The 54,654-nt window shown below is 55.9% G+C and carries 65 protein-coding genes and 2 pseudogenes (1 of these 67 only partly in view); 29 read left to right on the top strand and 38 right to left on the bottom strand.

Features of this window, described 5'->3' with window-relative positions; genetic code table 11:
• Positions 1-43 carry the 3' portion of a LysR family transcriptional regulator gene (locus JNC80_RS17255; RefSeq protein WP_151558467.1) on the top strand. The gene continues 878 nt to the left of window position 1, outside the view, so 43 of the gene's 921 nt are visible here — the last part of the coding sequence; its start codon lies beyond the left edge, outside the window; its stop codon occupies positions 41-43.
• A 96-nt stretch (positions 44-139) separates the two neighbouring features.
• Here the strand turns inward: JNC80_RS17255 and JNC80_RS17250 are convergent, their stop codons facing one another.
• Positions 140-967 carry a substrate-binding domain-containing protein gene (locus tag JNC80_RS17250; protein ID WP_376711026.1) on the bottom strand — a complete coding sequence of 276 codons (828 nt, stop codon included), beginning with the start codon at positions 965-967 and terminating at the stop codon, positions 140-142.
• 273 nt (positions 968-1,240) lie between these two features.
• On the opposite strand from JNC80_RS17250, the gene JNC80_RS17245 reads away from it, so the two are divergent.
• The 3 genes from JNC80_RS17245 to JNC80_RS17235 are packed head-to-tail and all read left to right on the top strand — an operon-like array spanning position 1,241 to position 2,146.
• On the top strand, positions 1,241-1,465 hold the full coding sequence (locus JNC80_RS17245; protein ID WP_376711025.1) for a thioredoxin domain-containing protein: 225 nt from the start codon (positions 1,241-1,243) through the stop codon (positions 1,463-1,465).
• Positions 1,444-1,791 carry a glutathione S-transferase C-terminal domain-containing protein gene (locus JNC80_RS17240; RefSeq protein ID WP_376711024.1) on the top strand — a complete coding sequence of 116 codons (348 nt, stop codon included), beginning with the start codon at positions 1,444-1,446 and terminating at the stop codon, positions 1,789-1,791. The genes JNC80_RS17245 and JNC80_RS17240 overlap by 22 nt, the downstream gene beginning before the upstream one ends.
• Before the next feature lie 25 nt (positions 1,792-1,816).
• Complete coding sequence (locus JNC80_RS17235; RefSeq protein WP_207590848.1) at positions 1,817-2,146, top strand: DMT family transporter; 330 nt, start codon at positions 1,817-1,819, stop codon at positions 2,144-2,146.
• 453 nt (positions 2,147-2,599) lie between these two features.
• Here JNC80_RS17235 and JNC80_RS17225 read toward each other — a convergent pair whose 3' ends face one another.
• The 3 genes from JNC80_RS17225 to JNC80_RS17215 are packed head-to-tail and all read right to left on the bottom strand — an operon-like array spanning position 2,600 to position 3,828.
• The gene (locus tag JNC80_RS17225) at positions 2,600-3,085 is read right to left on the bottom strand and encodes a nucleoside deaminase (RefSeq protein WP_376711023.1); all 486 of its coding nucleotides are present in this window, start codon (positions 3,083-3,085) and stop codon (positions 2,600-2,602) included.
• Complete coding sequence (locus JNC80_RS17220; RefSeq protein WP_285051360.1) at positions 3,085-3,459, bottom strand: DMT family transporter; 375 nt, start codon at positions 3,457-3,459, stop codon at positions 3,085-3,087. Before JNC80_RS17220 ends, JNC80_RS17225 begins: the two co-directional genes overlap by 1 nt.
• A gap of 48 nt (positions 3,460-3,507) precedes the next feature.
• Positions 3,508-3,828 carry a DMT family transporter gene (locus JNC80_RS17215; protein WP_376711022.1) on the bottom strand — a complete coding sequence of 107 codons (321 nt, stop codon included), beginning with the start codon at positions 3,826-3,828 and terminating at the stop codon, positions 3,508-3,510.
• A 135-nt stretch (positions 3,829-3,963) separates the two neighbouring features.
• Here JNC80_RS17215 and JNC80_RS17210 point away from each other — a divergent pair, with 135 nt between their 5' ends.
• On the top strand, positions 3,964-4,845 hold the full coding sequence (locus tag JNC80_RS17210) for a LysR substrate-binding domain-containing protein (RefSeq protein WP_376711021.1): 882 nt from the start codon (positions 3,964-3,966) through the stop codon (positions 4,843-4,845).
• A gap of 88 nt (positions 4,846-4,933) precedes the next feature.
• Here the strand turns inward: JNC80_RS17210 and JNC80_RS17205 are convergent, their stop codons facing one another.
• From JNC80_RS17205 to JNC80_RS17085, 25 genes and pseudogenes are all read right to left on the bottom strand, one after another.
• Entirely contained in the window at positions 4,934-5,824 is an 891-nt protein-coding gene (locus JNC80_RS17205; protein ID WP_376711020.1) for a LysR family transcriptional regulator, read from the bottom strand.
• Between the two features lie 81 nt (positions 5,825-5,905).
• On the bottom strand, positions 5,906-6,250 hold the full coding sequence (locus JNC80_RS17200; protein WP_376711019.1) for a hypothetical protein: 345 nt from the start codon (positions 6,248-6,250) through the stop codon (positions 5,906-5,908).
• A 92-nt stretch (positions 6,251-6,342) separates the two neighbouring features.
• Complete coding sequence (locus JNC80_RS17195) at positions 6,343-6,807, bottom strand: nuclear transport factor 2 family protein (protein ID WP_109989436.1); 465 nt, start codon at positions 6,805-6,807, stop codon at positions 6,343-6,345.
• A 101-nt stretch (positions 6,808-6,908) separates the two neighbouring features.
• Positions 6,909-8,966: a 2Fe-2S iron-sulfur cluster-binding protein gene (locus JNC80_RS17190; RefSeq protein ID WP_376711018.1), complete on the bottom strand. Its 2,058-nt coding sequence runs from the start codon at positions 8,964-8,966 to the stop codon at positions 6,909-6,911.
• Positions 8,967-9,019: 53 nt separating this feature from the next.
• Entirely contained in the window at positions 9,020-9,634 is a 615-nt protein-coding gene (locus JNC80_RS17185) for a glutathione S-transferase family protein (RefSeq protein WP_139976365.1), read from the bottom strand.
• A gap of 213 nt (positions 9,635-9,847) precedes the next feature.
• Positions 9,848-10,501, bottom strand: coding sequence for a hypothetical protein (locus JNC80_RS17180; protein WP_151558453.1), 654 nt, complete (start codon positions 10,499-10,501; stop codon positions 9,848-9,850).
• Positions 10,502-10,595: 94 nt separating this feature from the next.
• A complete protein-coding gene (locus JNC80_RS17175) occupies positions 10,596-11,129 on the bottom strand; it encodes a GNAT family N-acetyltransferase (RefSeq protein ID WP_125270196.1) in 534 nt (177 codons plus the stop codon).
• Between the two features lie 94 nt (positions 11,130-11,223).
• Entirely contained in the window at positions 11,224-12,663 is a 1,440-nt protein-coding gene (locus tag JNC80_RS17170) for an MFS transporter (protein WP_376711017.1), read from the bottom strand.
• Entirely contained in the window at positions 12,660-13,547 is an 888-nt protein-coding gene (sigJ, locus tag JNC80_RS17165) for an RNA polymerase sigma factor SigJ (RefSeq protein ID WP_151558448.1), read from the bottom strand. The genes JNC80_RS17170 and sigJ overlap by 4 nt, the downstream gene beginning before the upstream one ends.
• 1 nt (position 13,548) lies before the next feature.
• Positions 13,549-13,977: a carboxymuconolactone decarboxylase family protein gene (locus JNC80_RS17160; protein WP_376711016.1), complete on the bottom strand. Its 429-nt coding sequence runs from the start codon at positions 13,975-13,977 to the stop codon at positions 13,549-13,551.
• A gap of 1,033 nt (positions 13,978-15,010) precedes the next feature.
• Positions 15,011-15,934 carry a nucleotidyl transferase AbiEii/AbiGii toxin family protein gene (locus JNC80_RS17155; protein ID WP_376711015.1) on the bottom strand — a complete coding sequence of 308 codons (924 nt, stop codon included), beginning with the start codon at positions 15,932-15,934 and terminating at the stop codon, positions 15,011-15,013.
• On the bottom strand, positions 15,921-16,706 hold the full coding sequence (locus JNC80_RS17150) for a type IV toxin-antitoxin system AbiEi family antitoxin domain-containing protein (protein ID WP_376711014.1): 786 nt from the start codon (positions 16,704-16,706) through the stop codon (positions 15,921-15,923). Before JNC80_RS17150 ends, JNC80_RS17155 begins: the two co-directional genes overlap by 14 nt.
• 190 nt (positions 16,707-16,896) lie before the next feature.
• Positions 16,897-18,988 (bottom strand): annotated as a pseudogene (locus tag JNC80_RS17145) (type IV secretory system conjugative DNA transfer family protein).
• A complete protein-coding gene (virB11, locus tag JNC80_RS17140; RefSeq protein ID WP_011982857.1) occupies positions 18,985-20,016 on the bottom strand; it encodes a P-type DNA transfer ATPase VirB11 in 1,032 nt (343 codons plus the stop codon). Before virB11 ends, JNC80_RS17145 begins: the two are co-directional and overlap by 4 nt.
• On the bottom strand, positions 19,997-21,229 hold the full coding sequence (gene virB10 / locus JNC80_RS17135; RefSeq protein WP_376711013.1) for a type IV secretion system protein VirB10: 1,233 nt from the start codon (positions 21,227-21,229) through the stop codon (positions 19,997-19,999). The genes virB11 and virB10 overlap by 20 nt, the downstream gene beginning before the upstream one ends.
• Positions 21,229-22,038, bottom strand: coding sequence for a TrbG/VirB9 family P-type conjugative transfer protein (locus JNC80_RS17130; RefSeq protein WP_011982855.1), 810 nt, complete (start codon positions 22,036-22,038; stop codon positions 21,229-21,231). The genes virB10 and JNC80_RS17130 overlap by 1 nt, the downstream gene beginning before the upstream one ends.
• Positions 22,035-22,730 carry a VirB8 family type IV secretion system protein gene (locus JNC80_RS17125; RefSeq protein ID WP_376711012.1) on the bottom strand — a complete coding sequence of 232 codons (696 nt, stop codon included), beginning with the start codon at positions 22,728-22,730 and terminating at the stop codon, positions 22,035-22,037. The genes JNC80_RS17130 and JNC80_RS17125 overlap by 4 nt, the downstream gene beginning before the upstream one ends.
• 34 nt (positions 22,731-22,764) lie before the next feature.
• Positions 22,765-23,802, bottom strand: a complete 1,038-nt coding sequence (locus tag JNC80_RS17120) for a TrbL/VirB6 family protein (RefSeq protein ID WP_011982853.1) — start codon at positions 23,800-23,802, stop codon at positions 22,765-22,767.
• Positions 23,803-23,814: 12 nt separating this feature from the next.
• On the bottom strand, positions 23,815-24,042 hold the full coding sequence (locus JNC80_RS17115; protein ID WP_376711011.1) for a hypothetical protein: 228 nt from the start codon (positions 24,040-24,042) through the stop codon (positions 23,815-23,817).
• On the bottom strand, positions 24,032-24,754 hold the full coding sequence (locus JNC80_RS17110; protein ID WP_376711010.1) for a type IV secretion system protein: 723 nt from the start codon (positions 24,752-24,754) through the stop codon (positions 24,032-24,034). Before JNC80_RS17110 ends, JNC80_RS17115 begins: the two co-directional genes overlap by 11 nt.
• A gap of 12 nt (positions 24,755-24,766) precedes the next feature.
• Entirely contained in the window at positions 24,767-25,846 is a 1,080-nt protein-coding gene (locus tag JNC80_RS17105) for a lytic transglycosylase domain-containing protein (RefSeq protein WP_376711054.1), read from the bottom strand.
• On the bottom strand, positions 25,839-28,256 hold the full coding sequence (locus tag JNC80_RS17100; RefSeq protein ID WP_376711009.1) for a VirB4 family type IV secretion/conjugal transfer ATPase: 2,418 nt from the start codon (positions 28,254-28,256) through the stop codon (positions 25,839-25,841). Before JNC80_RS17100 ends, JNC80_RS17105 begins: the two co-directional genes overlap by 8 nt.
• A 3-nt stretch (positions 28,257-28,259) precedes the next feature.
• Positions 28,260-28,559 carry a VirB3 family type IV secretion system protein gene (locus JNC80_RS17095; RefSeq protein WP_094544258.1) on the bottom strand — a complete coding sequence of 100 codons (300 nt, stop codon included), beginning with the start codon at positions 28,557-28,559 and terminating at the stop codon, positions 28,260-28,262.
• A 2-nt stretch (positions 28,560-28,561) separates the two neighbouring features.
• Positions 28,562-28,909: a TrbC/VirB2 family type IV secretion system protein gene (locus JNC80_RS17090; protein WP_094544257.1), complete on the bottom strand. Its 348-nt coding sequence runs from the start codon at positions 28,907-28,909 to the stop codon at positions 28,562-28,564.
• A gap of 11 nt (positions 28,910-28,920) precedes the next feature.
• On the bottom strand, positions 28,921-29,865 hold the full coding sequence (locus JNC80_RS17085; RefSeq protein ID WP_376711008.1) for a lytic transglycosylase domain-containing protein: 945 nt from the start codon (positions 29,863-29,865) through the stop codon (positions 28,921-28,923).
• Between the two features lie 175 nt (positions 29,866-30,040).
• Between JNC80_RS17085 and JNC80_RS17080 the strand changes: the two genes are divergently transcribed.
• From JNC80_RS17080 to JNC80_RS17055, 6 genes are read left to right on the top strand one after another with little or no spacing between them, the layout of a single operon-like run.
• A complete protein-coding gene (locus tag JNC80_RS17080) occupies positions 30,041-30,649 on the top strand; it encodes a hypothetical protein (RefSeq protein WP_094574644.1) in 609 nt (202 codons plus the stop codon).
• Positions 30,646-31,185, top strand: coding sequence for a thermonuclease family protein (locus tag JNC80_RS17075; protein ID WP_376711007.1), 540 nt, complete (start codon positions 30,646-30,648; stop codon positions 31,183-31,185). The genes JNC80_RS17080 and JNC80_RS17075 overlap by 4 nt, the downstream gene beginning before the upstream one ends.
• Positions 31,182-31,871 carry a thermonuclease family protein gene (locus tag JNC80_RS17070; RefSeq protein ID WP_376711006.1) on the top strand — a complete coding sequence of 230 codons (690 nt, stop codon included), beginning with the start codon at positions 31,182-31,184 and terminating at the stop codon, positions 31,869-31,871. The genes JNC80_RS17075 and JNC80_RS17070 overlap by 4 nt, the downstream gene beginning before the upstream one ends.
• Positions 31,872-32,267 (top strand): hypothetical protein, encoded by a 396-nt coding sequence (locus tag JNC80_RS17065; protein WP_376711005.1) that lies wholly within the window; start codon positions 31,872-31,874, stop codon positions 32,265-32,267.
• Between the two features lie 12 nt (positions 32,268-32,279).
• Positions 32,280-32,834, top strand: coding sequence for a hypothetical protein (locus JNC80_RS17060; protein WP_376711004.1), 555 nt, complete (start codon positions 32,280-32,282; stop codon positions 32,832-32,834).
• Positions 32,835-32,843: 9 nt separating this feature from the next.
• The gene (locus tag JNC80_RS17055) at positions 32,844-33,290 is read left to right on the top strand and encodes a hypothetical protein (protein ID WP_376711003.1); all 447 of its coding nucleotides are present in this window, start codon (positions 32,844-32,846) and stop codon (positions 33,288-33,290) included.
• A gap of 28 nt (positions 33,291-33,318) precedes the next feature.
• Here JNC80_RS17055 and JNC80_RS17050 read toward each other — a convergent pair whose 3' ends face one another.
• Positions 33,319-33,576, bottom strand: a complete 258-nt coding sequence (locus JNC80_RS17050; RefSeq protein ID WP_376711002.1) for a hypothetical protein — start codon at positions 33,574-33,576, stop codon at positions 33,319-33,321.
• Between the two features lie 268 nt (positions 33,577-33,844).
• Here JNC80_RS17050 and JNC80_RS17045 point away from each other — a divergent pair, with 268 nt between their 5' ends.
• Positions 33,845-35,416 (top strand): RcgA family putative transporter, encoded by a 1,572-nt coding sequence (locus JNC80_RS17045; protein ID WP_376711001.1) that lies wholly within the window; start codon positions 33,845-33,847, stop codon positions 35,414-35,416.
• Entirely contained in the window at positions 35,406-36,431 is a 1,026-nt protein-coding gene (locus JNC80_RS17040; RefSeq protein WP_376711053.1) for an RcgR family putative quorum lactone hydrolase, read from the top strand. Before JNC80_RS17045 ends, JNC80_RS17040 begins: the two co-directional genes overlap by 11 nt.
• Before the next feature lie 17 nt (positions 36,432-36,448).
• Here JNC80_RS17040 and JNC80_RS17035 read toward each other — a convergent pair.
• Positions 36,449-36,709 (bottom strand): annotated as a pseudogene (locus tag JNC80_RS17035) (chromate resistance protein ChrB domain-containing protein); the annotation flags it as partial.
• A gap of 541 nt (positions 36,710-37,250) precedes the next feature.
• Between JNC80_RS17035 and JNC80_RS17030 the strand changes: the two are divergent.
• From JNC80_RS17030 to JNC80_RS17005, 6 genes are read left to right on the top strand one after another with little or no spacing between them, the layout of a single operon-like run.
• Positions 37,251-38,288 carry a PstS family phosphate ABC transporter substrate-binding protein gene (locus JNC80_RS17030; protein WP_376711000.1) on the top strand — a complete coding sequence of 346 codons (1,038 nt, stop codon included), beginning with the start codon at positions 37,251-37,253 and terminating at the stop codon, positions 38,286-38,288.
• A gap of 57 nt (positions 38,289-38,345) precedes the next feature.
• Positions 38,346-39,269, top strand: a complete 924-nt coding sequence (pstC, locus tag JNC80_RS17025) for a phosphate ABC transporter permease subunit PstC (RefSeq protein ID WP_125303202.1) — start codon at positions 38,346-38,348, stop codon at positions 39,267-39,269.
• Positions 39,269-40,216, top strand: coding sequence for a phosphate ABC transporter permease PstA (gene pstA, locus JNC80_RS17020; protein WP_376710999.1), 948 nt, complete (start codon positions 39,269-39,271; stop codon positions 40,214-40,216). Before pstC ends, pstA begins: the two co-directional genes overlap by 1 nt.
• 18 nt (positions 40,217-40,234) lie before the next feature.
• Positions 40,235-41,077 (top strand): phosphate ABC transporter ATP-binding protein PstB, encoded by an 843-nt coding sequence (gene pstB / locus JNC80_RS17015; protein ID WP_376710998.1) that lies wholly within the window; start codon positions 40,235-40,237, stop codon positions 41,075-41,077.
• Positions 41,078-41,087: 10 nt separating this feature from the next.
• Positions 41,088-41,789, top strand: a complete 702-nt coding sequence (phoU, locus tag JNC80_RS17010; protein ID WP_376710997.1) for a phosphate signaling complex protein PhoU — start codon at positions 41,088-41,090, stop codon at positions 41,787-41,789.
• 5 nt (positions 41,790-41,794) lie between these two features.
• Positions 41,795-42,457: a winged helix-turn-helix domain-containing protein gene (locus JNC80_RS17005; RefSeq protein ID WP_376710996.1), complete on the top strand. Its 663-nt coding sequence runs from the start codon at positions 41,795-41,797 to the stop codon at positions 42,455-42,457.
• Between the two features lie 6 nt (positions 42,458-42,463).
• On the opposite strand, the gene JNC80_RS17000 is transcribed toward JNC80_RS17005, so the two are convergent.
• A complete protein-coding gene (locus JNC80_RS17000) occupies positions 42,464-43,285 on the bottom strand; it encodes a metalloregulator ArsR/SmtB family transcription factor (RefSeq protein WP_376710995.1) in 822 nt (273 codons plus the stop codon).
• A gap of 157 nt (positions 43,286-43,442) precedes the next feature.
• On the opposite strand from JNC80_RS17000, the gene phnD reads away from it, so the two are divergent.
• The 10 genes from phnD to JNC80_RS16950 all read left to right on the top strand — a co-directional run bounded on the left by phnD (position 43,443) and on the right by JNC80_RS16950 (position 51,177).
• Positions 43,443-44,396, top strand: coding sequence for a phosphate/phosphite/phosphonate ABC transporter substrate-binding protein (gene phnD / locus JNC80_RS16995; RefSeq protein ID WP_376710994.1), 954 nt, complete (start codon positions 43,443-43,445; stop codon positions 44,394-44,396).
• 72 nt (positions 44,397-44,468) lie between these two features.
• A complete protein-coding gene (gene phnC, locus JNC80_RS16990; protein WP_376710993.1) occupies positions 44,469-45,308 on the top strand; it encodes a phosphonate ABC transporter ATP-binding protein in 840 nt (279 codons plus the stop codon).
• Entirely contained in the window at positions 45,308-46,123 is an 816-nt protein-coding gene (gene phnE, locus JNC80_RS16985; RefSeq protein ID WP_376710992.1) for a phosphonate ABC transporter, permease protein PhnE, read from the top strand. The genes phnC and phnE (JNC80_RS16985) overlap by 1 nt, the downstream gene beginning before the upstream one ends.
• A complete protein-coding gene (phnE, locus tag JNC80_RS16980) occupies positions 46,123-46,941 on the top strand; it encodes a phosphonate ABC transporter, permease protein PhnE (RefSeq protein ID WP_376710991.1) in 819 nt (272 codons plus the stop codon). Before phnE (JNC80_RS16985) ends, phnE (JNC80_RS16980) begins: the two co-directional genes overlap by 1 nt.
• Positions 46,942-47,086: 145 nt before the next feature.
• Positions 47,087-47,446: an ArsR/SmtB family transcription factor gene (locus JNC80_RS16975; RefSeq protein WP_376710990.1), complete on the top strand. Its 360-nt coding sequence runs from the start codon at positions 47,087-47,089 to the stop codon at positions 47,444-47,446.
• On the top strand, positions 47,443-47,883 hold the full coding sequence (gene arsN2 / locus JNC80_RS16970; protein WP_094574610.1) for an arsenic resistance N-acetyltransferase ArsN2: 441 nt from the start codon (positions 47,443-47,445) through the stop codon (positions 47,881-47,883). Before JNC80_RS16975 ends, arsN2 begins: the two co-directional genes overlap by 4 nt.
• A gap of 15 nt (positions 47,884-47,898) precedes the next feature.
• The gene (locus JNC80_RS16965) at positions 47,899-48,426 is read left to right on the top strand and encodes an arsenate reductase ArsC (protein ID WP_094574612.1); all 528 of its coding nucleotides are present in this window, start codon (positions 47,899-47,901) and stop codon (positions 48,424-48,426) included.
• Positions 48,427-48,530: 104 nt separating this feature from the next.
• Complete coding sequence (gene arsC / locus JNC80_RS16960) at positions 48,531-48,962, top strand: arsenate reductase (glutaredoxin) (protein ID WP_094574614.1); 432 nt, start codon at positions 48,531-48,533, stop codon at positions 48,960-48,962.
• An 84-nt stretch (positions 48,963-49,046) separates the two neighbouring features.
• Positions 49,047-50,117 (top strand): ACR3 family arsenite efflux transporter, encoded by a 1,071-nt coding sequence (arsB, locus tag JNC80_RS16955; RefSeq protein ID WP_094574616.1) that lies wholly within the window; start codon positions 49,047-49,049, stop codon positions 50,115-50,117.
• Positions 50,118-50,133: 16 nt separating this feature from the next.
• Positions 50,134-51,177, top strand: a complete 1,044-nt coding sequence (locus JNC80_RS16950) for an ArsO family NAD(P)H-dependent flavin-containing monooxygenase (RefSeq protein WP_125302887.1) — start codon at positions 50,134-50,136, stop codon at positions 51,175-51,177.
• On the opposite strand, the gene arsK is transcribed toward JNC80_RS16950, so the two are convergent.
• The 6 genes from arsK to JNC80_RS16920 form a co-directional block, all read right to left on the bottom strand.
• Positions 51,127-52,347 carry an arsenite efflux MFS transporter ArsK gene (arsK, locus tag JNC80_RS16945; RefSeq protein WP_376710989.1) on the bottom strand — a complete coding sequence of 407 codons (1,221 nt, stop codon included), beginning with the start codon at positions 52,345-52,347 and terminating at the stop codon, positions 51,127-51,129. The genes JNC80_RS16950 and arsK overlap by 51 nt on opposite strands.
• Positions 52,344-53,051 carry an arsenical resistance protein ArsH gene (gene arsH / locus JNC80_RS16940; protein WP_376710988.1) on the bottom strand — a complete coding sequence of 236 codons (708 nt, stop codon included), beginning with the start codon at positions 53,049-53,051 and terminating at the stop codon, positions 52,344-52,346. Before arsH ends, arsK begins: the two co-directional genes overlap by 4 nt.
• Positions 53,052-53,099: 48 nt before the next feature.
• Positions 53,100-53,432, bottom strand: a complete 333-nt coding sequence (locus JNC80_RS16935; protein WP_376710987.1) for an ArsR/SmtB family transcription factor — start codon at positions 53,430-53,432, stop codon at positions 53,100-53,102.
• A 344-nt stretch (positions 53,433-53,776) separates the two neighbouring features.
• Positions 53,777-53,950, bottom strand: a complete 174-nt coding sequence (locus tag JNC80_RS16930) for a hypothetical protein (protein ID WP_376710986.1) — start codon at positions 53,948-53,950, stop codon at positions 53,777-53,779.
• Between the two features lie 112 nt (positions 53,951-54,062).
• Positions 54,063-54,287: a hypothetical protein gene (locus JNC80_RS16925; protein WP_376710985.1), complete on the bottom strand. Its 225-nt coding sequence runs from the start codon at positions 54,285-54,287 to the stop codon at positions 54,063-54,065.
• A 73-nt stretch (positions 54,288-54,360) separates the two neighbouring features.
• Positions 54,361-54,654, bottom strand: a 294-nt coding sequence (locus JNC80_RS16920) for a hypothetical protein (protein WP_376710984.1), incomplete at its 5' end; no start/stop codon positions are given.

Below are 54,654 nucleotides of genomic sequence, written 5' to 3'. Positions count from 1 at the left end.
CGATCTGCTGACCAGCCAGGAATATGGTGATCAGGGTGCTTAAGGACCTCCATTTTAAGGTTCTCACATCCTGATCCAATGTATGCGTCCGACCTCCGCTCCGGCGGGGGCGTTCGTCTTTGATTCAGCGGTCATGCGGCTAGCGATGCCAACCGCTCCACCCTCTGCCTGATGACAGGGCTCCAGACATCGGCAGTACGATCATATACGTCGGGACGGATCGGAATTTTGCCATTTCCAAGACATTAGGTAGCGATAGCGCGGCCCATTGCATAGGAGTGGCCGCACCCTCAAACAATTCCCGCTCGCGCGCCAACCCTCCGCCGACGAGATCGAAGAAGGCCTTCACGCGCGCCGTCCCCTTGAGATCGGCATGGGAGACGATCCAGAGTTCGCCGCTCAATTCGGCGACCGGCTCCGGCACGGCTCTTGCCACGCCGGCCTCGCTGTCGCCGAGATAACAAGGCAGCAGCGCCAGTCCGATGCCGGCCTTCGCTGCGACGAGCTGGTTGACAAGGCTGTTGGTGCGATAACCGAACGCCTCCAAGGGGGCTGCCTGCGAAAGCCAGTCGGCCGCGGCGATGCTCGAGGCAGGTTTCTCCCAGCCGATAAGTGCATGGCGATCCACGTTGCGGGCGGTTGAGAGCGGGCCACCGTTGGCGGCGAGATAGGACGCGTTGGCATAGAGCGCCCAGGCGATGCGCGACAGCTTGCGCCCCCAGAGATCGCTTTCCTTCGGACGGATCGGCCGCAACGCGATGTCGGCCTCGCGGCGCGACAGGCTGAGCACGCGATTGTCGATCGCCAGTTTCACGACAATGCCGGGATGAGCCTGCCGGAATGCAGCGAGATGCGTCGTCAATCGGCTGTAGGCCAGCGTCTCGGATGACGTGACCTTCAGGCGTCCGCACAGACGACGATCACGGCCCGAGATGTCTCGGTCGAGCGCCAGCGCCTCGTCCTCCATGCGCCGGCCGGAAGCCGCACGCCGAGCCGTTCCTCCAGCGCTTTCAGGCGGTGGAGTGGTCGAAGCCGAGCGCTAGCGCCGCCGCCGTCAGGCCGCCGGCGCTGAACCGCCAGCACGAGCCTGACTTCGTTCCAATCGTCCATGCTGACAGGAATAGCATCTTCTTCGCTTGCGGTCACGCAAGCGCCGCTGGCGAAATGCCAATGAGCCTTGCGCGTCCGCTGGCGATAGATTGGCTTCGACATCAGGCTACAAGCTTCAGGAGATTAGACCATGAAACTCTACTACGCCACCGGCACCTGCTCGCTCTCACCGGATATCGTGGCGTGCGAAGCCAGTGTCCCGCTCGATCTGGAGCGCGTGGACATCAGGAAATTGCCGCATGTCACTGGAAAAGGAGACGACTATTCGGCCGTGAACCCGAGCGGCTACGTGCCGGCTCCGGGCTCGCCCCCGCCGCCGGCACGACGGAGCGCGTGGCGCTGCAATCTTGGCTAAATTTCATCGCCATTGAACTCCACAAGATGTTCAGCCCGGGGCTGTTCCACCCGGAATATGGCGTGCAGGCGCAGGAGGTCGCGCGTGCCAAGATTGCCCAGCGGCTGGCCCATGTGGAGCGTCATCTGGCGGCAGCCGGCCCCTTCCTGCTCGGCGAAAACTTCACCGCCGCCGACGCCTACCTGTTCACCATTGTCGGATGGTCGGATTTCGCCAAGGTCGATCTTTCCGCCTTCCCGCATCTGCGCAATTTCCAGGCTCGGGTCGGGGAACGTCCCGCCGTGCGGGAGGCGATGCACGCCGAAGGCATGAAGGTGGCGTCGTGACGGCAGAACCGCTGGCGGTGCAATGATGAGCCAGGGTCTTGCATGGCTGCTGCTGATCATCGCCGGCTTTCTCGACGTGGCCTGGGCGATCTCGATGAAATATGCCGAAGGCTACACACGCCCCGGCTGGACGATCCTGTCTCTCGCGTTACTCGCCGCCTTCGTCTATCTGCTCGGCCGGGTGCTGGAGGTTCTGCCGGTCGGCACCGCCTATGCGATATGGACCGGCATCGGCGCAGCCGGAACGGTGCTGCTCGGCATCGCGCTATTCGGCGAGACGATCAACCTGATGCGGCTCGGCGGCGTTGCGCTGATCGTTGTCGGCATCGTGGCGCTCAAGCTCGCGCCAGCATAGTGAGCGGAGAAAGCCCCATCAGGCCCGATCGGATCATTGTCCCGCGCCGCCGCGAGGATAATCATCAAGACCCCTGGACGGCTTTCAACGTCATTCGGGAGAATCTTGTCTGAGGCGGTTTGCTGGGGCGGCGGCTGGCGTCGGATGGTCGCATTCGCCGCACACAAGCGCGATCCATAAATGGCATTGAACAGAATGTCGGCCTTAATCGCGCGCTTTGGACGCTAGCCGCAGGCATGCAGCGTTTGAAAAAGGGATGACTGATCGGGACAAGGCCGCCGCCGCTACGGCCTTGTCGTCTGTCTTAAGACGAAAAGCGGCTCGCCGACTACGCCCGGCCGCAAGACAAGGCAAGCGTTGTGAGGAATAGCTGCCAATACCAGGCGTTGGGCACGTCTCTTGCTGTCAGGATCAGAGGTTTCGTCCGAAGGCTGAGTTCGCAAAGCCGCGATCCTATAGAGCCCGCCGTTCGGGATGAAACGCCAGAAAAGGCTTCAATCCCGTCGATACAGCAAGCTTGCTCACGTTAGGCGATTGCCATGTTTGAGGGTCATCGGCGAAAAGACGATAGCTGCCGCGATAATCGAAGCCATGCGCAGCGGCCTCGTCACGGTCGACAGCAAAGAAGACTTGCGAAATGCCTGCACTGCGCGCGCTGATGTAGCACATCGCGCAGGGCTCTCCCGATGCGAGCAAGGTCGCTCCGCTCAGATGGGTCGTGCCGTGCGTGCGGCAGGCATCACGTATCGCTTCGACCTCGGCATGAGCAGTCGGATCGTGATGGGCCCGCACACGGTTGACCCCACGCCCGAGGATCTGTCCGTGGCGGTCGACGACGAAGGCGGTGAATGGAATGCCGCCTTCGTGGACATGCTCCATGGAGAAGGCGACGGCCTCCTCCATGAGCTGCGTCAGGCGGGATGAAGCGCCGGCGACCATCAGGACGCCCCCTTGAGCTTCGGACTGTCGGAGAGCTTCAACCAGACGACGCCGGCGATGATGACCGCGAGCCAGAATGCCTGCATCAGCGTCAGGGGCTGGTCGAGAAGGACGGTGCCTGCCGCGGCCGCGCCGACGGAGCCGATGCCTGCCCATACAGCGTAGCCGATTCCCACATCGATGGTCCGCAAGGCGGCACTCAGGAAATAGAGTGTCAGCAGGAAGAATAACAGCGCGGCGATGGACCAGCCGAGAACCGTGAAGGCCTGGCTGCCGCCGACGCTGAGCGCATAGCCAATCTCGAAGGCGCTCGCGAGCATCAACATGGCCCAGGCACGTCCGCTGCTTTGCGGCTGTTCGATTGCATTTGTCATTTCGGGTTCCTTTTAGATCGGGAGGGATGGGTGGAGGACAACTGAGCGTTATGCCGCGCCGCTGAGGCGCAGGCCGACGACCCCGCCGATGACGAGGGCGATTCCGAGCAACTTCTTCACGTTCAACTGCTGGCCGAAGAACAGCGCGCCCAGGACGACGATGCCGACGCCCGCGACAGAGGTCCAGATGGCGTAACCGACGCCAACGTCGAAGGTGAGCAGCGCGAGGCTGAGGAAGAAGGTGGCGATTGCGCCACTGACGAGAGTTACGGCCGTCCACCCGATATGCGTGAAACCTTTCGCCTTCCCGGCACTGATAGCAACGGCGATTTCAAAGATTACGGCAGCTCCAAGATATAGCCAGCTCATCGAATTTTCCTTTCATTGCTGGTTGGGACTGCTTTGAAATTATCAGGCGTGGAAAACGCTGGCCAAAGCGTATATCTCAGGGGCATGATGAATCAGATTCATCATGGACAATGATCAGCCTCAGGAGGTGTATAGTTGCGAAAGCTTCCGCCGCTCCACGGCCTGCGCGCCTTCGAGGCCGCGGCCAGGCATCTGCATTTCTCAGCTGCGGCCGAAGAGCTGCATCTGACACCGACGGCTATCAGCCATCAGGTGCGACAACTGGAGGAGATACTCGGCGTCGAGCTGTTTCGGCGCTATCCGCGCCCGGTGCGCCTTACACCTGCGGGCGAACAGCTGTTTCCGGTGCTCAGGGACTCCCTCGATCGAATCGCAACGGCCATTGAGCAGTTGTCAGACCGTCAGGATGGCCCGCTGCACCTTTCGGTCACAATGGCTTTTGCCAGCTGGTGGTTGATGCCTCGTCTGCCGCAACTGCGCGAAGAGACAGGATTGAGCGTTGCCATCGAGGCGGATGACCGCGTCGCGGATTTGCACGCCTCGGGCATCGACATGGCGATACGCTATGCCGAGCGCCCCGGCGCTGATGCCGAATGGCATCGGCTGTTTCCTGACCGCCTCGTGCCGGTTTGCGCTCCCGCCCTTCTGCCGGGCACGGAGCTGCTTTCGCCGGATCAAGTCCTCGCCCTCCCGTTACTGCACTATCGCTGGAGATCGGGAGCGGCCAATGCGCCGAGCTGGGAGCGGTGGCAGGCCCATGCACGGGCAGACGGCGCTTCACCGAAAATCAGCCAGTCATTTTCCGAAGAAGTCCACGCTTTGGACGCCGCTCTGGCAGGTCAGGGAGCCGTGCTCGCCTCGGAACATCTCGTCGGAGATCAATTGAAGATAGGCGCGCTCCTGCGGCTGTCGGACATCGCCTTGCCGGGGCCAACCTACTGGGCGGTCTTCCTCACGAGCCATCCGGCAAAAGAACGGCTCACGACGCTGCTGGACTGGTTTCGGAAACAAACCTGACGGTCACAGATGCAGATCGTCGTACCGTCGCACCCGCTAGGTCGGCTCAAGCCTGAGAGGTCACGGACTGAAGTCTTCGCAAGAGGAATCAGTTGAGGAAACGGTTCTCACGAAGGACTGCTTTAGCGATACCCACGAACGCGCGAACCTTGGCGGAGGCGGACCTGCCCTCTGGATGCAGGATATGGATGGGCATCGGCGGCTCTTCATACTCGCTGAGTACGATCTGCAGATCTCCTGCCATAAGTGCCGGTCCGATCTGGTAGTGGAGAACTCTCGTCAGCCCCCGGCCTTGTCGTGCGAACGTGATCGCCGCTTCGTTGGTATTGCATTGGAGGGTGGCATCGATTGTCACGCGCTGTTCGTTGGCGAACCGCCATTCAGGCGAGGCCCAGGCGCCTGTCGAGACGGCGATGCGGTGATCCTTGAGGTCCGCTGGAGTATTCGGAATGCCATAACGCTCGAAATAGTCCGGCGATCCGCAGATAACACGCCGGACAGTGCCGACCTTTATGGACGAAAGACCCGAGTCCGGGAGACGGCCGATACGGACGGCTACATCGATCCCTTCATCGACAATATTGACGGGGCGATCAACGAAAAGGGTCTTGGCCTTCATTGCGGGATAAGCGTCGAGATATTGTATCACTATCGGAAGCACATGCATTTGGCCAAACAACACTGAAGCGGTCAGGGAAAGCGTTCCCGTCGGCGTGGCATCGCAGGCTCCCGCTGCGGCCTCTGCTTCAGCGATGTCCGCAAGAATCCGGCGGCAATCCTCGAAATAGCGTGACCCTGTCTCGGTCATCTTTACCGAGCGCGTCGTTCGTACGAACAGACGCGCTCCGATGAGATCCTCGAGTGAAGCGACGGCGCGTGTCACTGCAGGTGCGCTCATATTCAAGTGTCGGGCAGTTTCTGCAAAACTCTCGGTTTCGGCGACCTTCACGAATATTCGCATTGCTTGCCAACGATCCAACTGCTTACCTCCCAGCGCTGGAGACAATGGTAGGGATGTCGTGGGCAAGGAAGCAAGTCTTCATGAGAAACCGACTGTGGATCAGGAGCTCGACTGCCGGAATGCCGCGGCCATCTTCTCGATTTCCGCGCAGCTTCGCGCGCACAGTCCTGTGCGAAGAGCACGCTGACGGTTTTCTTCACAGACCGCCAGCGCTAGGGCTATCGCCATCGATGTCTTGAGATCGAAGCTGAACCCCCTTCGCGCGACGTCTATCTCTGCTCCCTTCATGCCGATGGCGCGTGCGGATGCTTCCTGTTTCCGAAGCAAGAGAGAGTTGTTGCTCGTCGCAGTGAGCGCGAGTTCCACTGACAGTCGGATGCGCTCGTCCAGCTTGAACCCGGTCATGGTCGATTTCTCCCAAACGTGGACCGTGATCCAGAGCATTTCCGCTTTTCTTTGGATCGCGAAACACGCTAACTCTTATATTAATGCGATTCTCGGACACTAAACCGCTTCGCACTTTTGCTGAAATTGCCTTAAAAGCCGAAGTCGCTCAGGTCAGGGTGACCGTCTGGCCGGCGGCCAAGCGGCCAGCGAAACCTGCGCTCGGCTTCAGTGATCGGACGTTCGTTGATGCTGGCATGGCGGGTTCGCATCAGGCCGTCCTCGGCGAATTCCCAGTTCTCGTTGCCATAGGCGCGGAACCATTGACCGCTGTCATCGCAATACTCATAGGCGTAGCGCACTGCGATCCGGTTTCCTGTGAAGGCCCAGAGCTCCTTGATCAGGCGGTACTCCAGTTCCTTATTCCACTTGCGGGTCAGGAAGGCTTCGGCTTCGGCACGGTTTGTAACGAATTCAACGCGGTTGCGCCACCGCGTGTCCAAGGTATAGGCGAGAGCGACTTTCGCGGGATCGCGGGTATTCCAGCCATCTTCCGCAAGGCGGACCTTTTCGACGGCGCTTTGCTCCGTGAAAGGGGGAAGGGGGGGACGAGACATCTTTTGGCTCCTCTGGTTGTCGAAACGACGTTCTCATATGTTCACAGTCAAGGCGGTCTGAAGCTGAAGATCGAGGTCGGGAATGTGGAGCAGTCCCGCCCTCAGACAGCAAGCTGGATACCGCCCCGGTTCTGGTCTGAAGGGACGGCGCAGCAGAGCAGGACCTCACCTTCGTCGACCTGTGCGGTCGGCTCCTTCAGATAGGTCACCGCGCCCTCGATCAGTTGGGTGCGGCATGTGCCGCAGGTTCCCGCGCGGCAACTGAACTCGGGTTCGAGGCCGCGCGCTTCCGCCAGTTCCAGCAGCGAGCCGGAATCGGGCATCCAGCGCGCCTCCTTCAGCGAGTTCGTGAACACGACAGGCACGGGTCGGGTTGATGGCGGTGGGCGGGCCGGAACCGGCACAGGCGCGGCCGAGTCAGAGTCTCTCTTCAGGGACGAGGGGCCGAACGTCTCGGCATGAATGCGGTCGTCAGCGATATTGTAGCCCCGAAGCCCGTCGTAAAGCGCCTGGGTGAACTGCGGCGGGCCGCAGAGATAGAAGTCGTAGTCGTTGAACGGCAAGTGGCGGGTCAGCAGCGCCATGTCGATTCTGCCGGCGGCATCGTAATCGATGCCCATTTCGGCGCCGTCGGTGTCGCTCAGGACCCGAACAACGCGCATCACGCCTTTCGTCGCGTCGGCAAGTTCGGCTATTTCCTTTTCGAAGGGACGCTCGGCCTTTGAACGCGCGGCATGGAACAGCGTGACGGGACGAACGCGCTGCGTGCGAAGCCCTTCGTAGACAATGTGACGGAGCATCGCGAGCAGTGGCGTAATCCCGACGCCGCCGGCAACGAGCACGGCCGGGCGTGTCGCCCCGGCGTCGATGGTGAAGCCGCCGGCGGGTGCTCGCGCCTCGATTATGTCGCCGACGGCAACGCTGTCATGCAGAAACTGCGATACCAGTCCGTTCCGCTTGACACTTATGCGGTAGATGCCGTCCGAGGGCGCGACGGAAAGCGAGTAGGTGCGGATCACGGGCTTTTCGCGGCCTGGCGGCGTCACGCGAATCGGCAGGTGTTGCCCGGCGGCATGCGGCAGAACTCCCGCGTCATCGCCTGGCTGCAGGTGGAACGAGCGGATCGTTTCGCTTTCCTTGACGATCCTGGTAACAGTCAGCGGGCGCCACTGTCTGGCAAGTTCAGCCGCGCGCAGCCGGTCGGCAGCCTGCGCCCAGTTGCCCGTCATCAGGGTACTTGGGGACCAACCGTCCTTTTGGAAGCCCCAACGCAGAGCCAGGGCATTGGCGCGGCGGACGATCCGCCGGGGCTTGAACGCCCAGAGTCGTTCGGCCCCCTGAAAGGCAGCGATCTCGGGGGAGTCCAGAATGACCTCGGCGTCACCGGTCGTTTGCAGCATATCGCCTGTCGTGAAGTCCACGAAAAGCAGCCCCGCCTTGCCGTTCAGCAGGATGTTGCCGAGCGTCGCGAAGAACAGGTTGCCGTCGAAGTCCGGGATCGTCAGCGTCCCGTCATCCCCGACACGGACGAAACCGGCATTTCCGCCACGATGGGAGACATCCACCTGCCGCCTGTCTTCGCGGTCGACATAGGATGCGACGAAGAAGGCGTCGGCGCTTCTGATCATGGCACGGGCCGGGCCGTCGAATTCGGGAAGGTTCTCTATGGTGCCCGAGAATGCCTGCCCGGGTTCGCGAGTGAATGCGAAATCACGCAGTTGGATATAGCGTGGACAGTTTCCGAAGCTCTGGTCGACATTGACGCGAAAGCCGTCCTCCATCGCGGAAACGAACCCGTTCATGCGATTGCGCCGACGGGTATGCATTTCGATGCCGAGCAGACCGACCGGCTTGCCGTCCGCGATGCCCCCGCTGGCAGGGTCGGTTGCGTCCGTCGGCGCCGCAATGTCGAGCACGGCCGGCGAAGGAGAGGACATGAAGCCGGGACGGCCCTCGACGAAGGTCGCCCATGCGTCATCCCCGGAATCGACGCTGCCGAGCACGATCAAGGGGAGATGGGCGTAGAAGTCGCGATGCTGGTCGGGCATGTAGTCGCGGACGACGCGCTGCCCAACGTCGGCCATGCGTTCGACGACGCCCACCTTCTCCTGAAGGAGCCTTTCGCCTTCGTGCCATGTCGGCAGTGTCTTGTCGCGCATGTCCCGCCCTCCAGGAGTGGCAGAGCGCGCGGGCAGGCGCGCTCCGATCGCGTTCAGGCTGCTGCGAGGCCGACCGGCATGCGGACGAAATCCACAAAACCCGGCAGCGCTTCCACACGGCGGAGGAAGGCGCCGACGGCCGGGTAGTCCGAAAGATCGACGTTTCCTTCGGGAGCGCGTGCCACATAGCTGTAGATGGCGACGTCTGCGATCGTCGGGCGGTCGCCAACCAGCCAGTCGCGACCGGTGAGCTGGCTTTCCATTCTGCCCAGTACCGTGTGCGCGCGATTGATGACTTCTTCCGGATTGAACTTGGCGCCGAAGACCGTGATCAGTCGCGCGGCGGCCGGGCCATAGGCGATTTCGCCGGCGGCAACCGACAGCCAGCGCTGGACGGCGGCGGCACCCTTCGCATCTTCCGGCAGCCAATCGGTGCGGGCGGCCTTCCTCGCAAGATAGACCAGGATCGCGTTGGAATCGGAAATGAAGACACCATCGTCATCAAGGACGGGGACTTGGCCGAACGGGTTCATTTCGAGGAAGTCCGTCTTCTTGTGTGCGCCCGACTTGAGATCGACTTCGACCAGGTCATGAGACAGGCCGAGCAGCGAAAGGAAGAGCCGTGCCCGGTGAGAATGGCCCGACAGCGGATGGTGATAAAGCTTCATTCTGCGCTCCTGCGAGTGTCGTCCGGGTCCATTCCCGATCCGCAGTCGCAGGGTGCTACGGACGATATTCAGACAGAACGCCCAAAGTTGGCACTTCATTATTACGCGATTCGTAATAATCGAACTTCTGCACCAGTCGGGAAAACAGGTAGCGCATACAGCGCACGCTGATCCGCTCCCCTGACAACGATACGCAATGATACGAAAGTGTTCCTATTCACGCGTGTCGAGGATTGAGCGGTAGAACCGACTGTGGTCTCCATCAAACCCGTCGATACCCCGTTTGGTCAGTATAGTGCGCGTTGGCGGATCGAGATGCCAGATCGCCTTGTCCGAAGCCCCTTCATACCAACGGATGTTGAACGCGCAGAGGTTCTTAAAGAAGAACAGCTCGGCATAGTCGTCTATGTGATCGCGAATCCACCACGCGAGAGGTCGGTAGTCTTCGGTTTTCCTGTAAAATTCGAGATAGGCCGGGATGAAAACGGTTACGGTTCCGCCAAGATGCCCATCGCTGTCGTGCCGGTCCCAAATGTGGCGTGCAGCATTCAGATCATTGTCTGTACACCAGCAAGCGGTGTCTCCCGCTCGAAAACGTTCGTTACAGAAGGCATTCAGGGTTGGAGAGCGGTAACCGCTGCGCACCGACACATGGCCGAACGCGCGTTTTAGCGGCTCCAGCAGCAGCGTTGCGACCGCACGCCCCACCTGCAAGGCAAGCTCTGGATCGTCGGGAACATTGGGAATTCCGTAAAAATTACCAACCTCCGAATACAACATCTCGCGCATAAAGAAATGTTCGGAAAGCTGCTGCCGCCCGAAGTCGGTCAACGCGGCAACATCCTTGATTGGTTGAGTAAATGCCATCTGACTAACTCTCCATGCTGAGCAGGGGGGCACGGCTATCGCTCCCACTTAGCGGTCGTTCAAAGAGACTTTAAGGACACAGCAACCCGATAGGCTATCGGGGCAAGCGCACACGCCAAATTCGATCGTCGTCCACACGATCGCCGAGCTGAAACGTGCATCGTCCTACCTCTTCAAAGCCGTAACGAGCGTAGAATCGCTTGGCACGCTCGTTGTGATCAAAGACCGTCAGGTAAACTTCGCGTGCATTCTCGGTAGCTGCGGTTTCGAGAGCCCAACTCGTGAGGCGATCAGCAACGCCGGTACCATGCCACTGCCGCACGACGTAAAGTTGCTGCAGCTCCAACGCTGTCGGATCCGGATTAACGGCAGGCGCGCGGAGCGGGGTCAGTTTCGCATAGCCGATCGGCTGACCTGCGGCCACCCCCACCAGCCAGCGCACGCCAGGCGCGTTGAAGTCCCGCGACATGGTTCCGCCGGGACGATACACTTCCTCACAAAAACGCTCGAACGCGGCTGGCTCGTAGCGCTGCGAGAAAGTGTCGGTAAATACGCCTCGTGCGACCGGCAGCAGGCGATTGAGCAGGTCTGTATTTGGCTTCAGGAAAGCCACTTCTTCCAACTGCATAGATATGTCTCCCTGGTTGCTTGAACGCGCTTCAAATGAGTTGTTGGAACGTTTTCGCAACTCACGTGCGCACAGGCGCGTTCTCCAGCAGGTCTTACCGACACCTGTCAGTTGCCTGCCTGAACGACGCACTATTCATGACGACAAGGCAGAGCGCCGGAGCCACCGCCATGGCGATGCAGAGCCACCTGGCCGCATTGGCCGTGTCCATGCCGTCACCATCGCCGCTCGCCCCCGCAAGATTGACCACCAGTCCCGCGAAGGCCGCTCCGAATGCCGTGGCGCAAAGCTGCACCGTCATGATGGAAGAGGCCGCATTGTCTTCCTCGCCCTCTGGCGCCACCTGCAGCACAGCAGTCGACAGATGCGGATAGGAAAGGCCGACGCCTACTCCGCCGATCACCAGAGCTGTACAGATGAGGGTGAGCGGAAGCCAATCGCTGTCCACACTCGGCCAGGGTATGACGACACCGAGCACACCCATGGAGACAAGAGATAGAACCGGCCCTGCGTGCACCGCCCTGATGCGGCGATTACCCTGAAGCCCGGACCCATAGATTGCCGCCGCAGTCCAACCCGCTGACATAACGGCGGCGATGTAGCCGGCTTGAAGAGGCGAGCTGCCATGCAACTCCTGCAGGAAGAGCGGCAGGAAGATCTCGGTGCAGGTGACCGTGACAGCCAGAAGCGCGGACGCAGCGTAGAGGCTGCCGAGCGCTGTGGGTAGTGTGAGCGTGCCGGCCGGGAGCAGTCTGTGCTTCGCCCGACGCTCGGCCACGACCATAAGTGCGACCAGAACCAGAGCCACCGTCATTGCGCCAGCCGTTGACGATATCCCGGCGCCGACGCCGCCCCAGGACGCGGCAAAGACGGCGAGCGTCAGCAGAGCAAGCTGCACGACAGGCAGCGGCTCCATCTCACCCGATCCCTCCTCGCGTGCCGGTAGGACGAGGACTGCCGCGAGAGCAACGATCCCCGCAAGCGGAACCAGGAAGAAGAATGCGCCGCGCCACAGGCCGATCTCGGCGAAGATTCCACCGACCGCTGGACCGAGAAGGGTTGCAATGCCCCACATGCTGGACAGAAGCGCCAATGCGCGGGGCCACAGCGGTTCCGCGAAAACCCGGCGGACCATGGCATAGGCCAGCGCCAGCAATACGCCGCCACCGAAGCCCTGGATGAACCGCCCGACCAGCATGATTTCCATCGTGCTGGCAGTGGCGCATACCAGCGTACCGCCAATAAAGATGACCGTGGCCACGAGATAGCTGCCCCTCGGCCCTCCGCGGACAAGGAGCGGAGAGGATAGCGCTGCGCCTAGGATCGACGCGATGACAAACAGCGTCGTGTTCCAGGCGTAGTAGTCCAATCCGCCGATCTCGCGGACGATGGACGGCAGGATCGTTGTCGAAATGTAGAGGTTGACCGCATGAAGGGCGACCCCGCCGCTCAACGCGAGGGAGCGGATCAGGTTGCCGCCGGAAAGCAGATCGCCCCAGCCTGGCGCGGTTGAAATCGTGTCCGTCCTCGTCATTGAAGAGTCTTTTCTGCGTCGCCGAGACGCGCGAGTTTGTCGGGATTGCGCATGATGTAGACGCCTTTCAGTGAACCTCGCGCGTCGCAGGCGAGGCTGACAGATGCGGCGATGTTCGCACCGTCGAAGACAAGCGCTCCACGGTTACTGTTGATGTCGGCGGGCTGCCATCTGTAACCCTGCCAGTAGCCATGAAGGGCTTCGCCCAGGAAATTGAGCACGTCCGTCTTGCCGAACAGGGGCATGAGCAAGGTTGGGGCCTTGCCGCCGCCATCGGCCCGAAGCTCGATGTCCTCTGCCATCAGCGCCGCGAGTTCTGTGGTCATTCCAGTCGTGACCGCTGTCTGAAAAGCTGCGAGCAGTTCGTCCTGTCGCTCCTTTGGCACGGTCGCACCCGGTTCTGCACGCCCGACACGACTGCGCGCGCGTGAAACCAGCTTGCGGCAGGCCGCCTCCCGGACGCCTAGCGTAGCGGCGACATCCTCGTAGGACTGGTCGAAGATCTCGCGCAGGAGAAAAGCCGCCCGTTCCTTTGGGGCGAGACGCTCCAGCATGAGCAGGAAGGCGAGAGAGAGTGATGCGGACAGTTCCACTACGCTTTCCGGCGTTTCCTCGGTCATCGTCTGGATCGGCTCCGGCAGCCACGCGCCTACATAGTCAATCCGCGTGCGGCGCGCCGAGCGCAGCATATCGATGCAACGGCGCGTACAGGCGGTGGTCAGCCAAGCCGCGGGATCGGAAACAGCCCCGTGCTCAGCGCTTCGCCACTTCAGCCATGTGTCCTGAACAGCATCTTCCGCTTCCGCGAATGAGCCGAGAATACGGTAAGCCAAACCAGTCAGAAACGGCCGCCGGGTCTCGAAAATGTCTGCGTCGCCCCCCATGTCAGTGCGCAGACACTTGAATGCGATTCCACAGATTGATCATCGCAACAGTGGTCGTGAGCGCGCTGATCTCGGCATCGCTGAAGTGCGCACGCAGTTCGGCGCGCAGCGCGCCATAATCGGTCTTGCGCTCGATCTGGGTCAGCGCTTCCGTCCATGCGAGCGCGGCACGTTCCTTGGCCGAAAAGTCGCTCACATGATCCCAGACCACCAAGCGATCAAGCCGCTCATTGATCTCGCCATCGTCCCGCGCTTCCTTCGTGTGCATCTTCACGCAATAAGCGCAGCCGTTGAGCTGAGATGCACGAAGCTGGACGAGATGGTGTAGCATCCGGTCGAGTCCATGCTCATCGATAGCAACGTGCACTTTTTCCAGTGCAGCAAAGACATTGGGCACGGTCTTGTAATGATTCACGGGCTTATCCGTCACAGTCGCCTCCTATAATGAGCGTTACATCCCTATGACGATCCACATATGCAGTTTGTGACGTGCACCTCCAAAAATATGCGGTTCACGATCTGCCCCGCGTAGCCACTGTCCGCGGATGTTCAGACGTGTGCCGCTGAATTTACAAAATCTGGTCGACTCGCTACGATACCACAGCGAGTGTCCGCCTGGTCACTGCAGGATCTGATTCTTGGCGATCGAGGAACGCGTCGCCGAGAGCGAAGCATCGCTATCAATCGTTCCTCTTCGCCACCGTGCAGACGACATTCCCTTCGAGTCGGAACGTCAGACGATTGCGACGTCACCGACAAAAAGTCAGTTATTGGCGAACAGCACATCAAGGGGGGCCGCAGGAGAAGCCGAACGGCAACAATCCAGTTGAGCCGAACAATATCCTGAAAATTCAGATCTGGCATTCTTTATTTTAGAGGTTACATCGATGATTGGCAGACGGGTATATTTATTTCCATTATGAGAGCCGAACCTCGCCCGATTTGATCACTAAAATATTGCATGCAAATGCGTCACGTCATTAGGCCGGTAACCTGCCAATCAGCGAATATTGTTGAGACAACGCCGCCGTTTCTACTCTAATCTTTGCCTGCTCCTCGCCCCCTGAGGCTAAGGCGCACGCTCGGCGGCTGCAGAGTGCTTTAACGGGCAATCGGTATTTGGGGCGCCTAGCAGGTTTAAATTTCCTCCTAACTATTATAATGGTTATAAGATGCGCGTCTGCTTTTGGGAGTTCCCGATTCGGGTTTAATGACCGAAATGAGGCGCAATGCGGACCGTTCTGGATGCTAGCCCGACGACAAATCAGCGTTGCGGTCTCTCCAAAAGACGGGATCAACAAAAAATCTATTAGTGGGTTGTTCCTTTTTGCAGCACTGGCCCAGTGCTGCAGGCCACAATCAAGGTCGATGACGCTCTGCTTCGATACCTGAAACAAAGCTGGCCGCGCGCATTCTCAGCCTTTAAAGCTCCGGCTGCATTTAAGGTTTATGCTGCGGAACAGCTATTTTTGTGCACGCCGATCAAGGGAAGATCGCAGCAATTCGACCAGGGCGGAGCGCTGAACAGGTTTGAGTTTGTCGAGATTTCGCTGCCGCCAGCGGATTGCCGGAAGCTCTGCAACATGGCCGATCTTCAGCAAGGACCAATCCGGTTCACCACGCTCGAATCCGATCAGAAATTCGCGGTGCTCATCCGGCATACCGTCGATCAGTTCCTCAATCATCTGCTGCTGCGCTTCGATCAGTTCTTCAATGTGAACCACCTCCTCGGTCATGCCTTCGAAACCATTGCGGTATTCATTCGCGAGGTCTTTGACCCGGCCCGAAAGCACCTCGCCCATGGGACGATTGTGGCTGAGGAGATAAACAAGAAAAACTTCGCGCAACTCGTCGCTCAGCCCTTCATGGGCGAACAGACTGCGCACATCGAAGAGATCACGTGGATGCTGGCGATCAAGCGCAGCAACCAATTTTCCTGCAAACAGGTCTTCAAAGGACACGACGCTAGTTTCGGCAAAACCGAAGACCTCTTCGACCGCCTCGGTGACAGGGATCACAGAAGGCTCGTGCACTACGCCGCGCAAGACAGGGGAGACTTCAATCTTCACTTGTGTTCCCTCGGCCATGACAAGAAGCCGCAAGATCGCGCTATCGTGGACGTTTTCGGCGACGCGAGCACCGGGTACTTCCGCTAAAGTTGACGTTTTGATCCGCTTCATGGCTGCGTCAATGTCCGCCAACGCCTCCGGCCTGTCGTTGATGGGCAAATACATGAGGTCGATGTCAACGGAGAGGCGCGGCAGATTGCGTATAAAGAGATTAATCGCGGTTCCACCCTTGAGAGCAAAACAGGTTTCGCGCGCCACAATAGGAATCAGACGCATAAGCAGCCTGACTTGGCCCTGGTACTGATCACGAAATGCCATCGAAGTCCCTCGGTACGGTGATGTGATAGACCGGATCAAGCTTACCACCGGGCACAAGCATGCGCTTACCCTTCCCGAGATCGATTGTGGTTTTGTCCAGTCGCTTGAGCCACGCATGGCCATGACGATCTGCGAAATAAAAGAACAGACGTTTGACCTTCACGCTGTCGCAATCCAGAAGCAGTTTTTGCAGCCGCCTCGGGCTGAAATTTGCGGCACTTTGCATAATCATATCGGCCTGATGGAAACTCTCATGGCGCGGCAGTTCATCGAGCATTTCGAGATAAGCTCGCTCAGGCTGCGAAAGCGTCATAGGCCAGTCCCACTGCCCCCATGCGAAGCTGCCAAGCCCTTGTGTGATTGGTTCATTGCGGAACAAGGTAGCGCTGTTGTGATAGACAAAGCGCTGGGGCAGTTGCAGTTTGTTCAGCCATGCAGGCGGCTTTTCCGATCCGTAGAGATGAACAATCCTGGTCTCGTGAGCGAGGTAATGCGCAAAGCCCTGTAATTCTAACGCCGTGCGTCCGCCGACATAGAGCGGCGCTCGTGAAAGCAGGGTCTGGAGCGATATGATGACTTGCTGCCAACTCAGCGTGCCGCGCGGTTTTTTATAGACGCTACGTACCGGCTGTTCCAGCCAGCCGTTCTTAACGTAGTAAGCGCGTAGGTTACTGGCGATGCCGCGCTCTTGCAGCCAGGCAGCATCCACGATCAACCCTTCTGGCAGGTCTTTCTCAAGTCGGTTTAAGAGTGAGGTACTTTGCTCAGCCATACTGAGTATAATAAATGATTCTTAAACCGTTATCAAGTTTGAGTGCGCCATCATTTACTCAACAGGGTTGAGTAAATCCAGTTAAGTTCAAACCTTCTCTTCAATCTTCTGTCGCTACAAGGTAAGCAAGACGAATGTCCCTAGTCGACTTAATTCTACCAGCTGGTTCTCCTGCGCGCTGCGGTTATTTTCACAACGTGACATTGGTCATCAGTCCGAGATCTTCGGGATCTGGCACTGTAGCGTTGAATATGTCGAGATAACTTTTCCGCTTTCGAGGAGACACGCCAGAGGCTTCGACTTTTTCATTAACAGCCTGCAATAATCGCTCTGCGCTCGGTTTTAGCTGCGCTTCGACCTCCTCAATCCGGTCATTGATATCGTCTGGTGAAATTGGTGTATTCGTGTCATGGCAGGTTGTTGGCAATTTGACGCTCAGATTGACCGTTCTGTTATTTACTTGCTGTGTGACAGCAGCTTCAGGAGCCGACGCGGAGTTCGCTGCGCTAGCTTCTTGCGAAGCTTCCTCGTGCTGTTGAGCGCGAGGGGGCTGGGGGGTAATGATCTGCTCGACGGCCTGGTGCGCGTCGTTTGCGTATTCGCTCGTCAGTGCTGGAACTGGCCTATGAGGTAGATATTCAATCGTCGGCACATCAGGAACGTGCGATTGCGAATAAGCTTCAGCGGATTTGAAGGGTTGGGCGTTGAAAAATCGCAGCTTGTCACCATAGATCGGTCGCTGTCCTTCAACGAGCAAGATCATTTTGCTTTCTGGCATTTGCCGTACTTCTTGCGGCATCATCAAATCGCGTTCTCGGATTTGCTCAACTTTTGTGCGCCGAGGTAAACCGAGAATCTCGATGGTGCGGGATTCCGACTTGTAACGGATAGTTCTTTTTCCGAGTGCACGGGACGCATATTCCGCCGTGGCCTGATCGTTGGCACCTAGCACCAGCTGATAACCACAGTTGCCGAGAAGGGAGTGACGGGAAGTCTCGCCATAAATCTCGTCGAGATTCTTGAGATCCTGAATAATGATAGCTAGCTTGATATTATAACCAGCCACATAGGGAAGCTTCGTCATAATCTCATCCATCTTTTTAAGCTGTCGAAATTCATCCAGCAAAAAATAGACGGGAAGTGAATTGGGATCGTGTTCCAGAGTCAGAATGTTCATGACCTGCTGCACGAACAAAGTGAGAAGTGGGCGCAGGATCGTAATATCGGTAATATTGGGTGCGAGATAAATGGAGATAGGCCGCCGTTTCATGGCGGCGATATCCATGTCGGTTATTTCTGTCGCGGCTACAATACGTTCATTTCGGAAGGGTCTAAGCGCGTTCTGGATATCCAGTAGCGCGGATGCCGCCGCCCGCTCTGACAATGCCAGAAATGCGTTAAAGCTTTCGACCGTATATTTTGAAAGGTTCGGCTCTTTTTCCTTGATGAACTTGATCTGCGCCTGAAGATCAACACCACTGTTCACGAAGGAAACGACTTCGCCGAGGTTGCGCCGTCCGTGATAATAGGGGCTCTCCAGAACATAGCTGATAATCCCGGCTACGACTTGTTGTGCCAAGCCCTGCCAGACTGAATTTTCAGAGCCTAGATTCTCAGGGACGAGAATGCTGGCGATATTTTGTATATCCGTGGTGCGATTACCGCGCTCGGGGCGCACAAAATCGAGAGGATTATAACGATTTGTCGTTTCAGAGCCGGGGGCGAAGAGGAACACCTGGCTACCGTTCTTCTTGCGATACCCTGCTGTCGCTTTGAAAATTTCGCCCTTCAAGTCGGATACGATCATTGACCCTTCATGCATGAGAGCGTTTGGAATGACATAACCCGCTCCTTTTCCCGATCGTGTAGGGCCGATTATCAGATGATGGCGACTGTCGGCCGCTCGCAGCACATTTCGGCCGAACCGACCGAATATATGCCCTTTCTTGCGGAACCACTTGCCGCGACGAAGGCCCATGACGTCCTGAAAAGCTGCATCGCCCAAGGGGGTTTTCGTAGCTTCTGAGACCAAGATAGCCCGCAAAGACCGCGGCTGCGATGGCAGGCAATAGGGGCCCGATGGCAACGCGCTGCAGAGTTGAGTTGGACGCATAGGCCCAGACTTGCTGAAGCGGAGCAAAAGGATTCTCGGTGATGGTAATATTCAAAATTCGGCTGTCTTTATAAATGACTCCGAGTACGACTCCATAAGCCAAGGTCCAGACCAAGAATGCGATGCCAGCACAGAATATTAGATAAACCGCTTTGTATCCCTTGCTCATGGCTCCTCGTTTCGTGCAAAAAATATCTCCGATACGCCTCGTTTTCCGCCGTCTCGGCGCAACTGAATTACAATGGGGATGACCATTCGAATGTACGACATGAGGTCATGCTTCGAATATCCGCCCGAAAGCCCGGCTTGTTGCATCATCATGGCAAGCTGTTCATAGGCTCCTTGCGGAGTATCAGCATGAACAGTCGACATAGAACCCGGATGACCGGTGTTAATGGCACGAAGAAATGAAAACGCTTCAGCTCCGCGGATCTCACCAACGAACAGACGGTCAGGACGCATACGAAGGGACGATTCAAGCAAGTGCTGAATTGTAACGTCAGCCGTGCCCTGTCCACCTTTCGAGGCTACCAGATGAACGCGGTTCTCCTGGGGCGGTAACAGCTCGCGGGTGTCTTCCAGCGTGATAATTCGTTCCTTTGGATGGACAGATTTCAGGCAGGCATTCAGAAAGGTAGTCTTTCCCGATGATGTACCGCCGCTAATCAGGATCGAAACCCGTTGCGTAATGGCCGTGTTGATGAAATCGAAAATTCTGTTTTGCTTCAGATGCTCGATCAGCAGTCGGTCAATATCACTAAGCCCACCAACAGCCACGGAAACCTTGTCCAGCGAACCGCTATCCCTATATTCTTCCAAGCTGAAATTGCTAACGACCTGCTTGCGGATCGATATCGAGCCGCCATCCGGTGCAGCAGGTGGAAGAACCACCTGAATGCGCTCGCCAGTCGGAAGCGCTGCGCTCAGGATTGGCGCGGATTTACTGATGAACTGATCAGTCGCACCCGCAACGCGCTCACCGATATTCTGAATCTCCGCCGATGAAAGCGCATGAACCTCGTGGAACTCCATGTGATCGGCACCTAGTCGCTCGATATAGACGTGACCTGGTTTGTTGACGGCTATTTCCACGACCTTTGGATCGTTGAGAAATGGCCGCAGTGGCTCAAGTGCTCGATCTAAGAAGTAATATCTGCTTTGTGTGGCTGCTGCCGCACTATTTGCCCCTGCGTTCACGTTGAATTTCCTTCATCGCTTCTGTTACGGGATCGTCGTACATCGCCGAAAAATCGAGGTCCTGACGCACGAATATGAAGATACGTTCGCCTTGATGGACGCTGATTGTTGGTTTGATACGCAAGTTCTCGCTCAGAGCGGTATTTGCCATTTGAGAGAATGTTTCGGCGATTGTTTCGCGGGCTAGTTCTTCACCCCGTTTCGCATCATCGTTGTTACGACCGAAGGCTTCCCCGCTGCCGAAACCAGTCAGATAGCTAGCGCCGGCGCCCACCACAGACAACATGATGGACGCGCCGAAACGTTCACGCCATTTTTTGTCGACGATGCCGGTCAGGCCGGAACGGCCAAGGCTATCAGTTCCCACGGAGTTCAGACGCACGCTTACACCATCATCCCTAAGCAAGCGGGTCCAGACTACGAAAACGCGGGTCTGGCCTGTCATGACGTCGCTTTGATATTCACCAATGAGGCGGGTGCCGGTCGGAATCAGAATGCGACGACCATCAAAACTGTAGACGTCTTCTGACGTGATGGTGCGAACCTGGCCTGGCAGATCGCTTACAATCGAGGTTTCGAGAATACCGGGTATCATCGTTCCTTCCGGCACAACCGCGTCGATGCGCTTGATTTTCGTAGTCTTGGCATTACGGTCGGCCATTGCCGAGGCTGTCGCCAGAAACTTGCTGTTTCTGTCTTCGCCAGCAACAGTCGGTGTTCCCTCGCCACTATCGCCACCAAGTCCCCCATTTGCTCCGCCTGATCGCGCTTGATCCATCTGAATAAGTTTGGATTTGAACCGGTCTGGAAATTCTTCAACGATCTCCGGCGTGGGTGCCTGATCGGGTTCCTTCACCGCGACTGTCGGCGGAGGTGGGGGAGGGACATTAAATGTCGTGGTGTCGACTTTCTCCGGCTCCGGTGGCGGTGGAGGCGGCGGGATATTTATGATGTTGGGCTCGGGCGCAGCAGGAGGCTGATCCTGGTCGCGCACGAAAGACGGCGGTCTGAACGACGTGGTGCTGAACTCCTCGTCACCGCGCACAAGATCGCGCGGCTTCTCGGAAGGCTGTTTGAGAACGAAATAAGCCATAGCGACACCGGCCAGCAGAAATACCGCCATCGCAGCCGTCTGATTCCGCTTTGCATTCTTGTTGCTGACTCCGGCGTCATCGGCAGACGCCAGTGCTTCCAGTTCGGGAGACTGTTTCATCAGTTGCCGCTCCTTCTCCGCTTGGTTGCCACTTGATCAGGCGCAGGACCCATGATGTCGGGATCGGGTGCGCCAAAATCCGGCTTTCTAAGGTTGAAGATGCAGATCCACTGATCACCGTCGCGGAGGGTGTATTGAGTTGCCGTTCCATCCACGACCAGATATTCGCCTTCCTTGCGGAAGTTGCGCAATGTTTCGGAAAAATCGCTGTTTACTGCAAAGATTGCTGGCGTCCGACCAGTGAATTTGAAGAAGGTTTTCTTTCCGTCATCGAAAACCATCGACGGCTTCAGTTTCGTATCTCCCGTAAAGGAATAGTCGATATTGACGTTTGCCTTGTCGATTTTAGAGATATTCGGGTTGGCAGCGCGATATTCGGCCTCTTTGCGCATCGCTGCATTCAAATCCTTCTCGGGGTAAATGAAACGGACGCCAAAGACTTTCTTGCCCGCATCGGGCGCATAATCGTGCAGTTCCAAAAAATAGATGCGCTTGGTCGTGACAACGTTCATGTTTGTAACGACGTTCTTAGCCGTCGGCTTCACAAACAGAATGTTGCCTTTTTCGGTTGGAGCAACCTGCCAGCTCTCTGTATCGCCGAGTGAAATGGTCTCAAATTTTTCATCTTCATCGAAGATGATCATTGTCGATATGCCATACGTCGCGGAAATTTTGACGACATTGTTAGGCTGGTAGACGACACTGGTCACACGTGAATCGAGCGATCCAGCCCTTGGCGTCTGTGCTGCGTGGGCGTGCGAAAGGATGGCGGCGGAGAACGCCGCCGCAAGTAGGAAGCGGTTTTTCATCCCTTGCTCCCTTCCGTGACGGTTTCCTGATCACGTCTGTAATTGTAAACCTGGAAGCCGAGGGGATTTTCAAACCGCCATTCGTTTGTGGCGGGTTCGTCCGTGTAGCGATAGCGCACGACAGCTATGTAGTGTTTGGTAATGGCATCGGTATCGGACTTTTCGGTGGTTGAGAAACGAACAAGAGCGGTTGAATCGTTGGGGAAGGTGACAGACTTCACATCGACAAGCACACGCTTGTTTTTCCCGTAGACCTTCGCCGGATTGTTCGGATTCGCGGCGCTATATTGCTCTTGCAATTCGCGAGCGGCATCTCCTGTCGACAATAGTGCCGCCGTGCCAAAGTTTGAATCGATCGCGTAAGGATCATAGCCTTCGCGCGTCCTGATATACCGAACGACGTTGGCTTGCGTGATTGCGCGTGAATCGGTCAGATTTTGCGCTTTTGTCAGTCCGCTTTTGGTTTCGATGTAGCCGGTAGCCTTGTCTACGACGACAATCACAGGCTCGAAAGATTTTAGCGGAACCAGCATAACGAGCGCGAGCAATGCGAAAAGCGCGACGAGCCCGAATATGATGGTTACGAACCATGCCACCGCCTTTGAACGTTTTGCTTTCCGGACGATTTCGTTCTCCCAACGATCACCGTCCTGAAAATAAGTTCTCAATGCAGCTTCTTTGGAATCAGTCATGATCTAGCCCTTTACCTCTTATGAACCTGCAGCCTCAGCGAGGCAGGCTGTTGCTGCTTATTCGGTTTTGCATTGCTTCTTTTGCGCCTTGGCTTGTCGGGGAAATCGAGCCCCCGCCGCCGCCACCAAAACGATTGTAAAGTGAGCGTCCACCTCGGTAGCTCGCGCCGATCCCTTTGAAGCCAGCTCGCGCAATCTGCATTGGAGCGGTGACACCGGTCATGCGAGCAATTCGCGTTGCGGCAGCGCCAATACCGACGGCCAAGCCTCCTGCAATGCCTTGAGCAAGGACCTGGATGTTCAACAGGACAAATGCCCCGGCGAAACAAAGCAGGAGGAAAGCTGAAATATCACTGAGGGTAAGGCGTCGCTCTGTAGCGGCAGCGGATACCTTCGTCAGTTCAGGGTCCATTGCGGCGATAAGGAAAGCGGCGACGACAAATACGAATAACGGGATCAGTGCGTATAGAAGAACCTGTTGGAACCACGCCTGTCCAAGGCTGCGCGATTGTTCAAACAACATGCAGGCGATAAAAATCGGTGCGGTTCCGATCAGAACCCATAACATCACCTTGGCTAATACGAGAATTGCGAGGGCAACTGCGATGAAGATTGCCACGCAGGCCATGATGAGAAAGCCAACCATAGAAGGCAAAACGGAAAAATAGCCCGATTGCTCGGCAAACGCGGAAGCCGCCTCATTCGCGGTTTTCCAGATCATGGAAAGACCATTTGTCGGTTCGGTAATTCCCGTCCCGGTGGCGGTCAGGATGGCGCGACCTACATCTTCAGGGGTATTGTTCAGCCACTTATAGAAAAAATCGTTGAAGTATCCCCAATTGCTGATTAATGCCAGAATGAAGACCATGCGGAATACGCGTGTAACAATTTCGGCCACGCTAATCCGCGAAGTCCCCATAATTACTTGGATACCGTAATATCCAACATAGGCGATGAACATCACCTTGAGCAGCGGCGTGATTTCAGAGCCAATAATATTGTAAGCCTGCGATGAAAAATTCTCGCCGGAATTATCAATTCTCTCCAAAAGATCGCTCAAGAAATCATGCATAGCGGCCCCCGATTATTCCGTCGCTATCGAATTGATCGCAGCAATGGCGGTCGCTGGATCGCCATTAACAAAGGCCATAGGTCCACAGTCTTGCCGAATGTCTTCGGCAAATGACGTGAGATTTGCGGGACGTTTGCAAGGAGCAGTCTTTTCCTTGACCGTTCCGCAGCCGGCAACGCCGGCTGCAATGGCGGCAAAGATAAAATATTTCAGGAAGCTGTTAGCGATGTTAGTTTGCACTGTACGTCAACACCTTCTTGGAATTGGAAATGTCGGTGAGGCGGCGCTGATTATCGGCCTGTAATGACGACACGGCACCGTTCATCACGCCGATCAGTTCATTGATGGTCAGTCCTGCTTGGACTTGCAGCTGCGTGTTTTGGTCGATGGAACCTTTAATGTCCTTTGCCTGACCGATACTCTGCCCGGCCTGTTCAAAAGCGCTTCGGCGCGTCGTTACTGCCTGTTGCGAACCATTTACGAGTGCGGCGACACCAAGCACAGTGTTGACCATCTGTTCATAGGACTTGTCTCCGCTAAAGCTGCTATTTGCTTGCCCCGACAGGTTCTTAACGAGCTGAAGCCCGTTGATGAAAGTGGACGCGACCTTAGCGATGTCACCGCCCATGCTGCCAAAATTTGGCACCCCGCCGGACATAAGGCTGTCGAGAGAGGGCATTGATGATACGCTAAAGCCATTCCCGACGGCCAGGTTTTGCATCTGGTTCGCATCGCCGCCGCGATCACCGGTAACGGCCTTCAATGTCTCCTCGACCGTCGTCAGGATTTCCTTGTTTGTCCCAAGGATCTTGTCGGTCGTAACCGAGGTTTGCTTGGCCACTTCATAATTGGCAGCGTCGATGACAGGGACGCCACCTGCATAAGCCGCCATGGGAGCGAACGATGCCGAAGCTACGGCAATCGCTGACGCCGAAATGATCAGTCGTTTCATTGTTAGTCTCCCTTATTGAGGATCAAGGTTCAGTTTGATGTTCGCCTCGCGTTCACGCTTTTGAACGCAGGCTTTTTCTTCAGCATTCCATTCGAGTCCAGTACGGGGATCGCAGACGCCGGTCGTTTCTCGCGGCTTGTCGTCTTTCTTCTTGAACGAAGCCGATTGAGATGCGCCCGAAATGCCACTGGCTGAAACTGCATTGCGGCTGTTGAGCAGGTCGGCCATTGAATTGCCGAGCACAATCACCTGGTTGACCATTTCGAGATTCGCATTTCGAGCGCCGGCGTTGTGATCCCAACTGTCTTGAATTGTGCCGGACTGCATGCCGCCGAGCTGCGTGAGCCATGAGGCGACGTTGGCGGTACTTTCCTGTGTCGCCTGCGTCGTTGCCATCGAATTGATGGTCGAATCCCGCATACCGGAATATGCTGTATCACCGCCGCCGTAATTCATGGGCAGGTCCTTTGACCCGCCGAACGCCGGCGTCCATTTCTGCGTGATATTCCGGACATACCCCTGCGTTTCTTTGAACGGTGGAATGCCGCCGTATTTTTTAACGTTGCCAGCGCCAGCATTGTACGCTGCAAGGGCGAGGTTGGCGTTGCCGTTGAAACGCTTGAGCTGCTGTTTAAGATAACGAGCACCACCGCGGAGGTTCTGTTCAATGTTATGCGGATCTACGCCCAACTCTTTTGCGGTATCAGGCATCAACTGTGCCAAACCGATAGCCCCTACGCCCGATTTCGCGCATGGATTAAAGCGGCTTTCCTGATAAACGAGCCCTAGAAACAAATTTTCGTCTACACCCTCTTCGCGTGCCACTCGTTTGACCAACCCGGAAATTTCCGGATTGGCTTTGGCGGCTGCAACGGGATCGTCCTTGCGCCCCGGTCGGTAGACAGCACATGTTACGCTCTTGTTGAGGGAAAACCGGTCTTTATCCGTCTTCTCGATTTCCGATGTTTTTTGATCCCGGACCGTTCGTTCGGACAAATTAGATCCGTCAATGACAGGAACGCCACCAGCCCACGCCGACAATGGCATGGTTGCTGACGCCAAAAATATGCATAGAGCAGCTTTCTTATGCATCATTCCTCTCCCATCCGCAGAATTCAGCCAACCAGTTTTGAGGCTCATCGCCATATCGTTCCCGCAGCGCAGCACATTCTTCGACGGTCTCTTTTCGACCCGACAGCACTTTGACGAGATCAGGCATTTTCGAGAGATCCAGACGGGCAATGACCGAGTCATTCCCGTGCTTGACGAGAAACGTGCGCTTTTCAGGCGGGGTGTTTTTGATGAAATTGAATTCTTTAACCGTCAGGCCAAAGCGCTTGATGTAGCTCTCTTCGTCAGCGCGCGGGTTCGGGAAATGAATATTCGTGGCCGACTGTTCGATAAGGGTGTGAGACGCTTTGGCTTTGGCAATATCGGCGGCGGACTGCGTTCCGAAGCCGACAATGCCGTTGAGCTTACGAATGGTTTTCATCTTGTCGATGATGAAATGACTGAATGTTTCGTCCATAAGAAGCTGCCAGCCCTCATCCATGAAGAACATGACTGGGTCGCCGTTCAGGAGCTCATCGAGACGGTGATAAAGGTACATCAGCGCGGGCGTCCGAATATCCTCGTTGCCGAGGATGCTGGTCATATCGAAACCGAAGACACTACGCCCGGAGAATGACAGCACATCGTGCTGCGCATTGAAAAGCCATGCTTTTTCGCCGTCGATCCAAGGACGCAACCTTGACGCCAAGTCGTTCGCATCTGCCCGCGATCTGCCTACCAAGAGGCCCGAAAGGTTTGGTAAGTTGCGCTGAGCTGCCGGCTCTTCCATGATACGGGCAATTGCCCGTTCCAGCGTGTCTGCGTCCTCCTGGCTGAAGTCGCGTTGATCGCTAGATCGCAACATTGATTTCAAAAGGCGAAGCAGAAAATCACGATTGGGGCCGGTGTTTTCCAACTGAAGCGGATTGAAACCAGTCGGTGTTCCCGGTGAGAGAACTTCGTAAGCTCCCCCCATGGCACGCACGAAAATCTCGGCACCTCTATCCTTGTCAAAGAAAACTGCTTTGGGGGTAGGGCTTATGCGCATCGCCTGCGCCAGCAAGAATGTCAGGGCGACGGTCTTACCGGAGCCAGTCGGGCCAGTGACAAGGAAGTGACCAATATCGCGACGATGAAAGTTGAACCAGTATGGGGTTTGCGAGGTGGTCTCTAGTATCGTGATCGGCAGACCCCAATGAAGATTGTCCGATTGACCGGTAGCGAAATTGTGCATCGATGACAGGCCGGAGAAATTTGCCGAAGACAGCATGGCCTTTCGCGCGCGATAGCTATGGTTGCCGGGCAATTGTGCCCAGAAGGACGCTTCAAGGTTCACATCCTCGCGCAGCCAGTTGATGTTCATGTCGGTCAGGCAGCTACCAAGTTCGGAAACTGCTTTGCTCAAACCTTCAAGGTCGCGAGACAGGCAAAGCAAAGAGAAATGGTGAATGCCAAAAACAGCCTCCTGATTCATGAGACTGTTAAGCGCGAAGTCGATATCGCTTTCGACGGCACTTCCGGACTCATCCGACGCGGCAATCTGGCGCTGAAGCCGGGTGATACGCTCTTGCGCAATCGGTTTGTCGGAAATTGTGAAGCTTTGCGTCAGGATGAACTCATGATTCACCTGTAGCAGCCCGTCCAGCATTCCGGGACCGGTGTATGGCGGATACTCTTTGATAGAGAGCATCGCGCCATAACGATTGTCCTCATCGGATGCGGCTTGCGTTTGCATCGCCCGCTTACCGAAATGCAGGCGTGACGTTCCGACGTAATTTCGAATTCCCATCCGGGGAAGGCGCATTTTGCGCGGCACGCCGCAGGTCAGAACGGTGTTTATGAACTCGCACGGTTCGGAATATGGCTCTCCATCGCGATAGGTTATACCGAGCTCGCGCGCGCCATATTTCTGCAGCTCGCGCGTCATGTTGGAAACGAGCTCTTCGAGTTCGGTCACTGTCTCACGCGTTTGCTGATCTCGAACCTCGGCTCCTCCAGAACGTGTGAATGCACGGCTTACTATGTCGCTGAGGCCGAGTGCGCCGCGCATATTGGTTCGCACGATCGAGAGATATATTTCATTGGCGAACATGCGCTTATGGCGTAACTGGCTCATATAGCGGTTATTCAGCTGTTCGCAGAACGCATCATCGAATGCGCCGCCGATTTCGGAATCGACCTGCCGCCGAATTACGGTCGACCAGACAGAAAAGCGGCTCGATCCAAGCGCCCGAATGATCGTATTCTGAACATTCGAGCGCATATTGAGTTCGGCTTGATCTTCGGTTTGGAAAAAGAGGCCGTCGAGTTTGATGACCGACAAGAGAGCGCCGTTTTCCAAGCCGATCACTGTATCCGACATATGCCTCAGATATGGGATATGCGAAGCCATAGGCCGCTCATTATGAGCGACCTTGCCAAATCCGAGTTCTTCTCTGACGACTTTCAACATTAGCTAAGGTCCGTACGAATTTGTTCCCCAGAAGGACTTGTTGCGTGTGCGAGGCGTTTTGCGCGCGGTGACTTCAAGAACATCGAGAATTTTGTTGTCCCAAGCGCAAAGGGAGAACAGAACCGCATAGCTGATCGGGGCCAGGAGCAGGGTCCAGAACGACTTGCTGACCAGCCATGCTATGATTGTGATGCCGATAACGACGACGACTGCCATATACGGGACACCCCACATGGTGGGAGATCGGGTTAACCCGATTACCAACGGTGTCAGCTGCGGCTTTACATCCTCGTACTCAGCCATCGCTAGTTTCCGACCGTGCTGATCAGCTCGTCAACGATTGATGGAGCGCCGAAAACAAGACCGATTCCGAGGATCACGCCGCCAGCAAGAAACCAAGACAGTCGGCCAGCAAAGGCGAGGAAACCGAGCGCCATAACAGCGATGATTGCAAACAGACGACCAATAGGGCCGCTAATGAAATCAACGATAGCTTGAAATACTGTCTGAACCGGCGCGAAGGCACCACCGACGCCACCTGACTGTGCCAGCGCCAAATCCGCCCCGACAATTTGCGCGGCAGCCAGCAAACCAAGGCAGACTGCCAGCTTTGAAGCGCTGATATGCCAAACCTTATTCTGTTCGTTGATCATCCTTCTCTCCTTTAAAAATGCATCACGCCACCAACAAAGGTGCCGGTTTTCTTGACTGCAATGACCCCGGATTGAGTTTCGCTCGCCATGACAGGCGAGGATTTCCGACCACCACCAACGAGCTTCTTTTTTGGCGCTGGCATAGTTACGCCAAGCTGGTAATTGACGACCTTTGCGACGTATCCGACGGTTTCCCTGAACGGTGGAACGCCGCCGTACTCATAGACGCGGCCTTCGCCTGCGTTATAGGCAGCGGCAACGAGCAGGGGGTTTTGGAACTCGTCCAAAAGCACCCGGAGATACTTAACGCCGCCTTCAATATTTGACGCCGGATCACAGACGTCGCGGACGCCGAAGCGCTCAGCGGTTCCCGGCATGAGCTGCATCGGCCCGCGTGCGCCTTTGTCTGAATTGCGGGAACGATCGAACTGGCTTTCTGCCCAAGTGATGGCGGTAGCAAACAGAGCATCAACTTGATGTCGGCGAGCGGCCTGTTCGACCAGAGTTTTGATTTCCTCTGGTGTTAGCGGGGAGGGGCCGCATTCGGGAGTGGATACAGCTGCCTGCTTAGAGGGTGGCAAATCACCTAAACGGGTAGATTCATTCTGAATCGAGATAGCTTGATTGGTAATGTCGGCTAGGGAGCCAGTGGCTAAAACAGTGCCGTATACATTGCCAATATGGTTATTCGTAATAGTGCCGTTTCCACTTTTATCCTCCGCGGAAACGATGCCATCAGACCCCACAACAAATTCTTTGCTTTCGCTTGTCCAGCGGCGGTTGAATACGGTCAAATCCGAGCGTGATCCGGATGCGTTGTGAGTTGCGGCCTCGCCGTCGCCATCTTGCGTGAATGGCGCAATTGCGCCTCTTTCTTCTGCGCAAGTGGCGGCAATCCCGAACGGGATGAACAATGTGGCGCTTAGCAATAGCGCTTTGATTGAAAGCCTCTCCATTCTAGCCCTTTAGCTCCTGTCGCAGACCTCACATGCGCTGTTGAGGTTGCAGCGAAAACCGATTAAGTTCATAATAGCATGATACCGATTTGGCTAAGTGATATATGCTTTTTCGCAAATCATAAACCCCCTATGAGCAGGGAAAACGAATAAGCAATACGGTAAGGGCTGGAAAATGAAGAGAACCATCGCAATCGCAATGAGCAGTTGTATGTTGGCAACAGCCGCAATCGCCGCGCCTGCAATCAACAAGGATTACATCAAGTCGCTGGCATCGCCGGGTAAGACCGTGCTTGTCATTGAGTATTATGACGGAGACGGAAAAGTTACGGCTCGGAAGGGGTTTGCATCCGCCTCGGGCTATAAGGCAACTTCACCGACCGAATTTCGGGTTGATGATAAGACCCTTCTGAATCTGTACGGGCTAGAAGCCTGCAAAGGCGAAATGGTGAACCGCAAGGATGATTTTGCTGGTTCTTGCTCTGACTACGCCAAGCAGCAGTTGCAGATCATGTTGCAGTCGCCGAAGGTTCTCTTTTGTCGGGCATTTGTAAGTGAAGAGAGCGCGCCCAAACAAAATGTGACGTGCTACGGCTATTACAATTACCCCGGAAGCCTGGACACCGTTGATATGCTCGAAGAGCAAATGCTCTCTCTCGGCGCGCTCCGCATTGCGAAATCGAAAGACGGGAAGCTAGAGCGTCCCGATCTGGAGAAGGCGCAGAAGATCGGAGAAGACGGCTCTTATGGGATGTGGGCCGATCCGCGGGTGAAGGCCCAATGAAGTCAGCCTTAATGTCGCTATGTGTGGTCCTTTTCTCGCCAACGGCTTTTGCCGCGCCGGAGGGATATTTCGACCTCCAGCCGGGCGTTACTTTGGAATCTGGGGATACGTGGGTCTCTGAAGGTCAGCGCTATCGTCTCTATGGTGTTCAGTCATGCCTTCGGGGAACTGCTTTCACTGATACGACCGGAAGAAAGAAGGACTGCGGCGAGGCTTCGCTTGCCGTATTCGCGGCTTATATCAAAGACACCAAACCGGTATGCGCTCCCGTAGCGCAAACTGCCGATACTTCCTATGTCATTTGCTACGCCACAATCGGCGGAAATCGCCTCGATTTAGCGACGGTGTTGATTACGAGCGGCTATGCCTTTGCCGCGCTGAAGGCTGACGGGCTTCCCTACTATCCAGCATACGCAGTGGCCGAACAGGAAGCTCGTGAGAAGCGGGCAGGCCTCTGGCAATTCGAAGACGTTCAGCATCCTGCCATCCTGTTGAGCAAATCGGCAAACGAACGGACGAGGAATGCCCAACAATGAAATATCTGATCGTAGCAATGTCATTTGCCGTCGCATCGACACCAGCATTCGCAGCTGATGCTATTAAACGCGCGCCAGCTGCCAGCGTATCAGTTCAACCTAGCCAGCCGGTACCGCTTCCAATCTTCAAGGGTCGTGTCGCGGTTATTGATGGTCGGACCCTCTGGTTTCCCACTTATGCTCAACGAGTTCGGCTCGCGGACATTGACGCGTGCGAATTGCCTCAATGGGCGCTTGATCCGAAATGGACGAACAGGGACGTCACGAAAGCACCGCCGCCTGTACCCTGTGGCCCCTTTGCAAAAGCTTGGCTCAAAAGAGCGATCGGGGCGTCCGCCGTCTCCTGCGGTGTCGTCGGCTATGATGCTGAAGGAATGGCACGAGCGAGATGCACATCGCGGGGACGCGACCTAGCTCTCGAAATGCTTCATGTGGGTTGGGCGAGGGTGGATTCACCCTACCTAAGCCACCCTCAATATATAGGTTATCAGCGTGCCGCTATGTCGGCGCGATATGGCATGTGGGCGACCTATGTTCTGGATATGAATGAGTGGCGGCGCAAGGCCGTCGACAAAACGCTCGATCGTCAGCCAATCGCGGATTTCAACCTACTCGTAGAGCGCAAAAGCGAAATCTCTCCCCCGTTTGCCGAGGCGCGCAGAAAACCAAGAAGGACAGACCGATAGTTGTCGGAAATCGCTCATATTGCGCTCAATTTCGCACGCGATCCTATGGCCTGCTTGTTGCTAGCCATCCTGCTATCGTTTTTGCTTATCATCCCGTCGTCGAAAATCTGGTGGGTCCACGGCATAATCGCGGCCCTATTCCTCACCGTATCGCTGTTTTTCCACGAACAACGGCAAATGTCGTTCGATGCGTTCTTGATCGGCGTCTTTGCCTATCCAGCGGTATGCCGCGATATTCCAAATCAGCTCCTGGTCTATCGCGTTGGAATCTACTGGTTTTCCGCGTTCACACTTATCGCCCTATGCAGCTACGCGGCCGGAGATCTCATCACACGGTCCCCTTTTCACGCCCGAGACATGTTGCCTACCGGGTTGGTTTCAACTCCTATAATATGAGGATGACCTGATATGAAGCAGTTTCTGTTTGCACTCGCTGGCCTTGGCACTATCGCCGTGATGCCATCCGCTGCAATAGCGCAGGACACGGGAGGGACGCCATCTTGGGGCTGCCAGGTCCTTTTGTGCGCAGCATCATCAAACCCTTCGTGGCATGGTGTCCCTTATTGCGTCCCGCCAATGACCAAGTTGATCAAGGCCATGGCAAAACCGGGTTTCTCATGGCCCATTTGCCATGAAGCTAAGTCTGGCAAACCCGGATATCAGCCTTACGAGGATTGCCCATCTGGATTCAAGGAAGCCAGCAATATGAGTGATCGCGGCGCAATGCTGTCCAACCGCTGCGAAAAGACAATCAACACCTGCACTAACAAGATCAGGGAACAGAACAAAGAGCTTCAGCAGTACAAGGATGTTCAATATCGAGACATTGGCAACTCGGATCGCGGAAACAGTTGTCGAAAGGTCGTCTCCATTGCTCGTCCAATGCTAAAAGACCCTTACTTTTTCGACATTCCCGATTATCAAGGTTTGAAGGGGCGCCATTGGTTCAATTTGAAACTTTAAGGAGCTCTAATGAATCAGAACGCACTTCTCGCACTGGCAGCAAGCGCCGGCATCGCTGTTGGCGCGGGCGGTACTTGGTTTGTAGTCTCCAACGCTTCGAGCAACGCAACAGCCATTGCAAAAGCCGATATCGTTGCAGCGATCAAGGCCGACCCTACACTTTGTCCCGTTCCCGATGAGCCAGCGGCGAGCGCCAAGCTCGATGTGCCAACTCAAGCTGAAGCATTGCTTGCCGTGAGGAAGCTGGAAGAAAAAAATCCGCTATTGTGGGATAGGAGTGAACTTGAAAAGCTTTCCGTCTCACTAGCGAATTGTTGGCCCGTTGACGGTGCCAACGGCATGGTCGAGTGCGTTACCAACGTCAAAAAAAATCCGGCAGCGCAAGCTATTGCGAGGACGGTTGGATTTGCCAAGGATCAATCCTCTGGCGAATGGATTGCGACAGATCGCAAATAATGAGGCCCGGAGCGGGCTTCCATAACAGTTAGATATTATCGACACTCTTCAAAACTGTGGCCACTTCGTTTTTCGCGAGGGTTAGCCGTCCGGAGATAATAGAGGCTGCGAGATAGACCAGTTTGCCGATTGCGTCATCAACATCTTGTGGCTCATAATCAACGATCCGGCGAGGATCGTCAGCTAGGGACGATAATTCCAGCAGTCGCTTTGTCGGGCCAGCATTACATTCGTGAACGCCGCCGTTTTCGTTCTCCCAACTTATCGCATTCTCAATCGCATCCATAATGGCCTCCGGAAGTCATTTTCAGAAGATAGGTGGAGCTTATAAGTGCAATTCTCAAAACTGACGCCTAGTTGATAGCAGCCGTAAGCATGTCCATTAGTCGATTGCATGCTTCTTACTGTACGATGCTCAGGTTCTTGCCTCCATGCACTAATTTCTGACGAAACAGCCATCCCAAAATTTAAATGATAAAAACGTTGATTAAGGTATCTCGCACGCTAGGATACGAAACAAAGCGAAACGCAACGAAATTTGAGCCGGTAAGAGATTGATAAAAAACGGAAAGTTTTTTTTCGTTCCACCGAAAGATGGGAGCGATTTCAAGGAATTGTTCAAGCGCATCGCCGCTGAGGGCGCTGGCCGCCCTCTCGGCAGTGACGGCGCTCGCAAGGGTCCATGGACGCCCGAGCTACTCGCGGAGGCCATCACGCTTGTCGATCCCAAGCGCGTCGGAGTGGATCTCCGGACTGTACAGCTCTGGTTTCAGGAGAATGACAAAGGCATAAGCACGACCAACATCGGTTTGCTGGCGAGAGTTCTAAGCTGCGGTGACACGGCTGCCAGAAGCGAATGGATTATGGAGCTTAGCGCGGCTCAATCCCGGTTGGTGGCCAAAAGACGCGAGATGAAAAGGGCCGAAAGTGTCGCGCCATCGGAGCCAGACCTTGTTGCACCTCGGATACCAATATCGGATTCCGTAAGCGATGACGATCGCAAGCGATGGAACCTTGCCAGACGGTCTGAGAAGCTTCTTAGCGAAGGTTCTCCCCTGAATCTGTCTGCTTCTGTTTTTGCGGGAATGTCCGCCCTAGGATTCCTCTCGTTCATCATAGGCATTCACAACGTAAAATTCACCCGATCCGATGGCGTCATCAAGCAGGTCGGTTTCCTTTGGGCGGCGAACTGGACATTAGTGTTCATGGTTTTCCTGCCCCTGTTCCTGGCCTTTGTTTTTGAACTGGTGAATTCGTGGAAGCACGAAAAACGGAGGGGGCTTGTCGATGGCGCATTCGAGGACAGCGAAAGCGCATGGAAGCGAATTATTGACGCTTCATCCGGTTCATTCTGGGCAGTGTTCCTAATATGCTTGTTATTTGCGGGTATTTTTCAGTGGATTGGCGTCTGTTTGATGCCTCTTATCAAAGGGGGAGGTAATTACGCGACCGATTGGGGCACAGTCGCTATAGTCCGTCCTGAAATCGTAACGATACCTGTTGCGATCTTTTTCACGGCTCTCGCCTACCTCTATATGTGCCTATCGTTTTATCTTTTTTTCGCCGGTCTTATTCTGCTCTATTCGGTCATCAATGACTTCTGGAAAATCCGCGGCGCGTCAAAATCAAGGACACGCTTGGAGGTGGACGATCTAAGCGATACCGGGTTTTGGGTTATGCAGTGGGTATTCCGCTGCACACTATTAGGTATGCTGATCGCTACCGTTATGAAGCTGCAGAGCTCTTATCTGGCGTCAAATGGCACGAGCATCGTTGCATGGGTGATTAGCGACCTTTCATCGATCCTATTCGAGCGTTCAGATGTGCACAGTCGCATTAGCTATCGGATGCCGACACACTACAGCAGTCTGCTCATCGCAATATCGAATTGTTTTGTTTTTCTTTATGGTGTGCTCCGCGCAGGATTTGGAAGTCAATATAGAGCGGTTTTTTGGAAAATGACCGCAATTGTCGCGCTACTATTCGCAAGCTATTTGTGTATCGACGCGTTTTCCGGCTTTACGGTCCTGATGTTTGCCGGGCTCCAAATCGCTATTTACAGCTTATTTGATCCGGCCCTCGGGCGCGGGCGTGCGAGTGAGGTTAGCAATCAAAGTGTTTCATAGTTGGCTTGATAATTGGGATGAGAAACGGGCACGACGCGGAGAAGACGCTAAAAAGGCAACGATCGTCAGTCTTGATGCAGAACGCGCGTTTCCGGGCGCTGCGAATGTTTCGAATATCGAGGAATTCTGCAAGCTCGGGGTGCAGGCAGCTGCCATACCATCGTACTTCAGAGCGCCACTCGGCAACGATAATGATTATGAGCGGACAGGGGATTTCCTCAAATTTCCATCTGACATTTCGACAGACGTTGAGGAAAATAACCTGGTCTGGTCGAAGATCACCGATAGCGGCTCGCGGGACAAGGCACTGGTGATATTTCATCATTGGAACGCACGATCCCGCAACCGACAAATAGCGGGTTACTTGTCCAAAAGGGGCATCACGGTCGTTGAGATTGCTATGCCCTATCACTTCGAACGCAGCCGTCCGGGGTCCCACTATGCTGATTATATGCTTAGCGCGAATCTCGGTCGAACGATCCAGTCTTTGCGGCAGGCCGTGTGGGATGGACAGAAGCTCATTCGTTGGCTGAAAAGGCAAGGGTATCGAGAGATCTCCGTACTCGGAATGAGCCTCGGTTCATGGGCTGCAGGACTTGTCGCCGCCCATGATATCAACGTCAAGAAAGCCTCGCTGTTTCTCACCGCAGGAAGTCTCGCTGGAATGACATGGACCGGGCGAGCAACGCGAGCCATACGTGAGAGCTTTGAGCCCACGATAAACCTTTCTCAACTGCACAGGGCGTGGGCACCGCTCGATCTGGGAAATTACGCCTACAGTCTCGCCCGTCCTGATCTGGATATTCAGGTTGTTTTGGCAAAAAGAGACAAGGTTGTATTGCCAGAATTGACAATTGCTCTGTTGGAAAGTCTGAATAATGCTGGCGTAAACCCGGATGTTTTGCAATTAAACTGTGGTCACTATTCACTTGCAATTCCGCCGTACATTATCGTCGCCGGAATGAATCTAAAACGGTTTTTGTCGCAGTCTGACAGTTCAGATCGTCAGATATGACCTACCAATTGTGAATATTCATCATCAAAAGGGGTCGCGTCAAACTTGTCTGCTACCTCAAGGGCTTCCTGCGCACCAACAAACAGGAATACCGCGTCGGGATCGATGAAGCGCTTTATCAGCCATGGACAGGCAATACGGTCAATCTTTGGGCGTGCGCGTGTTACCCATATGGTTCGGTTCTCATGATCGCGGTTTGGCAACCGTTCAAGGTTGACCACAGAAGCATTTGACGCGATCCAGGCTTCATAGCCGCCTTCGAGCGTCTCTGCTTCGATATGGAAATCGATCGACCAGAACGCGAACAGGAAAACCAGCTAGGGGTCGGGTGTTTTAAGCCCGCGCAAACGATTTGGACCTGATCTGCGAACGAACCATACTCGCCCGCGGCGTGTGAAAGCCGCAATTGAGAGGCCTGACACACGACCGCAACCGATCGCATGCATATAGCTTCAAAAAACTTCTTGCATAAACGGGGGCATCCACACACGACCCCTATTACGATCACGCTTCAGTTTTGTGAAAATCACTAAATATCCAGAAATCTGGAATTGTGGTTGCCTTGCTGGAGCTTTTTGGGTAACTTATTGGTCTCGCCCTGTCAGTGGCGCGATGCGGGCCGCACGCCCGAGACAACATTCAAAGCAACGAACACAGAAATACCGTTACTACAAGTATATAATTCAACAAATAAGTATCAATTCATCCAGATATACCATATTATACTTGATTGACATAAAACTGTCATCTAACAATACTATGATGACCCTGCGTTCGCGGATGTCGCGTTCAGCTTTTCTGAATTCACAGAGGGTCGTCATGACACACAAAACGAAAAACTTTCGCCCGGCGCGCGCCGCCTTCGCTTCTTCCGCAGCTGGCATTCTGGCACTTGGTGTTTTCGTCGCGCCGTCCTTCGCGCAGCAGGCTCCGACCGTGCTGATCGACGGATCGAGCACCGTATTCCCGATTTCCGAAGCCATGGCTGAAGAGTTTCAGAAGGCCCAGGCAGGCAAGACCTTGGTGACGGTTGGTTCTTCCGGCACGGGTGGCGGCTTCAAGAAATTCTGCCGCGGCGAAACCGACATCACCGGTGCTTCGCGCCCGATCAAGTCTGACGAGATTGAACTCTGCAAGCAGAACGGCGTCGAATTCATCGAACTGCCTGTCGCAATTGATGCTCTCGCGACGATCGTGAACCCGGCGAACAACTGGGCGGCCTGCATGACGGTCGCAGAGCTGAAGACGATCTGGGAGCCTGAAGCACAGGGCAAGGTTACGAACTGGAACCAGGTTCGTGGTGAATTCCCCGACGCCAAGCTCGGCCTTTTCGGCGCTGGTACGGATTCTGGAACCTATGATTACTACACATTTGCCATCAACGGCAAAGAGCATGCCAGCCGCGGCGACTATACGGCGACTGAAGACGACAACATCACGATCCAGGGCGTTGGTGGCGACAAGAATGCAATCGGCTTTCTCGGTCTCGCTTACCTGACTGAAAACGCCGGCAAGGTAAAGGCCGTCGAGATCAAGCAGGCCGATGGATCATGCGTGGCGCCGTCCATCGAGACAGCCACCGATGGCACCTACCAGCCGCTCACCCGCCCGCTTTTCTACTACGCTTCCAAGAAGTCGGCTGAGGAAAAAGAACATGTGCGTGATTTCGCAAAGTTCCTTTTCGATGCCAAGAACCAGGAAGAACTCGTCAGCGAGGTCGGCTACGTCGCCCTGCCTGCCGAAGCCGCTGGCCTTGCTCTGAAGAAGTTCGAAAAGCGCGTCATCGGAAGCCACTTCGCAGGTGGTTCCAAGGTCGGCGTGACGGTTACCGACCTGGTCGCCGACGCAGCCAACTAACATCCTAACCCTCCCGGCAGTCGCGAGTATTCGCGGCTGTCGCCAGCGGAGCATAAGATGCCAACAACGCTCGACGCCTATATCCCAAGTGACGCTTTTCTGAAACGGCGACGTCTCATCGACCTATCGATGCGTGTGCTGCTCTTCCTGTCCGCCGCTCTCTCGGTGCTCGTTACCGCTGCCATCGTTTACGTGCTTGTCAGCGAGTCCTGGAATTTCTTCACGGAAGTTTCCTTGTGGACGTTCCTGACTGATGCGGAATGGACGCCGGTCTTCGCGCAGCCGCGCTATGGCATTCTGCCACTTCTTACGGCAACCCTCTGGGCCGCCGGGATCGCGATTCTGATCGCAATTCCGTTGGGAACGAGCCTTGCAGTGTATCTCAGTGAATATGCGCGCCCTGCCGTACGTGAGACCGTCAAACCGGTACTCGAATTGCTCGGCGGCGTGCCGACAGTCGTCTTCGGTTACTTCGCTCTCTTGTTTATTACTCCGCTGCTTCAGACGTTCATTCCCGGCCTGACCGGTTTCAACCTCCTGGCTCCGGGCATCGTGCTCGGCATCATGATCATGCCCTACATCGTCTCAATCAGTGAAGACGCCATGCGTGCCGTGCCAGCCTCATTGAGGGAAGGCGCTTACGCTCTTGGCATGACGAGACTGCAGACGTCGTTCAGGGTCATCATTCCCGGTGCGTTCTCGGGCATCACCGCAGCATATCTTCTCGGAATGTCACGGGCTGTAGGCGAGACCATGGTGCTTGCAATCGCCGCAGGACAGAACCCTAACCTGACTGCAGATCCTCGCGAAGGTGCTGCAACAATTACGTCCTACATCGTACAGATGAGCCTGGGCGATCTGCCGCATGGCTCGCTGGCGTATCAGACTATCTTCGCCGCAGGCCTCGCACTTTTCGTGCTGACCCTTGTCTTCAACATCATCGGCTTCTTTCTTCGCCGCCGCTTCCGGGAGGCCTACTGATGGCTATCAGCGCAGACAGCCCAATCGTGGCTCTGGACATCGATTCCCAGGCCCGGCTTGTCAATCGGGCACGACGCAACGACTTCATATTCGCCAGCATGGGTCTCGCCATCCTGTTCGTGGTGATGGCTTTTCTGGTCGCGTTGATAGCTGACCTTTTCTACGACGGACTGGGCCGGATCGACTACGCCTTCCTGACCGAGTTTCCGTCACGGCGACCGGCAGACGCCGGCATCCTTTCGGCCTGGGTCGGAACCTGCCTGGTCATGTTTGTCACGGCTCTGCTGGCGATACCGCTTGGTGTCGGCGCCGGTCTCTACCTCGAAGAATACGCGAGGAAGAACTGGATGACCGACGTCATTGAAATTAACGTCACCAATCTCGCGGGTGTACCGTCGATTATCTATGGTCTGCTCGCGCTCGGCTTCTTCGTCTATCTCGCCGATCTTGGCCGGACGGTTCTTGTCGCGGGCATGGTGCTTGCGCTGCTGATCCTGCCGATCGTCATCGTTGCGACGAGAGAGGCTATCCGGGCGATACCGCAGACAATCCGCGAAGGCGCCTTCGGTCTGGGTGCGGACAAGTGGCAGACCATGTGGCACTACATTCTTCCAGCTGCGCGGCCCGGTATCCTTACGGGTGCGATCGTCGGCTTGTCGCGAGCCATTGGGGAAACCGCCCCGATCATCACGATCGGCGCTCTGACCTTCATCGCATTTCTTCCTCCAGCGCCTGTGGATGCGAGCTTTCCCTTTATCAACTTTGATTGGTTGAATGCGCCGTTCACCGTGATGCCCATCCAGATGTTCAACTGGATATCACGGCCGCAGGCAGCGTTTCACATCAATGCCGCCGCGACTGGTGTTGTCCTGATGTTCATGACGCTGGGCATGAATGCCGTCGCCATCTGGATACGCTTCAGGCTTCGACGCAATCTTGGCCTCTAACTGAGATCGGACCAATAAATGAACGACGTTTCGACTGCCATCAAGCCTGCCAGAGCGGGCCAACAAGCAGGTTCCGCGCGCAACATTCTGATCCATCCCGAACGCCTGCGCGCTGAAGTGAGGGATCTCGATTTCTGGTATGGAGAATTCCACGCGCTCAAGAAGGTCAACCTGCCAATCGCGGAAAAACATGTCACTGCCTTGATCGGCCCGTCAGGTTGCGGGAAGAGCACGCTCTTGCGATCGTTCAACCGTATGCACGATCTGTACCCCGGCACCCGGTACGAGGGCGCGATTGAACTGCTGCCAGAAAAGAAAAACCTGGTAGCCCAAGGCATGGATCCGATCCTGATCCGCTTAAGCATCGGTATGGTGTTTCAGAAGCCAAACCCGTTTCCAAAATCGATCTATGAAAATGTTGCGGCTGGCCTCAAAATCCGTGGCATCACCAAGAAGAGCGTTCTTGATGAGCGGGTTGAGCAAGCTCTCCAGGGGGCCGCGCTCTGGAATGAGGTGAAGGACCGCCTCCACCAGTCAGCTTATGGTCTTTCGGGAGGGCAGCAGCAGCGTTTGTGCATCGCCCGTACCCTCGCTCCCAATCCGGAAATCATCCTCTTCGATGAGCCGACATCTGCCCTCGACCCGATCGCCACCGCGAAAATCGAGGAGCTGATCGCGGAGTTGCGAGACCAGTACACGATCGTCATCGTCACGCATAATATGCAGCAGGCGGCACGTATATCGACCTATACCGCCTACATGCATCTGGGCGAGATGACCGAGTACAACGCGACGAACGAGTTTTTCACAAATCCGCAGAACGAAAAAACGCAACACTACATCACCGGTCGCTTCGGTTGAGGGGGGAAACATGACGATGGATCACACTATCAGGGCTTTTGATGAAGAGCTGCAGGACCTCACTGGACAGGTATCCGATATGGGGCGAATTGCTGCAGCGCTCCTCGACAAGTCCGTCAATGCCCTCATCGGCAATGACGCGACGCTCGCAGATGAGGTCGTAAAAGCCGATCTTCAACTCGATGCGATGCAGAGAACCGCTGAGGCGGCGGCCGTGCAAATTATTGCCCGCAGGCAACCCGTCGCTAACGACCTGAGACGGATCGTCGGGGCAATGCGCATGGTTTCCAACCTGGAGCGGGTGGGCGACCTTGCCAAGAATATCGCCAAGCGCGCTGCGATCATGGATACTTCGCTTAACAGGGGCGTTGTCTCCGCCGGCTTCAGCACGTTGGCCGAAGCCGCAAAGACACAGCTGGCAGGTGCGCTCGACGCTTTCCAGAACAACGACGCGAAAATGGCCTCTCAAGTCCGCCTCCAGGACGAGCACATCGATGTGCTTTATAACGGCCTCTTTCGTGAGCTCCTGACTTACATGATGGAAGATCAGCGTTCTATCACCTCGTGCGCTCATCTCCTTTTCTGTGCGAAAAACCTGGAGCGGGTCGGAGATCACGCAACCAATCTGTCTGAAACCGTCGAGTACATCGTTACCGGGGATGATGTTTCAGCTGATCGCCCTCGCGCCGAAACTGTCGTGGCGATGGAGTAATTCCCATGCCGAGTGTCGTTATCATACAGGAAGATATTGGCGTTGGCTCGATCCTGGAAGCAAGCTTCCGTGAGGAAGGTTATATCGCAGGGGTATGTGGACTGGCCGAGCAGTGTGAACGGATGGTTGCGGAAAGACAACCGGATCTCATCGTTGTTGCTTCTGTGAGCCGTGCTACCAATCTGCGCCAGTCATTCACGAAGATGCGAGCCTATGTTGGAAGAAGGCAGTTGGCGATCATTGTACTGGGTGGAGAGATGCTGCCAAAGCCTCTTTTCGATGCCGGCGCTGACGATTATTTGCCGCGGCCCTTCTCCGTTCAGGAACTCCTCGCCCGAAGTAACGCGCTCCTCGAGCGTTCATGCTCGACAGAGACAAGGATATTGAACCATCGTGAGATATCCCTGAATCTTGAGGCGCACAGGGTTTCGCGAAGAGGGCGGGAGATTCATCTTGCCCCGACGGAGTATCGTCTTCTGCAGACGATGCTGACGGAACCGTCGCGGCTATTTGCGCGTCGTGAGATTCTTGAGATGGTATGGAACGATACGAGCCGGGATGAGCGCATCGTCGATGTAAGCATCAAAAGACTGCGAAAGTCGCTGAACATTGGCAGCAAGAAAGACGCGATCCGTACTGTGAGGGGCCGTGGTTACGGCCTGCAGTAGTCGTGGCTAGCCCGCAGTGTTCCCGATTGCCTTCAACTGCGACTGAAGGGACATCCTGTCTATCGACTTGATCGGAAGCGCGGTGAAGACGGAAAGCCGATTGGTGAGAGCGCCCGCTGCGCTGCGGAAGGCAGCGAGTCTTTGCAACTCGCTGCCCTTAACAAGCGAGGGATCATCAATGGCCCAGTGAGCCGTGAAGGGCTGACCGGGCCAGGAGGGGCATTGCTCTCCAGTCAGTGTATCGCAAACGGTGAAGACGAAATCCATAGCGATACGGTCAACGCCCCTAAATTCGTCCCAGCTCTTGGGTCGCAGATCCACAACCGGACAGTCCATCTTCTGAAGCGTCACGAGTGTCATCGGGTGCACTCTCTCTGCCGGGAGATTGCCGGCAGAGAACGCGTTGAATCGCGTCGGGGCCATCTTGCGCAAAATGGCCTCTGCCATGATCGATCTGACCGAATTTGCGCGGCATAAGAAAAGCACATTGAAAACACGCGGTGCCTCATGAGGGGGGGTGCCTCCGATCGCAGGAGAGCGGTCTACCAAGGGGGTAAAGTCCGTCGCCAAAAACTCCACCAGCCTCCAGACAAGCTCGGTATTGGGTCGATAGATGATCGTAGTGCCGGCGCGTTGGGTCTGGACGAGTCCGGCGCGCTTCAAAACGTTGAGATGAGACGACATCGTATTTTGAGGTATATCGAGCAACCTCCCAATGTCGCCTGACGGCAACCCCTCTGGTGAATGATTCAGAAGAAGGCGCAAAGCATCAAGCCGGGTGATTTGCGCGATGGCTGCAAACGCCTCTACGATCGCTAATTTTTCCATAAGTCTGGATATATAGATTTTCGGACTGCCGAGCAAGTTGCAGTTGATAAGTCAATCGCAAATAATTCCGTATTTCTAGAAATGTGCAGGTTTGTCATATTTCTGTAGTGCAACTGCCCTATAAGCGTGTGTGTGTTTTGCATCGATGGAGAACCTGATGAAGAAGCTTGTGGCCGCACTGGCGATATCCGTAGCATTTGCAATGCCTGCCCAGGCGGAATTCAAACTCGACGCTCGCTACGCGGATGCGGACGGTGACATGGTCGCCGACATTCCGACTGATGCCGCCCAGCTCATCGACCCCGATACGCTGGTATTCGCCTATACCCCGGTTGAAGACCCGGCCGTCTACGCGGATGTCTGGAAAGGCTTCCTCGATCACCTTGCGCAAAAGACCGGCAAGAAGGTTCAGTTCTTCCCGGTGCAGGAAAACGCGGCTCAGATTGAAGCCATGCGCGCCGGTCGCCTGCACGTTTCCGGCTTCAATACCGGCTCCAATCCGATCGCTGTCGCCTGCGCCGGGTTCCGGCCGTTCGCGATGATGGCTTCCAAGGATGGCACCTTCGGCTATGAGATGGAAATCATTACCTATCCAGGCTCAGGTGTTGAGAAGATCGAGGATGTGAAAGGCAAGCAACTTGCTTTCACATCTGAAACTTCGAATTCCGGCTTCAAAGCACCCTCAGCGCTGCTGAAGGCCGAATACAAGCTCGCAGCCGGTGCCGACTTCGAACCCGTCTTTTCCGGAAAGCATGATAATTCTATCCTGGGTGTCGCAAACAAGGACTATCCTGCGGCGGCTGTTGCAAACTCGGTGATGAAGCGCATGGTCGCCCGCGATGTCGTAAAGGCGGATCAGATCGTCTCTATTTACAAGTCGCAGACCTTCCCGACCACCGGATATGGCGTGTCTCACAACCTGACCCCGGAACTGCAGGAAAAGATCAAGGACGCGTTCTTCACGTTTAACTGGGAAGGCTCCGCCCTGCTGAAGGAATTCCAGACCTCCGAGCCGCCTCAGGAGGCCTTCATTCCGATCACCTTCAAGGAGCATTGGGCAGTCATTCGCCAGATCGATGAAGCCAATGGCGTCACCTACGCGTGCAAATAAAGACGCGTGAACATAGGCGCCGGGGCGTTCGCGGCCCGGCGCTTACTCATGTTTTAAAGGCGGAGAACGACAATGCTCAGGATCACGGGGCTCACCAAATCCTACAAGACCGGCGACAAGGCGCTCAACGGGATCACATTGGAAATCCCTGCCGGCCAGGTGGTGGGTTTGATCGGTCCCTCGGGAGCTGGCAAATCCAGTCTCATCCGTTGCGTAAATCGACTGATCGAACCCACGTCTGGCAAGATATTTCTTGGCGAGCGCGACGTGACCGCGCTGTCGCGGTCCGATCTCAGGGTCGCGCGGCGCCGTATCGGCATGATCTTCCAGGAATATGCGCTAGTCGAGCGGTTGACCGTGATGGAAAACGTCCTGTCCGGTCGGCTTGGCTACGTGCCGTTCTGGCGCAGCTTCCTGCGCCGCTACCCAGCAGACTACGTGCAGAACGCATTCGCGCTTCTTGACCGGGTTGGTTTGACGGCCCATGCCGACAAACGCGCTGACGCTCTTTCAGGCGGTCAGCGACAGCGCGTCGGTATCGCGCGAGCGCTGGAGCAAGACCCTGAACTGCTTCTGGTCGATGAGCCGACCGCTTCGCTCGACCCTAAAACCTCGCGGCAAATCATGAGGCTGATTGTGGAGATCTGCAGGGAACGAAACCTGCCGGCGGTCATCAATATCCATGACGTACTGTTGGCGCAGGCCTTCGTTCAACGGATCATCGGCCTGCGTGCCGGCGAGGTAGTCTTCGACGGTACGCCCGATCAACTCGACACAGCTGCACTTACCCGCATCTACGGTGAAGAGGACTGGGTTGCCATGCAGAAGCAAGCCCAGGATGATGCCGAGGAAGAGCGTCTCGCAGTTATCGAACGAGAACGGGCGGACGAGCGCATGGCAGGAGCCTTGTGATGGCCGGGGTACTCTCGACGAGCTACCCTTCGATGTGGCGGCGGCCACCACTGTTCATCAGGTCCGCGGCTTTGCGCTTGCTGATTTATGGGGGCGCGCTGATTTATATCATCGTTGCCGTTGCGACCATCGAAGTACACTGGGCGCGTGCCTACGAAGGGCTCGATCGTGGCTGGCGTTTCCTGCAAGGCTTTCTGGTCCCAGACTTTACCACGCGCTGGCGTGACATCGCGAAGGGACTTGAAGAGAGCCTGACGATGACTTTGACCTCGACAATCGTTGGTATCCTCGTTTCCATCCCGATTGGCATCGGAGGGGCGCGTAATCTTGCGCCAGCGCCCGTCTACTACGCGTGCCGTTCCATCATTGCCATTTCGCGTGCCTTCCAGGAGATCATCATTGCGATCCTGCTCGTTGCAATGTTTGGTTTCGGCCCATTCGCGGGCTTCCTGACGCTCACCTTCGCAACGATCGGTTTCATCGCGAAGCTCCTCGCTGAGGCTATCGAAGAAATCGATGAAAAGCAGGCAGAGGCCATCCGTGCCACCGGCGCTTCGTGGCTGCAACTTGTCAACTATGCGGTTCAACCTCAGGTGATGCCGCGGCTGATCGGACTTTCGCTCTACCGGTTTGACATCAATTTCCGTGAATCGGCCGTCATCGGCATCGTCGGAGCAGGGGGTATCGGTGCAACGCTCAACACGTCAATTGACCGATACGAGTACGACAGCGCGGGTGCTGTGCTGATCCTCATTATCGTCATCGTCATGCTCGCCGAATACGGCTCGAGCCTCATTCGCAAGTGTGTTCAATAATGCCAGTTTCACATTCCCTTGATGGCAACAGGAATTGGCGTAAGCTGACACCCGGCCGTGAGCTCTTCCAGTGGACCGCCTGGTTGCTACTTGTCGCCTTTTGCGTGTTCTGCTGGCAGATCATGACCAAAGATACAATTTGGGCGTTTATCTACGATGCGCCCCGGCAAGGCGGCGACATTCTAAGCCGCGCCTTTCCACCTCGCCTATTCTATGTGAGCGAGCTCATCACTCCGCTTTGGGACACGCTTAATATGGCAACGCTGGGGACGCTTGCGGGCACTGTTCTGGCGGTGCCTATAGCTTTCCTTGCCGCTCGCAACACCACACCCTGCCTGTTTGTCCTTCGGCCGATCGCACTTTTCCTGATCGTGGCATCGCGCTCCATCAACTCGCTGATCTGGGCATTGCTTCTCGTCTCGATCCTGGGGCCTGGATTGCTTGCCGGCATCATTGCGATCGCGCTGCGGTCAATTGGCTTTGTCGGCAAGCTCCTATACGAGACGATTGAGGAGATTGACCAGAAACAGGTCGAAGCCGTCTCATCGACCGGGGCGAGTCGCATGCAGGTAATCGACTACGCGATTGTGCCGCAGGTCCTACCTTCGTTCCTGGGAATTACCGTGTTTCGATGGGATATCAATATAAGGGAATCAGCGATCCTTGGCCTGGTGGGTGCAGGGGGGCTCGGCCTCAAGCTGCAGTCCTCTCTGAACATGTTGGCGTGGCCCCAGGTGACAACGATTTTCATCGTCATTCTGGCCACGGTCATTCTGGCCGAATGGGTCTCGGCCGCTGTACGCAAGGCGCTCGTGTGAGCTTGACATACCGGGATTTCGGCCTCGCAGCGCGACCACTAGCATCGTGGCGGTTTGGTTTCGAGCAGTCCTGATGGAAAGGCCGGAGTAGGGCACCATTGAACAAACGTGTTGACTTCGTCCATAATTCCAGTAATCTGGATATATGGAACAGGAACAGGCAATTCTCGCGCTTGCAGCGCTCGCTCAACCAACCCGTCTTGAGACTTTTCGGCTGCTTGTTAAGCATGCGCCGGAAGGGCTGCCGGCAGGCGACATAGCGCGTGCGCTCGTGGTGCCACAAAACACTATGTCGGCGCATTTGAACATTCTGTCGCGGGCAGGGCTCGTGTCCTCGCAACGGCACAGCAGAATCATCATGTATCGCGCCGAGATTGAACAGCTTCGTGAAATGACGCTGTTTCTCCTGAAAGATTGCTGCGGTGGATCGGCGGAACTGTGCGCCCCACTCATCGCTGAACTTACCCCGTGCTGTATACCTGCTCCGCAGGAAAGTCCGGCATGAGCGCGCTCACGGTAGAACGATTGAGCGGGAGTGACCTCGATCTCAAAAAAGCACTCTCGGGCGCCGATCTTCCGACGAATGACGTCGAGGACGAGGGGCGGACCTTCTTCAGGATTGTGGACGACAACGACAGGACTGTCGCCTTCGCAGGTCTTGAAGCATGCGGGGGTGATCAGCTTCTGAGATCAGTGGTCGTTCTTCCGGATCAAAGAGGGAAAGGTGTCGGCCATGCAGCCGTCTCGGCGGTTCTGGCGCATGTCAAGCCAGGCCGCGCTGTTTACCTTGCGACAACGAACGCATCGCCGTTTTTCGAGCGCCTCGGGTTCATCGAAGTTCAGCGGGAAAATCTGCCAGCTGGGGTGCTCGAAACCCAGCAGCTTTCTTCTCTCTGCCCATCATCGGCGACCATCATGAAGCTTACCCGACCCCCAACCTAACTACGGATCACAGATATGACCGAAAAGACCTATAACGTGCTCTTCCTGTGCACGGGCAATTCCGCACGTTCCATTCTTGCCGAAGCCATCCTCAACAAGGACGGTGACGGTCGTTTCAAGGCTTATTCGGCTGGAAGTCAGCCCAAGGGCGAAGTCAATCCGCACGCGCTCAAAGAACTCGCAGCGCTTGGGTATGCTTCAACAGGCTTCTCGTCAAAGAGCTGGGACGTGTTCGCTGAACCGGGTGCGCCACAGATGGATTTCATCTTTACCGTTTGTGACAGTGCAGCGGGTGAAGCCTGCCCGGTATGGATCGGTCACCCGATGACAGCCCATTGGGGTGTCGAGGATCCGGCAGTCGTGACCGGAACCGAAGTAGAGGTCCAGCGGGCATTCGCGCAGGCCGCGCGGTTCCTGAAGAACCGTATCAACGCATTCCTCAGCCTCCCACTCGCGTCGATCGATCGTATGGCGCTGCAAACACGGCTGCGGCAGATTGGCAGGATGGAGGGGGCCACCGGTGTTCAAGAGGTAACTAATTAATACCAGATGACGGATGCGACCGAGTAAAGAAACGGGCGACATTATCTCGTCGGCGCCTCGGTCTCCGTACTCTTTCTCCAGTCAAGCGAAACGGTGTAAGTTGAATGAACAAATGGGACGTTATCATCTACCACAACCCGGAATGCGGGACCTCACGCAACACACTCGCGATGATCCGCAACGCCCGCATCGAACCCCATGTGGTCGAGTATCTCAAAACCCCGCCATCGCGCGCTTTGCTGGAGCAGCTGATCGACAGGATGGGACTTTCCCCGCGCGACCTCCTTCGCGAAAAGGGAACACCGTTCTCCGACCTCGGTCTGGGCGACACATCTTTGTCCGATGAGCAACTGGTCGATGCAATGATGGAACATCCCATCCTCATCAACCGCCCAATCGTCGTCACGCCGATGGGTGTCAAGCTGTGCCGACCATCGGAAGTGGTGCTGGATATCCTTCCATCCGATCAGCAGGCGGCGTTTACCAAGGAAGATGGTGAAGTTGTGATCGACCAGACCGGTCGTCGCGTGGTCTAACGCAAGACATTGAAGCCGAGCTCGTGTAGCCGCAGTGTTAATGGCAAGGCTGCGGACGATGATTATCTGCTAAGGAGAACGCCAATGCGTCCCGAAGAACCAACACTACGCCTGTCGTTCCTCGACCGCTACCTGACTGTCTGGATTTTTGCCGCCATGGCATTGGGGGTGCTGCTCGGTACTGTCTTTACCGGCCTGCCTGCAGCGCTCGACAGCCTGTCCGTTGGCACGACCAATGTTCCGATTGCCATCGGCCTGATTCTGATGATGTACCCGCCACTGGCTAAAGTTCGCTTCGAGGAATTGCCGCAGGTCTTCGCCGACAAGCGGGTGCTGGGGATTTCGCTCCTGCAAAACTGGATCATCGGTCCGGTGTTGATGTTTGCGCTGGCGGTCATTTTTCTGCGGGATTATCCTGAATATATGACGGGCCTGATCCTGATCGGCCTTGCCCGCTGCATCGCCATGGTTCTGGTCTGGAACCAGCTTGCAAAAGGTGACAACCAATATGTTGCTGGTCTTGTAGCCTTCAACTCCATCTTCCAGATTCTGTTCTTTAGCGTCTATGCCTGGTTTTTCCTCAGCGTCCTGCCGCCGCTGTTTGGATTGGAAGGCAGCGTCATCGATGTTTCTTTCTGGACGATTGCGGAAGCCGTTTTTATCTATCTCGGCATCCCGTTTCTTGCGGGCTATCTGTCGCGCCGTATTCTGACCGCGACCAAGGGACGTGACTGGTATGAGACTGTCTTTCTGCCGAAAATCAGCCCGATCACGCTTGCCGCACTGCTGTTCACCATTGTCGCCATGTTCAGCCTCAAGGGCGGGGATGTCTTGCGCCTGCCGGGTGATGTGGTGATGATCGCCATTCCGCTGACGATCTACTTCCTCATCATGTTCCTTGTCAGCTTCTGGATGGCGAAGTCTGTTGGAACTGACTATCCTCGCACCACGGCGGTGGCCTTTACAGCGGCTGGTAACAACTTCGAGCTTGCCATTGCGGTTGCCATTGCCGCCTTCGGGTTGGCATCTCCGGTAGCATTTGCCGCGGTGATTGGCCCCCTGGTCGAAGTTCCGGTGCTGATTTTGCTAGTGCAGATGGCACTCTGGATGGGCCGCAAGTATTTTACCAAGTCGGCCGGAAACCCGGCTGCGTAAAAAGTAAGGAAGCGCAATGTCTTCGGACATTTTCGATGTCGTCGTGATCGGTGCGGGCCAGGCTGGTCTCGCATCGGCTTACTATCTGCGGCGTGCCGGCGTCAGCTTCGTGATCCTTGATGCTGAAGAAGGGCCCGGTGGTGCATGGCGACATGCGTGGAATTCACTCCATCTGTTTTCACCGGCATCCTTCAGTTCGCTTCCGGGATGGATGATGCCGGCGAAGACCGAGGCGACCTATCCCGCCAGAGGTGAAGTGCTGGATTACCTGGCCCGATATGAGGAGCGCTATCAGTTCCCGATTGAGCGACCGGTTGTGGTCCAGTCCGTCAGAAACGTCGATGGCGGGCTTGAGGTGATAGGTGAAGACAAAACTTGGCACGCCCGTAGCGTTTTGAGCGCCACCGGCACATGGGGCCATCCGTTCGTTCCCGGTTATCCGGGGCGCGAGATATTTCAAGGTCGCCAGCTTCACTCAGCCCATTATGTGGATGCTGACGCCTTTGCCGGCCAGCGGGTCGCCATTGTGGGCGGGGGCAATTCCGGGGCACAGATATTGGCAGAAGTATCAAAAGTCGCCGAAACCATCTGGGTCACGCCTCAAGCGCCGGTTTTCCTTCCCGATGATGTCGACGGACACGTGCTATTCCAGCGCGCCACCGCACGGGTGCTTGGCGGGGCGAGTGGCCCAGAAATTGGCAGCCTTGGTGACATTGTCATGGTTCCCCCGGTAAAGGACGCACGGGATCGCGGCGTGCTGGGTTCCGTGCGGCCGTTCTCACGCTTTGATCGGGATGGCGTCGTCTGGCAGGACGGGACCAGAAGCGATATTGACGCCGTCATATGGTGCACCGGATTTCGCCCAGCGCTGGATCATCTCCAGGATCTCGGCGTCATTACAGGGGACGGCAGGGTTGATGTGGATGAGGGGCGCTCGATCAAGCAGCCACGCCTTTGGCTTACCGGTTATGGGAACTGGACTGGGGCCGCCTCGGCGACGCTTCTGGGTTCAGGCCGGACGGCCCGCGAGTTGATCCCGAGACTTGTCGCGGCGCTGTAAGCGCGCAATTCCAAGGAAGGCGACAACTGCACAGGCGCCAAGCGCCGTTGTAATGGTGAGCGACCACAGCGTGCCGATATGGGCCATGGCAAACGCCAGCGCAAAGGGTGCGGTGGCTGACAGTATCAACCGTGCGGCCATGACCTTGCCTTGAAGCCTGCCATAGCCATCGCTGCCAAACAGCATCAGCGGTAAAGTACCGGTGACGATGCTGAAAAGACCGCTGCCCAAACCAAAGACAACTGCAAAAGCCATGGCTCCTGCTACCGACGGAGCGCTGAGGATCAGGATCAGTATGCCGCCGGGGATCAATGTGGCGGCAATCGTTGCCAAAGCCAGCGGCGGCAGGTTGCCGCCAAGCACCATATTGGTGAACCGGCTCAGTACCTGCGACGGACCAAACAGCGTGCCGACAATGGCGGCGGTGGCTCCAAGCCCAAGGCCCGACAACAGCGGCACCATATGCACCAGGATCGCCGCACTGACGAGAGATTGCAGCGAGAATCCCACCACCATCAACTTGAAACCGAACTGCCGGACATCCGGGCTCAGACTTCCCTCGACGATCTGCGCCGTGCCGTTTTGTGCCTCTACTTTACCCTTGGCAAGTCCATAAGACAGCCAGGCGTGGAGCGGCAGGCAGACGAGCAAATTGAGCCCGGCAAACACCAGGTAGACGTTCTGCCACGACAAGTTGGTGTGCAATGCTGTGGTGAAAGGCCAGAAGATTGTCGAGGCGAAGCCGGCAATCAAGGTCAGGTAGGTGATGCTGCGCTGGGCGGTGCGGGGGCTTGCCTGTACCAGCAGCGCAAAGGCGGCCCCATATTGAACCAGATTGGCGGCGATCTCGATCACGATCAGGGCGGCGACAAAGCCGGTCTTACCCGGCGCATAGGCACAGGCGATCAAGGCTACCGCAGCAATTGCGGAGCCGGTCGTCATCACCCGTCCTGCGCCAAAATGATCAATGGCACGGCCGAGCCAGGGCGCAGTCAACCCGCCCAAAAGGAGAGCCGCGGAAAGTACTGCGAAAATCCACTCTGTCGACCAGTTCAGATCTCGCGCCATATCAGGCGCAAGGATGCTGAAGCTGTAATAAAGGGTTCCATAGCCGATGATCTGGGTGAGGCCCAGGGCAAGGATAGTGCCGACGGGCGGGCGCTCGCTCATATCGACTTCAGAGCCACGCGCTGTTCAAGCTTTGCGGCCTCTTCCTTCCGTTCGCTGTAACGGTCTGTCAGGTAGTCGGAGGCATCGCGGGTCAGCAGTGTGAATTTGACCAGTTCCTCGCAGACATCGACGACGCGATCATAATAGGCCGAGGGCTTCATGCGGCCATCGGCGTCGAATTCCTGCCATGCCTTGGCGACGGACGACTGGTTAGGAATCGTGATCATCCGCATCCAGCGACCGAGAATGCGCAGTTGATTGACAGCATTGAACGACTGCGAGCCGCCGGAGACCTGCATGACGGCCAACGTTTTGCCCTGCGTAGGTCGCACGGAACCGGTCGTGAGGGGAATCCAGTCAATCTGCGCCTTCATGATGCCGGTCATCGCACCGTGCCGCTCGGGGCTGACCCAGACATGGCCTTCCGACCAGAGAGAAAGGTCGCGTAATTCCTGAACCTTGGGATTGATGTCTGGCGCTCCATCAGGAAGAGGAAGCCCTTCGGGATTGAATATCCGAACCTCGCATCCGAGGTGCGCGAGAAGCCGTGCAGCTTCTTCCGCCAGAAGGCGACTGAACGAAATCTTCCGCAGAGATCCATAAAGGATCAGGATCCGTGGCTTGTGCTGCGAATAAGCCGGGTGAAGCGCATCAAGGTTGGGCTGGCGAATGAGATCAAGCGAGGCGGCTGGCAGATCGGCCATTGGGGCTACTCCGTATTGTAGGATTAAGGCGTTTGCATTCCGATGCCGTTATGGATCCGACAAGGCCAGTTCGGAAGGCGCGCAACCGGCGTCAGATTGACCAGAACAACAGTTCTCCATCAGGAAACGGACCAAGCCGTTGAGCGTCTCGAAATTCGCGCTGTAGACGATGGAGCGTGATTCTCGCTCAGCACTAATCAGGCCAGCATGTTCCAGTTCTTTGAGATGAAAGGAAACGTTGGAAGGCGAAACGTTCACAGTTTCCGCAATCGTACCCGCCGCCAATCCGCTCGGGCCGGCGATGACCAGCTTACGAATGACCTGTAGTCGTGTTTGCTGTGAGAGCGCGCCAAATGCATCCAGGACTTGCCGCTCGTTCATAATATCAATCCTCATTGAATGCTTGGAGGTGCCAGGAGATACAAGGCGTCAGCGCCTGCCCGAGCGCTTCAAGCCACAAGTTAGTTTGACGTTTCTATGAATATTGAAATTATGGAATGTTTTTGGTCACGTCAAGACGTCTTGTTATTGCTATCTCGATCTTTGTTGTCACCTCATTTTAAGCTATCGAAGCTCGATGGTGCATCTAGCCATTATAGTCTGGTATCTCCGTGTCCCGAAAGCTGTTGCGCTTGATCTCGCGATAGATCGTCGAGTTATATATTTTGATCACATAAGTTCTATTATGGAACTAAGCCATTGATATTTAATAATAATTTATCAGTTCACCATGAGCAATACGACTTCTCAGTTTGATAAACTTGATAACCGAGCCATAGAGCTCCGCCTATGGCGATGAGCAGGCCGAGGAAGAAATGTCCTGCAAGGGTGCCCACGACGAATTGTAACAGGAACATTAGCGAGCCGATAAAGATGGCTGTTTTCAGTGGAGAGTTCATTTTCCGCTCCTCTTCATCTGAATGATAATGGATGCCGTTTTTCCGCTCTGTGGCTTCGCCACGGTCAGAAAATTGGGTCCGGTTTGTGGGTAGGGATGGTTCCTTTCGTCGCTCATTTTCCAGCCTCGGGGTAAGGAATCGACAAAAAGACGTCGTGGACCGTTCCTTGGCAATCCGGATGCTGTTTCGGCAAATCGATCAAGCATTGCCGGTAATAATCCTGATTGGCTTTCAGAATCCGAACCTCCTCTTCCAGATCGCTAATGCGCTCGAACATTGTTCGTGTCGCCGGCGACAGATCTCGCGCATCGCCAGTTTTGTAATCCCAAAGCGTCATCAAAGGGGTCGTTTGCGGGAGAGGGCGAAATCCTACGTTAGCGGCCCGACTTGTCGGCAATAATCGGATGTTGTTATGGTTTGACTGACAAGGTCGTGACGACTGAGCGCATTATCGCTACCGTCTCCTCGCTCACATCAGTACCATCGAAGCTCATTATGTTCACGATGAGCGGAAGTTTCATGATGTTTGCGTAAGCGCTCACGCCCGAGAACGTAATTTTCCCGCCCTTGACAGCTCTCTGGGCGACATAAACGGCCCGATCATCGCGCCCCACAGCTGGAGATCCATGGACTTGCTTCGTAAAAGTGGAGAGGTTTTCTTGAGTTGAAAGGAAACTTACATGACGAAGCGAGCAGATTTTACG

Source organism: Pseudochrobactrum lubricantis (genome assembly GCF_041929865.1).
In the GTDB taxonomy this organism is placed as follows: domain Bacteria; phylum Pseudomonadota; class Alphaproteobacteria; order Rhizobiales; family Rhizobiaceae; genus Pseudochrobactrum; species Pseudochrobactrum saccharolyticum.
This window is presented reverse-complemented; position numbering and strand designations above follow the sequence as displayed.

Excerpts from the sequence above, each read along its gene's own strand:
- pstC (WP_125303202.1), top strand. The coding sequence starts at position 38,346 with ATGCCAACAACGCTCGACGCCTATATCCCAAGTGACGCTTTTCTGAAA.
- JNC80_RS17185 (WP_139976365.1), bottom strand. The coding sequence starts at position 9,634 with ATGAAGCTTTATCACCATCCGCTGTCGGGCCATTCTCACCGGGCACGG.
- JNC80_RS17050 (WP_376711002.1), bottom strand. The coding sequence starts at position 33,576 with ATGGATGCGATTGAGAATGCGATAAGTTGGGAGAACGAAAACGGCGGC.
- JNC80_RS17060 (WP_376711004.1), top strand. The coding sequence starts at position 32,280 with ATGAAGCAGTTTCTGTTTGCACTCGCTGGCCTTGGCACTATCGCCGTG.
- arsH (WP_376710988.1), bottom strand. The coding sequence starts at position 53,051 with ATGGCCGATCTGCCAGCCGCCTCGCTTGATCTCATTCGCCAGCCCAAC.
- arsC (WP_094574614.1), top strand. The coding sequence starts at position 48,531 with ATGAACAAATGGGACGTTATCATCTACCACAACCCGGAATGCGGGACC.
- virB10 (WP_376711013.1), bottom strand. The coding sequence starts at position 21,229 with ATGAAACAGTCTCCCGAACTGGAAGCACTGGCGTCTGCCGATGACGCC.
- JNC80_RS17030 (WP_376711000.1), top strand. The coding sequence starts at position 37,251 with ATGACACACAAAACGAAAAACTTTCGCCCGGCGCGCGCCGCCTTCGCT.
- JNC80_RS17250 (WP_376711026.1), bottom strand. The coding sequence starts at position 967 with ATGGAGGACGAGGCGCTGGCGCTCGACCGAGACATCTCGGGCCGTGAT.
- phnC (WP_376710993.1), top strand. The coding sequence starts at position 44,469 with ATGCTCAGGATCACGGGGCTCACCAAATCCTACAAGACCGGCGACAAG.
- JNC80_RS17190 (WP_376711018.1), bottom strand. The coding sequence starts at position 8,966 with ATGCGCGACAAGACACTGCCGACATGGCACGAAGGCGAAAGGCTCCTT.
- JNC80_RS17235 (WP_207590848.1), top strand. The coding sequence starts at position 1,817 with ATGAGCCAGGGTCTTGCATGGCTGCTGCTGATCATCGCCGGCTTTCTC.
- JNC80_RS17055 (WP_376711003.1), top strand. The coding sequence starts at position 32,844 with ATGAATCAGAACGCACTTCTCGCACTGGCAGCAAGCGCCGGCATCGCT.
- pstB (WP_376710998.1), top strand. The coding sequence starts at position 40,235 with ATGAACGACGTTTCGACTGCCATCAAGCCTGCCAGAGCGGGCCAACAA.
- arsB (WP_094574616.1), top strand. The coding sequence starts at position 49,047 with ATGCGTCCCGAAGAACCAACACTACGCCTGTCGTTCCTCGACCGCTAC.
- JNC80_RS16930 (WP_376710986.1), bottom strand. The coding sequence starts at position 53,950 with ATGAACTCTCCACTGAAAACAGCCATCTTTATCGGCTCGCTAATGTTC.
- phnE (WP_376710992.1), top strand. The coding sequence starts at position 45,308 with ATGGCCGGGGTACTCTCGACGAGCTACCCTTCGATGTGGCGGCGGCCA.
- JNC80_RS17125 (WP_376711012.1), bottom strand. The coding sequence starts at position 22,730 with ATGACTGATTCCAAAGAAGCTGCATTGAGAACTTATTTTCAGGACGGT.
- JNC80_RS17105 (WP_376711054.1), bottom strand. The coding sequence starts at position 25,846 with ATGCATAAGAAAGCTGCTCTATGCATATTTTTGGCGTCAGCAACCATG.
- JNC80_RS17095 (WP_094544258.1), bottom strand. The coding sequence starts at position 28,559 with ATGGCTGAGTACGAGGATGTAAAGCCGCAGCTGACACCGTTGGTAATC.
- JNC80_RS17245 (WP_376711025.1), top strand. The coding sequence starts at position 1,241 with ATGAAACTCTACTACGCCACCGGCACCTGCTCGCTCTCACCGGATATC.
- JNC80_RS17220 (WP_285051360.1), bottom strand. The coding sequence starts at position 3,459 with ATGACAAATGCAATCGAACAGCCGCAAAGCAGCGGACGTGCCTGGGCC.
- JNC80_RS16935 (WP_376710987.1), bottom strand. The coding sequence starts at position 53,432 with ATGAACGAGCGGCAAGTCCTGGATGCATTTGGCGCGCTCTCACAGCAA.
- sigJ (WP_151558448.1), bottom strand. The coding sequence starts at position 13,547 with ATGGGGGGCGACGCAGACATTTTCGAGACCCGGCGGCCGTTTCTGACT.
- phnE (WP_376710991.1), top strand. The coding sequence starts at position 46,123 with ATGCCAGTTTCACATTCCCTTGATGGCAACAGGAATTGGCGTAAGCTG.
- JNC80_RS17130 (WP_011982855.1), bottom strand. The coding sequence starts at position 22,038 with ATGAAAAACCGCTTCCTACTTGCGGCGGCGTTCTCCGCCGCCATCCTT.
- JNC80_RS17110 (WP_376711010.1), bottom strand. The coding sequence starts at position 24,754 with ATGAAACGACTGATCATTTCGGCGTCAGCGATTGCCGTAGCTTCGGCA.
- JNC80_RS17180 (WP_151558453.1), bottom strand. The coding sequence starts at position 10,501 with ATGGCATTTACTCAACCAATCAAGGATGTTGCCGCGTTGACCGACTTC.
- JNC80_RS17070 (WP_376711006.1), top strand. The coding sequence starts at position 31,182 with ATGAAATATCTGATCGTAGCAATGTCATTTGCCGTCGCATCGACACCA.
- JNC80_RS17155 (WP_376711015.1), bottom strand. The coding sequence starts at position 15,934 with ATGGCATTTCGTGATCAGTACCAGGGCCAAGTCAGGCTGCTTATGCGT.
- JNC80_RS17085 (WP_376711008.1), bottom strand. The coding sequence starts at position 29,865 with ATGGAGAGGCTTTCAATCAAAGCGCTATTGCTAAGCGCCACATTGTTC.
- JNC80_RS17225 (WP_376711023.1), bottom strand. The coding sequence starts at position 3,085 with ATGGTCGCCGGCGCTTCATCCCGCCTGACGCAGCTCATGGAGGAGGCC.
- JNC80_RS17080 (WP_094574644.1), top strand. The coding sequence starts at position 30,041 with ATGAAGAGAACCATCGCAATCGCAATGAGCAGTTGTATGTTGGCAACA.
- JNC80_RS17175 (WP_125270196.1), bottom strand. The coding sequence starts at position 11,129 with ATGCAGTTGGAAGAAGTGGCTTTCCTGAAGCCAAATACAGACCTGCTC.
- pstA (WP_376710999.1), top strand. The coding sequence starts at position 39,269 with ATGGCTATCAGCGCAGACAGCCCAATCGTGGCTCTGGACATCGATTCC.
- JNC80_RS16965 (WP_094574612.1), top strand. The coding sequence starts at position 47,899 with ATGACCGAAAAGACCTATAACGTGCTCTTCCTGTGCACGGGCAATTCC.
- JNC80_RS17215 (WP_376711022.1), bottom strand. The coding sequence starts at position 3,828 with ATGAGCTGGCTATATCTTGGAGCTGCCGTAATCTTTGAAATCGCCGTT.
- arsK (WP_376710989.1), bottom strand. The coding sequence starts at position 52,347 with ATGAGCGAGCGCCCGCCCGTCGGCACTATCCTTGCCCTGGGCCTCACC.
- JNC80_RS17120 (WP_011982853.1), bottom strand. The coding sequence starts at position 23,802 with ATGCATGATTTCTTGAGCGATCTTTTGGAGAGAATTGATAATTCCGGC.
- JNC80_RS17100 (WP_376711009.1), bottom strand. The coding sequence starts at position 28,256 with ATGTTGAAAGTCGTCAGAGAAGAACTCGGATTTGGCAAGGTCGCTCAT.
- JNC80_RS16925 (WP_376710985.1), bottom strand. The coding sequence starts at position 54,287 with ATGACGCTTTGGGATTACAAAACTGGCGATGCGCGAGATCTGTCGCCG.
- JNC80_RS16950 (WP_125302887.1), top strand. The coding sequence starts at position 50,134 with ATGTCTTCGGACATTTTCGATGTCGTCGTGATCGGTGCGGGCCAGGCT.
- JNC80_RS17200 (WP_376711019.1), bottom strand. The coding sequence starts at position 6,250 with ATGCTCTGGATCACGGTCCACGTTTGGGAGAAATCGACCATGACCGGG.
- phoU (WP_376710997.1), top strand. The coding sequence starts at position 41,088 with ATGACGATGGATCACACTATCAGGGCTTTTGATGAAGAGCTGCAGGAC.
- JNC80_RS17170 (WP_376711017.1), bottom strand. The coding sequence starts at position 12,663 with ATGACGAGGACGGACACGATTTCAACCGCGCCAGGCTGGGGCGATCTG.
- JNC80_RS17000 (WP_376710995.1), bottom strand. The coding sequence starts at position 43,285 with ATGGAAAAATTAGCGATCGTAGAGGCGTTTGCAGCCATCGCGCAAATC.
- JNC80_RS17005 (WP_376710996.1), top strand. The coding sequence starts at position 41,795 with ATGCCGAGTGTCGTTATCATACAGGAAGATATTGGCGTTGGCTCGATC.
- JNC80_RS16975 (WP_376710990.1), top strand. The coding sequence starts at position 47,087 with ATGGAACAGGAACAGGCAATTCTCGCGCTTGCAGCGCTCGCTCAACCA.
- JNC80_RS17090 (WP_094544257.1), bottom strand. The coding sequence starts at position 28,909 with ATGATCAACGAACAGAATAAGGTTTGGCATATCAGCGCTTCAAAGCTG.
- arsN2 (WP_094574610.1), top strand. The coding sequence starts at position 47,443 with ATGAGCGCGCTCACGGTAGAACGATTGAGCGGGAGTGACCTCGATCTC.
- JNC80_RS17195 (WP_109989436.1), bottom strand. The coding sequence starts at position 6,807 with ATGTCTCGTCCCCCCCTTCCCCCTTTCACGGAGCAAAGCGCCGTCGAA.
- JNC80_RS17075 (WP_376711007.1), top strand. The coding sequence starts at position 30,646 with ATGAAGTCAGCCTTAATGTCGCTATGTGTGGTCCTTTTCTCGCCAACG.
- JNC80_RS17150 (WP_376711014.1), bottom strand. The coding sequence starts at position 16,706 with ATGGCTGAGCAAAGTACCTCACTCTTAAACCGACTTGAGAAAGACCTG.
- phnD (WP_376710994.1), top strand. The coding sequence starts at position 43,443 with ATGAAGAAGCTTGTGGCCGCACTGGCGATATCCGTAGCATTTGCAATG.